This is a genomic window from Moorena sp. SIO3I8, from assembly GCF_010692325.1.
In the GTDB taxonomy this organism is placed as follows: Bacteria; Cyanobacteriota; Cyanobacteriia; order Cyanobacteriales; family Coleofasciculaceae; genus Moorena.
Genome location: NZ_JAAHHW010000013.1, coordinates 1 through 56,841, shown reverse-complemented (window position 1 = coordinate 56,841; position 56,841 = coordinate 1). Strand labels below are relative to the sequence as shown.

The 56,841-nt window shown below is 43.4% G+C and carries 64 protein-coding genes (1 of these 64 only partly in view); 20 read left to right on the top strand and 44 right to left on the bottom strand.

The window, feature by feature from the left end; translation table 11 throughout:
* Both F6K51_RS07480 and F6K51_RS07475 read right to left on the bottom strand, forming a co-directional pair.
* Nucleotides 1-140, bottom strand: the 5' portion of a protein-coding gene (locus tag F6K51_RS07480) for a hypothetical protein (protein WP_293019275.1). Its footprint begins 97 nt before the window's first position; 140 of the gene's 237 nt are visible here — the first part of the coding sequence; its start codon is at nt 138-140; its stop codon lies off the left edge, out of view.
* A gap of 517 nt (nt 141-657) precedes the next feature.
* The gene (locus F6K51_RS07475; RefSeq protein ID WP_075903326.1) at nt 658-861 is read right to left on the bottom strand and encodes an NblA/ycf18 family protein; all 204 of its coding nucleotides are present in this window, start codon (nt 859-861) and stop codon (nt 658-660) included.
* Nucleotides 862-1,413: 552 nt separating this feature from the next.
* Between F6K51_RS07475 and F6K51_RS07470 the strand changes: the two genes are divergently transcribed.
* Nucleotides 1,414-1,599, top strand: a complete 186-nt coding sequence (locus F6K51_RS07470; RefSeq protein ID WP_293019273.1) for a DUF433 domain-containing protein — start codon at nt 1,414-1,416, stop codon at nt 1,597-1,599.
* A gap of 278 nt (nt 1,600-1,877) precedes the next feature.
* Here F6K51_RS07470 and F6K51_RS07465 read toward each other — a convergent pair whose 3' ends face one another.
* Together F6K51_RS07465 and F6K51_RS07460 are read right to left on the bottom strand one after the other, a co-directional pair.
* Nucleotides 1,878-2,636 carry a methyltransferase domain-containing protein gene (locus F6K51_RS07465; protein WP_293019272.1) on the bottom strand — a complete coding sequence of 253 codons (759 nt, stop codon included), beginning with the start codon at nt 2,634-2,636 and terminating at the stop codon, nt 1,878-1,880.
* Between the two features lie 394 nt (nt 2,637-3,030).
* On the bottom strand, nt 3,031-4,806 hold the full coding sequence (locus tag F6K51_RS07460; protein ID WP_293019271.1) for an N-acetylmuramoyl-L-alanine amidase: 1,776 nt from the start codon (nt 4,804-4,806) through the stop codon (nt 3,031-3,033).
* A gap of 229 nt (nt 4,807-5,035) precedes the next feature.
* Between F6K51_RS07460 and F6K51_RS07455 the strand changes: the two genes are divergently transcribed.
* The 3 genes from F6K51_RS07455 (at nt 5,036) to F6K51_RS07450 (ending at nt 7,187) form a co-directional block, all read left to right on the top strand.
* Nucleotides 5,036-5,182 (top strand): hypothetical protein, encoded by a 147-nt coding sequence (locus F6K51_RS07455; protein WP_293019270.1) that lies wholly within the window; start codon nt 5,036-5,038, stop codon nt 5,180-5,182.
* Nucleotides 5,183-5,263: 81 nt separating this feature from the next.
* Nucleotides 5,264-5,398 (top strand): sodium-dependent bicarbonate transport family permease, encoded by a 135-nt coding sequence (locus F6K51_RS38340; RefSeq protein WP_364305972.1) that lies wholly within the window; start codon nt 5,264-5,266, stop codon nt 5,396-5,398.
* 46 nt (nt 5,399-5,444) lie between these two features.
* A complete protein-coding gene (locus F6K51_RS07450; protein ID WP_293019269.1) occupies nt 5,445-7,187 on the top strand; it encodes a SulP family inorganic anion transporter in 1,743 nt (580 codons plus the stop codon).
* Nucleotides 7,188-7,335: 148 nt separating this feature from the next.
* Here F6K51_RS07450 and F6K51_RS07445 read toward each other — a convergent pair whose 3' ends face one another.
* The gene (locus F6K51_RS07445; protein ID WP_293019268.1) at nt 7,336-7,881 is read right to left on the bottom strand and encodes a pyridoxamine 5'-phosphate oxidase family protein; all 546 of its coding nucleotides are present in this window, start codon (nt 7,879-7,881) and stop codon (nt 7,336-7,338) included.
* 24 nt (nt 7,882-7,905) lie between these two features.
* Nucleotides 7,906-8,052: a hypothetical protein gene (locus tag F6K51_RS07440; RefSeq protein ID WP_293019267.1), complete on the bottom strand. Its 147-nt coding sequence runs from the start codon at nt 8,050-8,052 to the stop codon at nt 7,906-7,908.
* Nucleotides 8,053-8,403: 351 nt separating this feature from the next.
* Between F6K51_RS07440 and F6K51_RS07435 the strand changes: the two genes are divergently transcribed.
* Nucleotides 8,404-9,627 (top strand): chromate transporter, encoded by a 1,224-nt coding sequence (locus tag F6K51_RS07435; protein WP_293019266.1) that lies wholly within the window; start codon nt 8,404-8,406, stop codon nt 9,625-9,627.
* Here the strand turns inward: F6K51_RS07435 and F6K51_RS07430 are convergent.
* The 8 genes from F6K51_RS07430 to F6K51_RS07395 form a co-directional block, all read right to left on the bottom strand.
* On the bottom strand, nt 9,601-9,798 hold the full coding sequence (locus F6K51_RS07430; protein WP_293019265.1) for a hypothetical protein: 198 nt from the start codon (nt 9,796-9,798) through the stop codon (nt 9,601-9,603). The two genes, F6K51_RS07435 and F6K51_RS07430, sit on opposite strands and share 27 nt — an antisense overlap.
* A gap of 89 nt (nt 9,799-9,887) precedes the next feature.
* A complete protein-coding gene (locus F6K51_RS07425) occupies nt 9,888-10,496 on the bottom strand; it encodes a hypothetical protein (RefSeq protein WP_293019263.1) in 609 nt (202 codons plus the stop codon).
* Between the two features lie 54 nt (nt 10,497-10,550).
* Nucleotides 10,551-11,015 carry a DUF4365 domain-containing protein gene (locus tag F6K51_RS07420; RefSeq protein WP_293019261.1) on the bottom strand — a complete coding sequence of 155 codons (465 nt, stop codon included), beginning with the start codon at nt 11,013-11,015 and terminating at the stop codon, nt 10,551-10,553.
* Entirely contained in the window at nt 11,015-11,512 is a 498-nt protein-coding gene (locus F6K51_RS07415) for a DUF4365 domain-containing protein (protein WP_293019259.1), read from the bottom strand. The genes F6K51_RS07420 and F6K51_RS07415 overlap by 1 nt, the downstream gene beginning before the upstream one ends.
* A 243-nt stretch (nt 11,513-11,755) precedes the next feature.
* Nucleotides 11,756-11,887, bottom strand: coding sequence for a hypothetical protein (locus F6K51_RS07410; protein ID WP_293019258.1), 132 nt, complete (start codon nt 11,885-11,887; stop codon nt 11,756-11,758).
* Entirely contained in the window at nt 11,880-12,023 is a 144-nt protein-coding gene (locus tag F6K51_RS07405) for a hypothetical protein (protein ID WP_293019256.1), read from the bottom strand. Before F6K51_RS07405 ends, F6K51_RS07410 begins: the two co-directional genes overlap by 8 nt.
* Before the next feature lie 226 nt (nt 12,024-12,249).
* On the bottom strand, nt 12,250-12,423 hold the full coding sequence (locus F6K51_RS07400) for a hypothetical protein (protein ID WP_293019254.1): 174 nt from the start codon (nt 12,421-12,423) through the stop codon (nt 12,250-12,252).
* Between the two features lie 37 nt (nt 12,424-12,460).
* Nucleotides 12,461-12,877: a helix-turn-helix domain-containing protein gene (locus F6K51_RS07395; RefSeq protein WP_293019253.1), complete on the bottom strand. Its 417-nt coding sequence runs from the start codon at nt 12,875-12,877 to the stop codon at nt 12,461-12,463.
* Between the two features lie 467 nt (nt 12,878-13,344).
* Between F6K51_RS07395 and F6K51_RS07390 the strand changes: the two genes are divergently transcribed.
* Nucleotides 13,345-13,764: a DUF29 domain-containing protein gene (locus tag F6K51_RS07390; protein ID WP_293019251.1), complete on the top strand. Its 420-nt coding sequence runs from the start codon at nt 13,345-13,347 to the stop codon at nt 13,762-13,764.
* A 142-nt stretch (nt 13,765-13,906) separates the two neighbouring features.
* Complete coding sequence (locus F6K51_RS07385; protein WP_293019249.1) at nt 13,907-14,104, top strand: hypothetical protein; 198 nt, start codon at nt 13,907-13,909, stop codon at nt 14,102-14,104.
* Here F6K51_RS07385 and F6K51_RS07380 read toward each other — a convergent pair.
* The 4 genes from F6K51_RS07380 to F6K51_RS07365 form a co-directional block, all read right to left on the bottom strand.
* Nucleotides 14,047-14,670 carry a glutathione S-transferase family protein gene (locus F6K51_RS07380; RefSeq protein ID WP_293019248.1) on the bottom strand — a complete coding sequence of 208 codons (624 nt, stop codon included), beginning with the start codon at nt 14,668-14,670 and terminating at the stop codon, nt 14,047-14,049. The two genes, F6K51_RS07385 and F6K51_RS07380, sit on opposite strands and share 58 nt — an antisense overlap.
* A gap of 572 nt (nt 14,671-15,242) precedes the next feature.
* Complete coding sequence (locus F6K51_RS07375) at nt 15,243-15,692, bottom strand: Rieske (2Fe-2S) protein (RefSeq protein WP_293019247.1); 450 nt, start codon at nt 15,690-15,692, stop codon at nt 15,243-15,245.
* Between the two features lie 173 nt (nt 15,693-15,865).
* A complete protein-coding gene (gene ccsA, locus F6K51_RS07370; protein WP_293019245.1) occupies nt 15,866-17,590 on the bottom strand; it encodes a cytochrome c biogenesis protein CcsA in 1,725 nt (574 codons plus the stop codon).
* A 61-nt stretch (nt 17,591-17,651) separates the two neighbouring features.
* Nucleotides 17,652-19,427: a cytochrome c biogenesis protein ResB gene (locus tag F6K51_RS07365; protein ID WP_293019243.1), complete on the bottom strand. Its 1,776-nt coding sequence runs from the start codon at nt 19,425-19,427 to the stop codon at nt 17,652-17,654.
* 471 nt (nt 19,428-19,898) lie between these two features.
* On the opposite strand from F6K51_RS07365, the gene F6K51_RS07360 reads away from it, so the two are divergent.
* On the top strand, nt 19,899-20,363 hold the full coding sequence (locus F6K51_RS07360) for a pentapeptide repeat-containing protein (RefSeq protein ID WP_293019241.1): 465 nt from the start codon (nt 19,899-19,901) through the stop codon (nt 20,361-20,363).
* A gap of 254 nt (nt 20,364-20,617) precedes the next feature.
* Here F6K51_RS07360 and F6K51_RS07355 read toward each other — a convergent pair whose 3' ends face one another.
* Entirely contained in the window at nt 20,618-21,091 is a 474-nt protein-coding gene (locus F6K51_RS07355; protein WP_293019239.1) for a thioredoxin domain-containing protein, read from the bottom strand.
* 222 nt (nt 21,092-21,313) lie between these two features.
* Here F6K51_RS07355 and F6K51_RS07350 point away from each other — a divergent pair, with 222 nt between their 5' ends.
* Nucleotides 21,314-21,496: a hypothetical protein gene (locus F6K51_RS07350; RefSeq protein ID WP_293019238.1), complete on the top strand. Its 183-nt coding sequence runs from the start codon at nt 21,314-21,316 to the stop codon at nt 21,494-21,496.
* On the opposite strand, the gene F6K51_RS07345 is transcribed toward F6K51_RS07350, so the two are convergent.
* From F6K51_RS07345 to F6K51_RS07325, 5 genes are all read right to left on the bottom strand, one after another.
* Nucleotides 21,490-22,101, bottom strand: coding sequence for a hypothetical protein (locus F6K51_RS07345; RefSeq protein ID WP_293019236.1), 612 nt, complete (start codon nt 22,099-22,101; stop codon nt 21,490-21,492). The two genes, F6K51_RS07350 and F6K51_RS07345, sit on opposite strands and share 7 nt — an antisense overlap.
* 238 nt (nt 22,102-22,339) lie before the next feature.
* Nucleotides 22,340-22,984: a DUF3365 domain-containing protein gene (locus F6K51_RS07340; protein ID WP_293019234.1), complete on the bottom strand. Its 645-nt coding sequence runs from the start codon at nt 22,982-22,984 to the stop codon at nt 22,340-22,342.
* A gap of 209 nt (nt 22,985-23,193) precedes the next feature.
* A complete protein-coding gene (locus F6K51_RS07335; protein ID WP_075900243.1) occupies nt 23,194-24,033 on the bottom strand; it encodes a cytochrome c3 family protein in 840 nt (279 codons plus the stop codon).
* Entirely contained in the window at nt 24,030-24,674 is a 645-nt protein-coding gene (locus F6K51_RS07330) for a cytochrome c3 family protein (protein ID WP_293019230.1), read from the bottom strand. The genes F6K51_RS07335 and F6K51_RS07330 overlap by 4 nt, the downstream gene beginning before the upstream one ends.
* Nucleotides 24,675-24,703: 29 nt before the next feature.
* The gene (locus F6K51_RS07325) at nt 24,704-25,267 is read right to left on the bottom strand and encodes a globin family protein (protein WP_075900247.1); all 564 of its coding nucleotides are present in this window, start codon (nt 25,265-25,267) and stop codon (nt 24,704-24,706) included.
* Between the two features lie 530 nt (nt 25,268-25,797).
* On the opposite strand from F6K51_RS07325, the gene F6K51_RS07320 reads away from it, so the two are divergent.
* Both F6K51_RS07320 and F6K51_RS07315 read left to right on the top strand, forming a co-directional pair.
* Nucleotides 25,798-26,997 carry a HEAT repeat domain-containing protein gene (locus tag F6K51_RS07320; RefSeq protein WP_293019228.1) on the top strand — a complete coding sequence of 400 codons (1,200 nt, stop codon included), beginning with the start codon at nt 25,798-25,800 and terminating at the stop codon, nt 26,995-26,997.
* Nucleotides 26,998-27,385: 388 nt separating this feature from the next.
* The gene (locus F6K51_RS07315) at nt 27,386-27,985 is read left to right on the top strand and encodes a PAS domain-containing protein (protein WP_293019226.1); all 600 of its coding nucleotides are present in this window, start codon (nt 27,386-27,388) and stop codon (nt 27,983-27,985) included.
* 173 nt (nt 27,986-28,158) lie between these two features.
* On the opposite strand, the gene F6K51_RS07310 is transcribed toward F6K51_RS07315, so the two are convergent.
* The 9 genes from F6K51_RS07310 to F6K51_RS07275 all read right to left on the bottom strand — a co-directional run bounded on the left by F6K51_RS07310 (nt 28,159) and on the right by F6K51_RS07275 (nt 36,236).
* On the bottom strand, nt 28,159-28,314 hold the full coding sequence (locus F6K51_RS07310; protein WP_293019224.1) for a hypothetical protein: 156 nt from the start codon (nt 28,312-28,314) through the stop codon (nt 28,159-28,161).
* Nucleotides 28,304-28,510 (bottom strand): type II toxin-antitoxin system HicB family antitoxin, encoded by a 207-nt coding sequence (locus F6K51_RS07305; RefSeq protein ID WP_293019222.1) that lies wholly within the window; start codon nt 28,508-28,510, stop codon nt 28,304-28,306. The genes F6K51_RS07310 and F6K51_RS07305 overlap by 11 nt, the downstream gene beginning before the upstream one ends.
* Nucleotides 28,511-28,823: 313 nt before the next feature.
* Nucleotides 28,824-29,075 (bottom strand): AbrB/MazE/SpoVT family DNA-binding domain-containing protein, encoded by a 252-nt coding sequence (locus tag F6K51_RS07300; RefSeq protein WP_293019220.1) that lies wholly within the window; start codon nt 29,073-29,075, stop codon nt 28,824-28,826.
* A gap of 424 nt (nt 29,076-29,499) precedes the next feature.
* A complete protein-coding gene (locus tag F6K51_RS07295; protein WP_293019219.1) occupies nt 29,500-32,958 on the bottom strand; it encodes a CHAT domain-containing protein in 3,459 nt (1,152 codons plus the stop codon).
* The gene (locus tag F6K51_RS07290) at nt 32,955-34,247 is read right to left on the bottom strand and encodes an AAA-like domain-containing protein (protein WP_293019218.1); all 1,293 of its coding nucleotides are present in this window, start codon (nt 34,245-34,247) and stop codon (nt 32,955-32,957) included. The genes F6K51_RS07295 and F6K51_RS07290 overlap by 4 nt, the downstream gene beginning before the upstream one ends.
* Before the next feature lie 88 nt (nt 34,248-34,335).
* Complete coding sequence (locus tag F6K51_RS07285) at nt 34,336-34,671, bottom strand: XisI protein (RefSeq protein WP_293019216.1); 336 nt, start codon at nt 34,669-34,671, stop codon at nt 34,336-34,338.
* Nucleotides 34,659-35,075 (bottom strand): element excision factor XisH family protein, encoded by a 417-nt coding sequence (locus tag F6K51_RS07280; protein WP_293019214.1) that lies wholly within the window; start codon nt 35,073-35,075, stop codon nt 34,659-34,661. The genes F6K51_RS07285 and F6K51_RS07280 overlap by 13 nt, the downstream gene beginning before the upstream one ends.
* Nucleotides 35,076-35,390: 315 nt before the next feature.
* The gene (locus tag F6K51_RS38335) at nt 35,391-35,570 is read right to left on the bottom strand and encodes a hypothetical protein (RefSeq protein ID WP_365939920.1); all 180 of its coding nucleotides are present in this window, start codon (nt 35,568-35,570) and stop codon (nt 35,391-35,393) included.
* A 15-nt stretch (nt 35,571-35,585) separates the two neighbouring features.
* Nucleotides 35,586-36,236: an Rpn family recombination-promoting nuclease/putative transposase gene (locus F6K51_RS07275; RefSeq protein ID WP_365939919.1), complete on the bottom strand. Its 651-nt coding sequence runs from the start codon at nt 36,234-36,236 to the stop codon at nt 35,586-35,588.
* A gap of 184 nt (nt 36,237-36,420) precedes the next feature.
* On the opposite strand from F6K51_RS07275, the gene F6K51_RS07270 reads away from it, so the two are divergent.
* The 3 genes from F6K51_RS07270 (at nt 36,421) to F6K51_RS07260 (ending at nt 40,063) form a co-directional block, all read left to right on the top strand.
* On the top strand, nt 36,421-36,624 hold the full coding sequence (locus F6K51_RS07270; protein WP_293019213.1) for a hypothetical protein: 204 nt from the start codon (nt 36,421-36,423) through the stop codon (nt 36,622-36,624).
* Nucleotides 36,625-37,146: 522 nt separating this feature from the next.
* The gene (locus F6K51_RS07265) at nt 37,147-39,048 is read left to right on the top strand and encodes an iron uptake porin (RefSeq protein WP_293019212.1); all 1,902 of its coding nucleotides are present in this window, start codon (nt 37,147-37,149) and stop codon (nt 39,046-39,048) included.
* A 625-nt stretch (nt 39,049-39,673) separates the two neighbouring features.
* Entirely contained in the window at nt 39,674-40,063 is a 390-nt protein-coding gene (locus tag F6K51_RS07260) for a CVNH domain-containing protein (protein WP_293019211.1), read from the top strand.
* Nucleotides 40,064-40,355: 292 nt separating this feature from the next.
* On the opposite strand, the gene psbA is transcribed toward F6K51_RS07260, so the two are convergent.
* The gene (gene psbA / locus F6K51_RS07255; protein ID WP_271968296.1) at nt 40,356-41,435 is read right to left on the bottom strand and encodes a photosystem II q(b) protein; all 1,080 of its coding nucleotides are present in this window, start codon (nt 41,433-41,435) and stop codon (nt 40,356-40,358) included.
* 236 nt (nt 41,436-41,671) lie between these two features.
* Between psbA and F6K51_RS07250 the strand changes: the two genes are divergently transcribed.
* On the top strand, nt 41,672-41,899 hold the full coding sequence (locus tag F6K51_RS07250) for a hypothetical protein (protein WP_293019207.1): 228 nt from the start codon (nt 41,672-41,674) through the stop codon (nt 41,897-41,899).
* Here F6K51_RS07250 and F6K51_RS07245 read toward each other — a convergent pair.
* On the bottom strand, nt 41,874-42,053 hold the full coding sequence (locus F6K51_RS07245) for a hypothetical protein (RefSeq protein ID WP_293019206.1): 180 nt from the start codon (nt 42,051-42,053) through the stop codon (nt 41,874-41,876). The genes F6K51_RS07250 and F6K51_RS07245 overlap by 26 nt on opposite strands.
* Before the next feature lie 137 nt (nt 42,054-42,190).
* Here F6K51_RS07245 and F6K51_RS07240 point away from each other — a divergent pair, with 137 nt between their 5' ends.
* From F6K51_RS07240 to F6K51_RS07230, 3 genes are all read left to right on the top strand, one after another.
* Nucleotides 42,191-42,394, top strand: coding sequence for a hypothetical protein (locus F6K51_RS07240; RefSeq protein ID WP_293019205.1), 204 nt, complete (start codon nt 42,191-42,193; stop codon nt 42,392-42,394).
* A 257-nt stretch (nt 42,395-42,651) separates the two neighbouring features.
* Nucleotides 42,652-43,647, top strand: coding sequence for a LysR family transcriptional regulator (locus F6K51_RS07235; RefSeq protein WP_293019204.1), 996 nt, complete (start codon nt 42,652-42,654; stop codon nt 43,645-43,647).
* A 30-nt stretch (nt 43,648-43,677) separates the two neighbouring features.
* Entirely contained in the window at nt 43,678-44,775 is a 1,098-nt protein-coding gene (locus F6K51_RS07230; protein ID WP_293019203.1) for an anthranilate phosphoribosyltransferase family protein, read from the top strand.
* A 293-nt stretch (nt 44,776-45,068) separates the two neighbouring features.
* Here the strand turns inward: F6K51_RS07230 and F6K51_RS07225 are convergent, their stop codons facing one another.
* Nucleotides 45,069-45,611: a hypothetical protein gene (locus F6K51_RS07225; RefSeq protein WP_075900280.1), complete on the bottom strand. Its 543-nt coding sequence runs from the start codon at nt 45,609-45,611 to the stop codon at nt 45,069-45,071.
* Nucleotides 45,612-45,915: 304 nt separating this feature from the next.
* On the opposite strand from F6K51_RS07225, the gene F6K51_RS07220 reads away from it, so the two are divergent.
* On the top strand, nt 45,916-46,617 hold the full coding sequence (locus tag F6K51_RS07220; RefSeq protein ID WP_293019202.1) for a hypothetical protein: 702 nt from the start codon (nt 45,916-45,918) through the stop codon (nt 46,615-46,617).
* A gap of 444 nt (nt 46,618-47,061) precedes the next feature.
* Here F6K51_RS07220 and F6K51_RS07215 read toward each other — a convergent pair whose 3' ends face one another.
* Nucleotides 47,062-47,991 carry a hypothetical protein gene (locus F6K51_RS07215; RefSeq protein ID WP_293019201.1) on the bottom strand — a complete coding sequence of 310 codons (930 nt, stop codon included), beginning with the start codon at nt 47,989-47,991 and terminating at the stop codon, nt 47,062-47,064.
* A 479-nt stretch (nt 47,992-48,470) separates the two neighbouring features.
* On the opposite strand from F6K51_RS07215, the gene F6K51_RS07210 reads away from it, so the two are divergent.
* Complete coding sequence (locus F6K51_RS07210) at nt 48,471-48,632, top strand: hypothetical protein (protein ID WP_293019200.1); 162 nt, start codon at nt 48,471-48,473, stop codon at nt 48,630-48,632.
* A gap of 25 nt (nt 48,633-48,657) precedes the next feature.
* Here F6K51_RS07210 and F6K51_RS07205 read toward each other — a convergent pair whose 3' ends face one another.
* The 7 genes from F6K51_RS07205 to F6K51_RS07175 all read right to left on the bottom strand — a co-directional run bounded on the left by F6K51_RS07205 (nt 48,658) and on the right by F6K51_RS07175 (nt 56,742).
* Nucleotides 48,658-49,914 (bottom strand): transposase, encoded by a 1,257-nt coding sequence (locus tag F6K51_RS07205; protein ID WP_364304069.1) that lies wholly within the window; start codon nt 49,912-49,914, stop codon nt 48,658-48,660.
* Nucleotides 49,841-50,344, bottom strand: coding sequence for an IS607 family transposase (locus F6K51_RS07200; RefSeq protein ID WP_293019199.1), 504 nt, complete (start codon nt 50,342-50,344; stop codon nt 49,841-49,843). Before F6K51_RS07200 ends, F6K51_RS07205 begins: the two co-directional genes overlap by 74 nt.
* Nucleotides 50,345-50,838: 494 nt before the next feature.
* A complete protein-coding gene (locus tag F6K51_RS07195) occupies nt 50,839-51,882 on the bottom strand; it encodes a D-alanine--D-alanine ligase (protein ID WP_293019198.1) in 1,044 nt (347 codons plus the stop codon).
* Nucleotides 51,883-51,930: 48 nt separating this feature from the next.
* Entirely contained in the window at nt 51,931-53,340 is a 1,410-nt protein-coding gene (locus tag F6K51_RS07190; RefSeq protein ID WP_293019197.1) for a sodium/proline symporter, read from the bottom strand.
* Nucleotides 53,341-53,491: 151 nt separating this feature from the next.
* Complete coding sequence (locus F6K51_RS07185) at nt 53,492-54,469, bottom strand: DMT family transporter (protein WP_293019196.1); 978 nt, start codon at nt 54,467-54,469, stop codon at nt 53,492-53,494.
* 843 nt (nt 54,470-55,312) lie between these two features.
* Nucleotides 55,313-55,459 carry a hypothetical protein gene (locus F6K51_RS07180; protein WP_293019195.1) on the bottom strand — a complete coding sequence of 49 codons (147 nt, stop codon included), beginning with the start codon at nt 55,457-55,459 and terminating at the stop codon, nt 55,313-55,315.
* A 47-nt stretch (nt 55,460-55,506) separates the two neighbouring features.
* Nucleotides 55,507-56,742, bottom strand: a complete 1,236-nt coding sequence (locus tag F6K51_RS07175) for an ATP-grasp enzyme (RefSeq protein WP_293019194.1) — start codon at nt 56,740-56,742, stop codon at nt 55,507-55,509.
* Nucleotides 56,743-56,841 lie beyond the last annotated feature (99 nt).

Genomic DNA, 56,841 nt, shown 5'->3' with positions numbered 1-56,841 from the left:
CCAGGTACTGGATAATCTGGGACAGCATATTGGGGAAAAGCTGTGTACGGACGCCAAGCCTCATAAGGGGAAGTCCGCAAGTGCAACATTTTTGGTTCATTGCTACCAAAGCTCGATAACCAGCACATTTGTTTTACCATGGGATACTCCTTGATTGTGAATTAAAGCTAGAGAGCCTTGGTTAACTGACCATTTGAACAGTAAGTAGGTGAGAAATAACCCTGAATTGCTGATTTACTGAATTCATAGATAATTTAGCAATTCAGTCATGTTAAATGTATCTCTAGCTACCTACTTGATGCACTTAATAATGTTATTATGTCTCAGTCGCCTTGACTCTAACTGCTGTGTTTATTGTTTCTTCAGTAATTTAGCTGTGGATTCCGGATAATTGGGTTAAGCTAATCAGAATTTAATTGGCAAATTTACCGTATGAGGCAAAAGTAAGCATTTAGCGGTCAGCGGTCAGCGGTCAGCGGTCAGCGGTCAGCCGTCAGCTATCATGCTTAACATAAACCCAGGGTAGCTGCGCCGATTCGCAATAAATTAAACGAATGTTTACCTATGCAAGCTGATAGCTGATAGCTGATAGCTGATAGCACCTCAAGTAGCGTGCGCATAGCGCATAAGCTTACTTTCATCCCTTGCTCCCTGAGCTTACTCACTCCAAGGTGGAGGATTTCCGATTAAACTGTGCTTAACGAAATTCCTGAAATGAATTTCACGAATTGACATCTGTCTATAGAGCTCGCACAGAAGATTCTTTGCTTGTTCAAGGTCGAGATTTTGAATTTGCGTCTCAAAAACTTTAAGATTGAACTCCTGTTCTAGGGAAAATTCTATTGGTTGATGTTTTTCCATGATGATCTGACTCCTATAAATTTCCAGAAATTAGGGATTGGTTAGACCCCTCAACTCACGTTAATTACGAGTGGGTAACTTGACGCCTTAATTACTTATCACCTTGAGTTGGGATTTTTCTGCAAGGATTACTGTAAATAGGCTTTATACTAGTTATGATGGCAAAGTTTACGAGACTTTACAGTACCCTTGCGGGTACTTTGTATCCCACCCACACCTATCCTTAAGTATCACATCGGTAAAGCAACCAGAAAACGCGATTGACCGTAGGTCACGCTTTAGGCTTTGCCTACGCTGCGCGAACGCGAACGCGCTTCAGGGGATATCGAGAGAAGCCTGAGCACTGTCTTGATGCAAAGCGCGAGTGGGGGAAACCCCCTTTGGCCGACTGCATCCCTAAACCTCCAAGTAACGTAAGTAAAAATACTTAGCGGTAATCGATACTTTCAGAATAATTGGCAGACAAGAGCAGAATGCCTCAGTATTGATCTCAGTTTTTTGTTTCAGTTGTTTCAGTTATATGATCTCAATACATATATTCAAGGTAAATTGATGCCAGTTATAGAAGCTAAGACTTATATAGAATATCGGGACAATGGTTACTGGATTGCAGGCACACGAATTTCTCTAGACTCCGTTGTATATACTTTCCGCAACGGATTATCACCAGAAAGTATTGTTCAATCCTTCCCACTGTCAACCTTGAACAGGTTTACGGAGCGATCGCGTTCTACTTAGCTAATCGTGAGCAGATTGATACTTACCTCGCTTTGGAAGAGGAAGAGTTTGATGCCATGCCTCAACCATTACAAATCTCTGATCCGTCTTTGTATAACAAACTTATCTCACGATTATCCAAAAAACAGAGGCTGGGAGCATGAGCGTCTGGGTCTTTTAGTTTTTCCGTAAGCATATGCGCTACGCGCACGCTGCGCGAACAGCAGTCAGCGGTCAGCCGTGAGCCAAGGCCAATGGCCTTGGCCATTGGCTGATAGCAGCTGAATGATTACTGATAGTTAGGTTTTGTTAAAAAAACTATCAGTAAACTGTCGCAACCCGAAATACCATTTAACGACCGGGTCCTTTAAGTAAGGTTGTAGAAGTCTCATCTTCGTAGATTCTTCGTAGTATGCACTCGATGCAGCAGATTCAGAGGCAAGCAAACGGTCAATTACTTCTAGTATTTCTGGGGCTTGAGAATGCTCTGCCTGGAGATAATCGATAATATTGTAACGATACCAAGGAGCTACATTAGGTATTTGTCTAAGTTTCTCGCGAATACGATCCGCGACGACAAAATTATGCTTAGTGAATAAACGGTGCCAGTAATCTCTGGAATGAAGATTGATATGTCCATGGCCGCTCTGACTAGGAACTGCTGCTGAAAATACCACGATTGGCGCAACACTAGTCATCCAGCTGATTAGTATTGGAGATGTTTCAGGTTCTAGGTGTTCAGCAACTTCCAGAGAAATAGCAAGATCGAAATTCTGGTTGGAGAAACGATTAGCAATGGCTACTTCGTCATTTAGATCAAGTTTGTGAAATTCAATAGATGATTCTGAGAAATCAGGTTCCGAATAACCATCTACAGCTGTTACCTCTACACCCAATCTGGCCAGCTCTCTAGTAAGATGCCCAGGACCACACCCAAATTCTGCCACACGTTTTGGTTGATAAGTTTTAACGATTGTTGACGCTATAGCTTGATAATTGGTATCGAATATTTCACTAGTAAAATATTCTGAATTGTAATCAAATGCAGCCTGAGTCATAGAATTTATTTCAAAGTTATACGTGAGGTGAAACCGAGACATATCTTACATCAAACAAGTGATACTAGATAGCTCTGAAAATGGTTTTGAATTTACAGGCACTCAGTTGAGAAATTAAACAAGTTAGGGTAGCCCATATATCTATCAAGCAAATTGGCGAAGTTTATTTTACCATCAAAGCCAAAAGTCTTGAGTCCAGTAATAAAAGTTTACATTGTTATCCTATCGTTGTTGTCAACGGATGCAGTCGGCCAAAGGAGGTTTCCCTGATGAGCAACTACCAGTGCGGTCTTGGGGGTTTCCACGCCAGTCGCTCATCTGACTCCCCATCTCCCCATCTCCCCATCTCCCCTCTGTTTCCCTATTCCCTGTTACCTATTCAACAAAGCTTGCATTACTCCACAGTAGCTATCCATTCAGTAATCCCATCTGCGATCGCATTAGCCAATTGCCTTTGTTCTCGGGGATTGCTAATCCATTCAAACTCTACCGGATTAATCATAAATCCCAATTCCAATAGCACCGAAGGAGCTTTGTGAGGACGGGTTAGGGCGAGATTATTCCAAAATACTCCGTAGGATGGACGCCGGAGCTTTTGGACTAAATAATTATGCAAAAACACTGATAAATCGTGGGCTTGGGTATGATACCAAAACATTCCGATCCCAGCAGTATTAATAGCATCACCATAATCTGGTAGCGCATTGTAATGGATAGAAAGGGCAATCGTTGGTTCTAGTTCGTGAATCATATCCATCCGGTCTCGTAATGACACATCCTTGTCAGTTTCCCGTGTCATATATACCGTTGCTCCCCGTTGTACCAATTCCTTTTGCAACAGTTTCGAGACTACTAAATTAACATCCTTTTCTGGATACCCATTCGGTCCACTCGCTCCTGTTTCGGCTCCCCCATGTCCGGGATCGAGCAGTATCTTAATTCCTGCTAACCGCTGAGTCGATAGACCCAGTATTCCTCTACTGCTCAAGTTTGGTGGATGTCTCAAAGACAGAATGAGAGTAGTGCCTTCATACCTCAAGTCATACCCCCACTGCTGCTCAGATTTGAGTCTAAAATTATACTGCACCCGGTCTGGAGTCACTTGGTACCAGTCTAGGCGCTTAATCACTGGGTCATCATTTAGGAAAATTGTATCCGTTTGAGCGGTTAGATTATGTAGCGTTAGGGTAAAGGTTTTATCGGACTGCTGCACACTCACTGGTACTGGTATCTCTAGGGGAAAGAGAATTTCTGTTGCTCCAGGTACCTGTCGGGAGGTGATACTGCGAATAATAGACTTCGGCGGAGTTGCACCAGAAATTACCTTGGTTTCCTTCTGGCGAATCCAAGCACCATAATCAAGACGTAACCAGTCTCCTTGTTTACCAGTAACTGCTGCTCTAGTTCCCTTTGGTAAAGGCGTTAAGCGAGAATAGTTAGTACTCGGTCCAGTGCGGGCAACCCCAGCCTCTTCTATTACCTCTATTACCTCTAAGCGGTTAGGAGATAAAATTTCCACTGTACCTGTACCCCGCTGACTGACTCTCTCGCCATTGAGATTTAGTTGAAACACAGGGTTGCCAAAATTACCAGCTTGTGAAATTTCGGCACATCCCTGGTAGTTATTAATAGCTGCACGAGGTGTAGGTTGGTTTTGACCAGTCAATACGGCAAAATTAGACGGAAGTTGGACATCTTGGGATTGAGGGAGTAAGGAAATCCGTTGATTGCCCAGGGTCACAGAAACCCTAGCACGAGGGGATGCGATCGCACCAAAACAAATCTGTTCTCCAGGTAATCTAGCAATATCTGCTGCTGGGGTCAGGGAATCTTTGGCAAATCCCAAACCTTGTGGTAACTGTGGTTCAGTAGACAGCCGGGTTACGGTAACTTGAATTTCCTGGTTTAGATAGCGCAAGGTAAACCGATTTTCTCCCAGCTGCAAAGGGAAACTAGGAGCAAAATTCCCACTTTGGCTACGGGGGATAGGTTTACCATTGACCAACACCTCTGAAGTAGGGGCTGCAGTACCAATCAAGAAAATTTTCTCTGCAGTAGTTTTATGCTCACGGGGGGGATAGGCCAGGAAAAGGGGTTGCTCAGCCGAAACAGGTAAAACAGGTAATGTAATCACAGAAGCTAGTATTGCCCAACTCAGGATTTTTTGCATGCTTTCTCGTCAACAGCAGGATAGGTTACCAGTCAATAGCCCAATCTTACCAGCACTATCGCAATCTGATTTAGCCTGAGCTCGATATCAGCAACTATTGTCCCATTGAGTCGTGTCTAGCTAATCGTAGGGTGGGCAGTGCGTACCAAAGCACTTTGCAAGCTTCATTATCTGTCTGATGCACTGCCCACCCTACATGAACTGTCTAATCTCTAGTCTCTAATCTCTAGTGAGAGTAATTGATTTTCCCGGAATTTTTAACCAGAATTTGCGAAATAATCCACCAATCCTTCTGTGTACTCCCACTAACCTTGCTCAATTATTCTTTGGGGAGATGATAGTCAATGGTGCTAGGCATCCCTGGATTGAATGGTAAACTTTACCCATTAACCAAGAATTTCAACAGTTTCACCTCCAACAGTGTAAAATTCTAGTGTAAAATTCTAAGGCATCTTATATAGCAATTCTTACTGCGATACACTTAAGTGTTGCCCAGGTAAATTCCGGTTTCTATATTTGGATGGCTCTAACCCTAACATTTTCCTATAGCATTATTGTAGGAATTCCAAGTTATATGGAAAGAATCAATTAGATGTGGGCCTAGAGCAATTATTATTCTTTCACTAAATTACCCACTCATGCAATTTGTGAATGGTTTACATTTCCGTAATTTGCGCGGTGATGTCTTTGGTGGTCTGACTGCTGCAATTGTTGCACTACCATTAGCCCTAGCCTTTGGAGTATCCTCCGGTGCTGGGGCAATTCATGGTCTTTACGGCGCTATTTTTGTTGGTCTGTTTGCCGCTCTGTTTGGCGGTACTCCCTCTCAGATTTCTGGTCCCACTGGCCCGATGACCGTAGTGATGACAACGGTGTTTACGGCGCTAGTTGCTAAAAACCCAGAGAATGGTCTAGCGATGGCATTTACTGTTGTCATGCTAGGGGGGATATTTCAAATCTTATTTGGGGTGTTGCGGCTGGGTAAATATATTACCCTGATGCCCTACACAGTTATATCTGGCTTTATGTCAGGGATTGGTGTGATCATTCTGTTGTTACAGATTGGTCCATTTTTCGGGCATCCTAGTTCTGGGAATGTGGTGGAATCTGTCAGCAATTTTCCTACCTTTGTCGCTAATCCCCATTTTGCCGCTACCGGTCTAGCAATCCTGACTCTGGTGATTATGTTTGGATCACCTAGGAAGCTGAGTCGATTAATTCCATCCCCCTTGCTAGCACTGATAGTCTGTACGTTGATATCGGTTGTCTTTTTCCCAGACCTGCCAGACAGCGAGCTCAGACGGATTGGAGACATCCCCACAGGCTTACCCAAGCTATATTTGCCAGTCTTTAAGTTCAGCCAAATCAAAGACATGCTTGGCTATGGTCTAATGTTAGCCACCTTGGGAGCTATCGACTCTCTGTTAACGTCCATGGTTGCTGATAATATTACCCGTACCCAGCACGACTCTGACCGGGAATTAATTGGTCAGGGTATCGGTAATACGATTGCTGGCTTGTTTGGTGGGCTCCCTGGTGCTGGTGCTACCATGCGGACGGTAATCAATGTTAAGGCTGGTGGTCAAACCCCCCTTTCAGGCATGATTCATGCCCTAGTGCTGCTGGTGATTGTTGTGGGGGCGGGAAGCCTCACTGAAAGTATTCCCCATGCTGTCCTGGCGGGCATCTTGATTAAAGTAGGAATCGATATTATTGACTGGAGCTTCCTCAAACGAGCCCATCAAGTCTCCCTCAAGGCAGCAGCATTAATGTATTTAGTGTTATTCATGACTGTATTTGTTGACCTAATTACAGCCGTTGCCGTTGGGGTGTTCATTGCCAACCTGTTGACTGTCAAAAACCTCAGTGAGCTACAAATTAATCAAATCAAGGAAATTACTGCTCCTGATGATGGTGAAAAGAGTTTGAGCTATGAAGAAAAACAACTTCTGAAACAGGCTCGTGGTCGAATTTTCCTATTCCGTCTCGGCGGACCAATGAGCTTTGGTGCAGCCAAGGGTATCTCTCAGCGGATGGGGATGGTAGAAAAGTATGATGTCCTGATTTTAGATCTCAGCGATGTTCCCTTGTTGGGAGTGACCGCTTCTTTAGCGATAGAGACTATGGTTAAGGAGGCTCGTGACAAACGTCGTGATGTGTTTATCGTAGGTGCGACTGGTAGGGTTAATCAAAGGCTGGAAAAGTTGAAAATCCTGCAACTATTACCAGAAAGAAACCGAGTTAGCGATCGCATCGAGGCATTAGAGCAAGCAACTGCCTTGATTACGGGAGAGCAATCACATATCAATAGTGCTTTAGCCCAGGAAAATCCCATAGAGGTCAATAGCGCTGCCGCTAGTCTAGACCAAACTAAAAAATAAGTTGGTTTGGTTGTTTGTCAGAATGGTGAAGGCAGAATTAATAATGTAGAATGTAGAATGTAGAATGTAAAATTAATAATGTAGAATGCAGAATGTAGAATGTAGAATTCTTAATTCTTAATTCTTAATTCTTAATTCACCATTCTGGTTAATCTTCTAAAAGATTAGTCGGTAACCCATCTATACTCTCAATATTTTTGGCTTGCCAATAGTCGTGAATTCCCTGTTTTCCCTTCTTATTCGCCCACTTGAGCAGAGTTTCCCTCTCTCCTTTTAAGTCATACAAAGGTACACCATAACCACAGGAGGTTTGGGCAGATTCTACATTTAATACAATAATCTGTCTTTCCCCTGGTAGGCTATTGAATAGGGAGTAGACTGTTTCCCATTCCTTATCCCTAGGTCGAATTACCTGACCATGACCATAAAGGCGGAGAATTAATGGCTTTTCAGTGAAGCTACAAAACATAATTGTCATTCTGCCATTTTCCAGCAAATGAGCAGATGTCTCGTTACCGCTACCGGTTAAATCTAGATAAGCCACTGTTTTACTATCAATACACCGAAAGGTGTTAATACCTTTGGGGGATAGGTTAATACGACCTTGATGGGGGGCTGTGGCTGTAAAAAATATTTTTTGCTCCTCAATAAACTCTCTTAAATCTTGATTGATTTCTGAGTAAAACTTAGCCATAGATTACACCAGATTACTCTAGGACTATTGTACCATAAAAATAACCAAAATAATAGCAAAGGAAGTAGGGAGTAGGGAGTAGGGAGTAGGGAGTCGGGAGTCGGGAGTAGGGAATAGGGAGTAGGGAGTAGGGAGTAGGGAGTAGGGAGTAGGGAGTAGGGAATAGGGCATCAAAAATTATTAAAATTCCTACACGAATTGCTCAATAACCAATACAATAACCTCAAAAAACACGTTCGCGTAGCGTGGCCTACGGCCAATCGCGTAGCGGCTCTGAAAGAGCATCGCAGTTATCTGATAGCTGATAGCTGTAAGATAACTGCTGAACTATCTATAATAAGTTATCTGCAAATAACTATAAATTAAATTTTATTACCCCGATTCCCGATTCCCGATTCCCGACTCCCGACTACCGACTCCCGACTCCCGATTCCCGATTCCCGACTCCCGACTCCCTATTCCCTATTCCCTGTTCCCTCTTCCCTTTGGTATATTAACCTTGACACCGTTGGAGTCAAACCAGTGTCTAACGAAATAGAAGATATTCAGCCTGACCAGCACAACAGTTCTGAAGCTCAACTCTCCCCACAAGAACAGGGGCAACGACTCAAAGAATTAGCGCTAGTCTTTTTTAAATTGGGGACAATTGCCTTTGGTGGCCCAGCTGCTCACATTGCCATGATGGATGATGAAGTAGTGAAGCGACGACAGTGGATGAGTCATGAGAATCTGCTGGATCTACTGGGCGTTACCAATCTTCTTCCAGGCCCTAACTCTACAGAATTAGCGATTCACATCGGTTATGAGCGAGCAGGATGGCGAGGACTGTTTGTTGCTGGTTCTTGTTTTATCTTGCCAGCAATGGTGATTGTCTGGATAATGGCAGCAATTTATGCCCGTTACCAGAGTGTGCCCCAGGTAGAGTGGCTCCTCTATGGTATCAAACCAGTTATCATCGCTATTGTTTTACAAGCGTTATGGAAGTTGGGGAAAAAAGCAGCAAAAGATATTCCCACTACAGTAGCAGGAGTTGCAGCTACTATCGCTTTCTTCTTAGGTACCCATGAAATTCTCTTACTGCTGTTGGTGGGAGCTGCGGTAATGCTAGTCAAAACCCTGTGGCGTAGAGGAAATAACATCACAGGTGCTTTACTTGTGCCTTTCTCTAGTCTTTTAGCCCAGACCGGTGTACCATCCGCCGCTTCTATATCTTCTGCTAGTGTCTTCCTATTCTTCCTAAAAATTGGCTCCGTTCTATATGGTAGTGGTTATGTGCTGCTGGCGTTTCTACAGCAAGATTTAGTAGAGCGCCACCAATGGCTTACTTCCCAACAACTGCTTGATGCGATCGCAATCGGTCAAGTCACTCCCGGTCCTGTGTTTACCACTGCTACCTTCATTGGCTATCTCCTGAATGGTAATGTTGGCGCAATCGCTGCCACCGTTGGAATCTTCTTGCCTGCCTTTGTGTTAGTCGGAATCCTCAATCCTTGGGTGCCCAAGCTACGCCAATCCCCCTGGGCAAGTGGATTCCTCGACGGTGTTAATGCCGCTTCCTTAGGACTGATGACAGGAGTAACTTATATTTTAGCACGTACTGCTTTAGTGGATTGGTTAACCGTTATGGTGGCAATAACTAGTGCGGTGCTGGTATTTCGCTTTAAGGTAAATTCCCTATGGTTAGTGTTAATCGGCGGAATTATAGGATTAGTTTCACAATTATCCCGGTTTTCGATTGGGTTTTAGGGAATCAAGAATCGGGAATCGGGAATCGGGAATCGGGAATCGGGAATCGGGAATCGGGAATCGGGAATCGGGAATCGGGAATCGGGAATCGGGAGAATGAGGTAGACGAATTTTTTCTATTTTCCCTGTTCCCTTTGCTAAAGTAGTATATTTTACCCTAATGAGGTACACAGAATTTTTACCTTCTTCCCTGTTACCTTTTACGTGTTACCTGCTCCCTGCTCCCTGCTCCCTGCTCCCTGCTCCCTTTCCTAATAGTATTAGGCTTCTCCTTTAACCATGTTCACTAGAATCCCAATAATTTTATTAATATCACTAATATAATAGCTATCATTATCTATATAAGCAACATTTTTTTCAAGCTTAACAAATCTCCATTCATCTCCTGTTGTTACTGCACCATATACACAGGATAACTCATGACTTGCTTCTTGATTAAAAAGTTGAGCAGCATGCATTTCCGCAATACATTGACCTAAGCCAGAAATAATATTTTCATTCTTAGCTTCAACTATGGTAATTACCGGTAACTCTAAATATAACTGCTCTTCTGAACCGCTAATGATATAATCGCAAAATCCAGTTAAGCCTTTTTCCTTATCTACATTAAAATCAATCCCTGAGAATAGACTAATTTTTTGATCATAGGATTTTTCTTTAACTTCCAGTAAAATATTAATAATGATGAGTTCTGATCTAGCTTTTTCCGTATTAATGGCTAACGCTAAAGGAACATTTCTTTTTAAGGTCTGTGCGAGATAATCACTGATTTTAATTTCTTCACTATTGGAAAATAGTGACTGATCCTCCACAGTCTGGATATTGAAGTCAAGCTTGACTTTCTTGAGAGTAAAGTCACTGTATGCCACGTAAGTCTCCTGATTTTGAGCCTAAGAATAAGGCGCTCGGGTGCATGGGTGTTGTTATGCGGCGGATTGGTGCTTTCGATTATACCAAGCATTTACGTCTGCGATTATCTGGCTAACCTGCTCCTGATCCAGGGAACGCCATTGATTGTTTTCAAGAGTATAAAGGCTCTGGTTGGATTCACTTGGATACTTCAACCATCGGTAATAGCCCCTGTCATCGTCCATAGTGAAAAACAATACACATACCGGGAAGGGCAAATCTTGAAAGTACTTCTTTTCTTGGTCAGACAAAACTAATGAAGCTTCTTGCTGTATGTCGTTGAAAGCTTTGTCTCGACCTTTGATGTGAACACCAAAAACCCTTCCTGTCGGTAATTTATCCTGTAGTATTGTTACCAACATATCTAGCCCATAATCAGCTTTCATCCTTTCCACAACTAGATCGTGGCTACGTGTCAAGTATACTATTGCCAGATGTTCAGCACGCTCACCAATGAAATAATCTAAATCTCGCTTCATTACTGCCTCCACTTCGGATCACAAAAGGCTGACCGGAATGCTGGGTAGGTGGGAGAAGTCCAGTAGGCTACCACCTCATCCCATAGTAGCGCTAATGCATCTGGATTGAGAGGATAGTCAGTACATAGACTTGAAAGTCCTGTTTGACATTCCCCATTAGCTGACACAATGTAACCTCGCTCTCTTGATTCATCGATACCAACAATATAGGTTGGAGCAGGGTAAGCAGCAAGACGCTTGATATCAGTGGCTGTAACTTGAACTTTTAGCCGATGCTCTTTTACAGTGTAACCCTCATATGTTGACTTAACTTGCACAAAGAAAAAAGGTATCAAAGACTCATCATGAAAGAGTTCTACATAAAAGTCTATAGTCCGCTTCTTTTCCCCAAGAAATCGTGGATGATCGAATAGGTAACCGCGCGTTGGATGCTTACGTGTTATGATAACTATAAAAATAGATTCGCCTCGTTGTCCAATAACTTCTCTTTTGTCCACTAATCGTTGGCATCAGAATACTTCCCTAAAAGTATAACTCCAGAGCGTTTCTAAATTAAATGTAAACCTAGGAGATATTTTTTTACTTCCAATAACACTTCGTACATAATAAACAAGGGATCTAGCAAGTCGCTATGAATTTGCTATACAACCTATTGCGATGAAAAACACTCACCATGCCAAGAAGACAGAATTGTTGATTAGCCGAAATTTCGATTGGTTTTCAGCTTAGTTATTCAGCTATCAGCCATTGGCGGTAGCTTCTTTCAATACAATTTGATACTCAGCTCTGAGTTCAGCACGATTGGTCTTAATGTAGGCCAGAGCAGCATTAATTTGTTCCTCGGTAAAGTTGAATCGTCGAGCATTACCCATTGGAGTTAGGTTGCTCCGATTCCAACAGTTGAGCGAGTTGATTAGCGGCTTGATGAGAGTTAAGGGGCGACCAAACTGGATAGGTAGCTCCTGGTTCTAAGGTAGGTTCCTCTTTCCTAGCTAGCTCTGCTACCAAGAACTTGGATAACTTTTAGTTTGTCTGCACGGTTTAAATCTCTCAAAGTAGGAAATAACTCCACTACTGTCATAGGAAATAGAGAAATGCTTAACTTGTTCAATTCTCTCACACTCCTTTAAATTGGAGCATACTTTTCTACAATTGATAGCGAGTAATTTGTTATGGTAGGGTTTAACGACTGACTTACAACAAACCTAATTTTTGAAGTCGAGAGCGAATTGCACTAAGTTGTCTTTGGAACTTGGTTGGGATTGACCTTGGCCAAAAGGCCACGCTTCCGCGCTTGTGCGATCGCATTAGTTGGTTGCTGCTGAGCAAAACGATTCGGCTTTGCCTTGTGATAGTCAAACTGGTACTCAGGTAGCATCTCATCATCAAAGTCTGGTGTTTTGTTCATAAATCCGATGCTGAAAGTCGTCCTTCAAGTAGCCAAATCAGCTGACCTTAAAATCAGAAATCGTCTCAATCCACACCCTAGCCCCACAATGTAAAGGATCATCTGGACGATACATCACCCGACAGGGGCCATTAACTTCTACCGTATGACCATAAATATTTTTAGAACCCCGTTTGACCGTTATCACAGGGTTGCGCTCCCCGCTCTTGAGATTTTGGCGAATTACCTTCTGATTAACGTGAATCACAGCCTTAGTGTACTCCGTGCGCTTTGACCAATTCCGCTTCGGTCCGCGAGTACCAGGGGTGACCACCGGCATACCGTCAAACAGAGGAATCACCCAAGTTCTACCCACCTTATAAGCCCCCTTCACTCTGCCCTTGCTCAGCAGGAAACGGACACGAGTGGCAGAAACACCTAGTAATTCAGCAGCTTGGGCGGTAGAAATCATCATGGCGGTAAAACCATTGCTTTAACGATACTGTTATTTTAACACAAGTTCTCAGAAGATGCAAGGGGTTAGAAAAACTATTGCATTCACACTATCTATTAGAGTGTGGTAAGGGTGTAAAACACTTAAAGCGTGGAAAGTGTGGTAGATATGGGGCGGTGGCGTGGCAGATGGGAAGATTGTTATTAAGGGTTATCATCCAGACATCAGATCAGTTCAGTGGTTAAAAAAAACTATTGCACTGACGCACTAATGGGTTATAGCAATCCCAAATTATCTGTACCTCATAGCTATGAGAAACGCTATAATAGTAAGTATTCAGCTGTCAGCTGTCAGCTTTGTGGCACAGGCCACAAGCGCTGTGACTTTACTCATAGCTATGAGAATTGCTATATAGTAATTTAGTTTAATGTACGGATACTTAAAAACCTCCGTGATTCTTACAAAAACTATAAAATAATGAACAAATAATGAGTAATAGTGACTTGTATAATCAGGATTTTGTTCTGTGGACTGATCTAACTTGTCAGCAACTTAAAACAAGAAACTTTGATGAGTTGGACATAGAGAATTTAATTGAGGAAATAGCCACCTTGGGGCGAACAGATAAACGAGAGATTCAGAGCCGACTTAAGGTTTTAATGGAACACTTGCTTAAAAGGCAGTACGTGAATTCAGAGCCTGATTATCGAGGTTGGGAAAAAACGATCAATGAGCAGAGAGAACAGATTAATCTTTTGTTGTCTGAATCTCCCAGTCTCAAGCCTTATCTTGAATCGGTCTTTTCCGATTGCTACAGATATCCACTCTTTGTGGTTAGCAAGGATTATCCATCTACTTGCTTCCCCCAGGATTGTCCTTTTACCTCTGATATTCTAGATCAAGATTAATCTTGTGGCATAACTACCACCAATTACTACTTTTGTCTATCGATATAGCGTTCCTCGCACTTATGAGGTACAGTATTCTTTCACCCCTTTGGGTAATTAAAAATTAAAAATTAAAACTTCAAAATAAAGAAAAGAAGAAACTTTGAATTGGAGCGTTCGCGTTTGGCCTACGGCCACGCTACGCGATCGCACCAAATACAACTACTCCCTACTCCCTATTCCCTGTTCCCTGTTCCCTATCTCCCGACTCCCGACTCCCGACTCCCGATTCCCGATTCCCAATTACCGATTACCAATAGTTTCTTTAAAAGCTGGACGTTCAGACAAACGCATCAGATAATCAGCAACAGCTGGATACTCTTTAAAATCAAAATTTACCAGTATTTTGGCATAAGCCAAATAAGACCCTACTGCAATATCCGCCACACTAAAGTTATCCCCTAACAAAAATGTTTTATCCGTTAATAGCTCATTTAGTGGCTTCAATAAACTGGGCGCTTCTTTCTCCCGTCTATCTTCCAAAAACAATCCTGGTCCTAAGGTAGCATTAGCAAACAACACCCACTGCACAATCTCTGATTGTTCTTCCAGAGAACTAGGGGTTTCTCCATACTTATTAGCTAAGTAAACCAAAATCGCTCCCGACTCCCAAAGTTTAAAGTCCCCATCCACAATTGCTGGCACTTTACCCATCGGATTAATCGACAGGTATTCCGGCTGTTTATGCTCTCCAGCTTTCATATCCAGCAAGATATACTCATAGGGCACTCCCAACTCCTCAAGATACCACTGCACAATCGCAGCTCGGCTCCGAAGACCACTATAAAGTTTTAGTTGTGGAGACGATTGACTGACTTGAAAATTTTCTTGACTACTGAATTCTGACTCTTGAGTAGGATAAGACATTGTTCTAGATCTAGATTCGTTTACCTTAGGAGTATTACAGCTGTTTTCAGATGAATCGACTTCACTACCTTTAGCTGCAAGCCCCCTAAATCCCCCAATTATGATACCGCTGGCGAAATTAATATTTGTTTAGACATAGGTCAACCGGTCGGCCCAAGAGCAGCAAAACGAGAACATCGGGTAGCTGCAAATGGAACTCCCTGCCACCAATTAACCAAACGCACAATANGACGAGGGTCTTCGAGCTCTGCAAAGGCTTCTATAATTGCGATTTGAGACACAAGAGTAGATGGATTAGACTAAATTTGCGCTCAATTATACCATATCTTGTTTATATTTAGAATGAAATAGCCCTGGACTTCAGCTGCACCTAAATTTCCCTTAAAAAGGGGGACTTCAGCTGCACCTAAATTTCCCTTAAAAAGGGGGACTTCAGCTGCACCTAAATTTCCCTTAAAAAGGGGGACTTCAGCTGCACCTAAATTTCCCTTAAAAAGGGGGACTTCAGCTGCACCTAAATTTCCCTTAAAAAGGGGGACTTCAGCTGCAATATCAAACCTGCTCCTAAATGACTAGCTTACTTTTACCAAAACTAAATTATCTTCTTCCTTTGTTTCATAGCTTGTCAAGGGTTTGTCTGCAGGTCCTTTCGTTACTTTGCCATCTAAATCAAATTTAGAACCGTGGCAAGGACAGTTAAATATTTTATCCTCTTGCTTCCAATCCACGCTACAGCCTTGGTGAGTACACCTAGGGTTTACGGCAACAAGACTATTGTTGCTCAGATTACGCACGACTAGAATATCTGCTATCTTGTCGCTAATTTTGCCTTTTTCTTCTAACTCCTGCACTGTGCCAACGGCTTGGAATCCATCCTCTCGCACCGACTTATCAATCTTAGGGCTTTCCTTTTCTGTTGCTTGTGGCGGACTTGGCTCAGGACTACAGGCAGCTAATGCTACTGGTAGATAAGTAGCTAATGCACCAACACCAAACCAGCCCATAAATTTACGACGATCCATAGTATACCTCTACCTGGAAAACGATTTATTTTAATAATAAACCATAATTAACAATTAATTATATTATCTCTCAATCTAGGAATTTTTAATCGAAAACATGACCAGCTAAATTAGGTTGATAATTTCTTCCTCATTAGTTGGTATTATGCATTTTTAGTTGGTTTTAATTAATTTTAATTATCTTTAGCCATAACTGGTTGATTTTGACTCCATTGTTTCACTATATTTTTACTAGATTTAGAGAGCAACCAACGGTTATATCTGGTAGCTGCAGCTGCTACAAATAATAAGTCTAAACCAACTAGGGTCCCGACAATCAATTCTGAGCCACCAGTACTAAATCCATAACTGTGTAAACCAGTACCGAGAACAAAGTTAACGCCATACCAAGCCATCAACACAGCATTAAAACAAACTACACTAATGACTGCCATCCCAAAGTCTGCTAACCATCCTACCAGACGACCATGTAAGGGGACTATGTAACACATTAGGGCAATCAACGCCCAGGTTTCTTTGGGGTCCCAACCCCAGAAGCGACCCCAGGAGAAGTGAGCCCAGATGCCACCGAGAATAATGCCAGTAGTGAGCAGTAAAACACCAATTTGTAGGACTCGATAGTTGAATTTTGATAGATAGGAAATTCGTTGAAAGGATTGGGGAGCAACTAGATAATGTCCGAGAATAATATGTCCTAATCCCATTGCTAATGCAAAACTAGCATAGCTGAGGGTAATGGTGGGAACGTGGATACTTAGCCAGAAGTTGTCTCGTAGTACTGGTACAAGGGGGGCAATACTTGGATCTAGCACGGCTGGAAGACTGTCTGCTAGAAGAAGACAAAGGATTGATAAAGGAGCAGCGGCTAACAGATAGTATTTTGCCCGGTAGATTAGCTCAAATACTAGGGCGATGGCGGCTATCCCAAATCCAACCCACACTACGGATTCATACATATTGGTGACTGGGGGACGTCCGGCAATTTCCATGCGGGTGATAAAGCCGTAGCCTTGGATGAAAAGACCTGTGAGGAAAATTCCTACTGCACCTGAGTAGAGGTCGAATTGTTTGAAGGATAATCCTAATAACAGGACTAGTAATGCGATCGCATAAATTTTCCAGGCTTTACTAAAGGGGCGAAAACTAGAGAAGTTAACTTCCCGTTGCAGCAAGGAATCCTTGGGGTAAATTTCAGGGCTAAGAGCGGCTAACTGCTGATGTAGTGTTTCCGCGACTTGCCCAACTTCAACATTAGTCAGTAGGGGATCTAAACGATAGGCTTGTTTGAGTGTTTGGTAACTTTGCTGTAGAGGGGTAATTTGTTCGTTGGTGTAATACTGTTGCGATTGAGGTATGCTTACCCAAGTCCCTTTACTATTGCTGGGATGGGGAACTAGGGGTAGGGTATCAGTACCTACCGTGCGTAACATTAATGCCAGTCTGTCTTCTATTGTCAGGGCTTCTCGTTCGTCTCTAGTTAGCTCAATGTTGTCCGCTTCTTTTTGATTGGCTTCCAGAACGATGGCACCTAGGTTGGAACTGACTAATTCTGCGAAGGAGAAGTATTTTCGTTCTAGGTCAAGACCAATTTTTTCTTTAAGGGGGCGGTAGGTCAGTAGAATGAAGGGTTCTTGGTTCCAGTCTCGGTTATTAAACCATAGGGATAGGTAGGTTTGGAGATAGTTGAGGGTTTGATTGTTTTCTAGGCGGTAGTTAGTGGAACCGTGGATTTTGGCTACGGTTTCTCGGGCTACGGTGTCTAAGGGTTTTTTGCGCCCATCAAGTTGGACGGCTAGGGTTTGTAAGGGGTCTAGGGGTGATGGTTGGAGTTGGGTTGGAGGTATGATCAGGATTACGATTCCGAGACAAAGTCCGATCAGGAGTTGGAGTGGTTTCATCAGAGGACAGGAGTAAACGCTAAACAGAAGTAAACGCTAATCTGAACTAGAACAAAGTATGCTAGGGAGAATGATAGTACAAGGGAACTCCGGACTCCTCTGGCTGGCGGCGCAGTTTTTTAGCTATCCCTCGACCATAGAACATGATGGTGATGCCACTGATTACTAGACCAGAGCCTGTCCAAGTTAAAGCAGTTACCCAGGCTGGTTCTCGCTTGATTTGTAGGGTTGATTGTTTTAAGTCACCGGGATTCCAAGAAGCTTGGGCTATTTTCCAGCCTTGATACCAGGTTGGATGGTTCATCCAAACGTTGCGGTGGGAGATGACATGGTGATCCCGGTCTTCGATCCGGATTTTGCTAGTCCACATAGCAACGGAATCACTGCCTTCATTGCGTTCAACGATGAAGTCTTCTAATGCGATCGCAAACGGCAGTTGCAATAGTTTGGGACTAAAGGCAGCAAAGATTTCTCCTGTTGGTTCGTTAATCGTAGTCGGTTCGCCCCAGGGTAACCAGGTTTGGGTTCCGGTTTCGGTGCTGACTAATAAAGCTGGTACTCCCTTAACGCTTGGGTCAAATACAGGTATGACCTGACGATTGATTTTGCCATGGGGAATATACTCGTCTAGGGTAATTTGGAAGTCTGCCCAACCGGGACTTACAGCTTTTCCAACCTCTAAAGTCCCAGATTTAAATCCTTTCGAGGAATGGGCAGCGTAGAATAGCTGACCTGATTGAGTCACGATCACCCGGAAATAATCCTGTGATTCCTGGGGTTGAATGTTATAGCTAATCTCAATTCCTTCTAGGGGTTTTCCTGATACCACTGAACGAATTGGGGGAAAGTTTTCCTTTCCAAACACAAACCAGCGTTCAAGCCCTTCTGGTGTGGATACCTCCAACTGTACTGCGGGATTTCTCAGTTGTTGGGAGGCCGTGGTCGGTTGGTTTTTGGCGTCTAGTCGGAAATCCGGCCAAAAATCGACGACTTTGACTGAGGAGTCTGGGGCTTGGGATGACAGAGCTTGTTTTATATCGATAATCTCTGTATTTATATTGTCCCTTTCTTTTGAAGTTACCTTGATGCTACCCCAAGGACTCAAGTTTTGTTCTTGAGGGGGGGATAGCAGAGATTTTCCTTTTCCTGTCGCTACCGTATCAACCTGAATGATTTCTAATTCAGCTGGCCCAATCCCTACTTTGCTATAGGCTACTGGGGCTACAGCTATATACCGCTCTAGGGTTTGCCCCATGCGATCGCTTTTCAAGCGTAATCGCACTGCTGGATTATCTACTGCTAGATTATCTGCCGTTGCCCCTTCGGTAAAACTAACTGTTTTGATGGTGTTGTCGCTGTAGCCTACCAAAGACAGTTTACCAATTTGCTTGGGGATGACTGAACCATCTGGCTTGATCAATACATCAGTTTGCTGCAACTGTGATGATGGTGTCATCACTTCCACAAATTCCCCTTCAACCCGAATCTGATTGTTGGAACCCGTATCGGTGCGCAAAGGTAACATGCCCTCTACACCTAAGTGGATTACAGCCGCTGAACCAGCGATAATTACGATGATACCAAGATGGGTCAGAGCAAAGCCGATTTTACGGGCACCTCGCCAGGGATAGCGATACAGAGCTGAGACCGCTAAGTTGAGGGCTAGTAGGAACATTAAGGCCCCAAACCACGGACTTTTGTAAATCTCTTGTTGCACGGTAGTTGACCCTACCTGAGATTCGTAAAACGTCGCCCCAATTAAGATAGCGACAATCATACTAAGTAAAGGGACAGCTAGTTTAATCGAGCCAATAAATTTTAAGGTATGCTCAAGCATATAGCAATCCTAGGTTATTTTTGAACATACTGGTCAATCTTGGAAGCACATAACATGGTTCAGTAACTAGAAGGTAATTATGAATAGTTTTTACCAATAATTTATAACTTATCTCTATATAATAATATACCCTGGTATCAAACAATTTTATCAACAGAAGCTCTTTCCTAAATTATGTTTTTTTTCGCTTTTTTCAAACTAAGCGATCGCTTTTACCAAAACGCCTTAACGTCATCTACAATTACCATTAATTTAAATTAATACTGTATTCATTTATACATTTAGCAATTTTTTAATCTTAAAGGTGTAGTCAATTAGCCTACTAAATTAAACATTACTCAACTATTCCGTAAACGCGATCGCTAACATCAGACTTCGATACTGGCCATATTACGGTCTGTCTACAATCTCCCATCTGTAAGGAATTGTCACTAACACCAGACCGAATCCAGATCACGTTTGAGGTTATCTATGCTGTTGTACACTAGTCCATCTAGCCAACTGACCACAACCAATCCTGAGGAACTCCTGAAGCGATATTCTAGGGGAGAACGGGATTTTCGGGGCATAAATCTGAGTGAGGAAATGTTGAGTTGGGTAGATCTTGAGGGGATAAATCTTAGTGGTGCTCAGCTTTATGTATCTATTTTAGAAGGGGTTAACCTTACCGAAGCGAACCTTACTAGAGCTAACCTCAGTTGGATAGACTTAACTGCAGCTACTTTAATCAAGGCAAATTTGACTGAAACTAACTTACACAAAGCCGATTTGCGTGGAGCAGATTTGAGTGGTGCTAATCTTCAAGGAGCAGATTTGAGTGGTGCTAACCTTCAGGGTGCGGATTTGAGTGGTGCTAACCTTCAGGGAGCGGACTTAACTAGTGCAGTCATGTCTCGTAGTTTTGATATCGGTATCTTAAAGTTGGCAGCTTTCTAGACAGATATTATTTAAGGTTGTGTTGTTGTTCGCGTAGCGTGGCCGAACGCGCCCCGCGTGGCCTAAAGGCCAAAAGGCCAAGGTTGAAGGTTGAAGGTTGAAGGGTTGAAAGTTGAAGGGTTGAAGGTTGAAAGTTGGTTTGTTTAAAGTTTAATAACCTGTAACTTTATAACCTGTAACTTTATAACCTGTAACTTTATAACCGGCAACTTGTAACTCCTTGTAACAGCTTGTAATCTATGGTCATCCTGTTTTCAGGATAATAGCTCTTGCAACACTTTAGTGATAATTGTTTCAGGGATTTTCCCAACTAGGATTTCTGTCTCTTGCTGATTACTGTCTAGAAATGTGAATTGAGGCACACCAGTCACTCGGTATTTTTCAATGGGTTTAGCCCACTGGGGGTCATCTACATTTAGCATCACCCAATTGACACTTTCTCCATACTGTTGGTGTACTTTATTTAGTATGGGAGCCATGGATTGACAAGTGTTACACCAGTCAGCGTAAAATTCTATTAAAGTGGGCTTATTATTGCTCAAAGCAACTTCATAAGGTAGGGATTGCTTTGCCATTGTCTTGATTAGAGCTAACCCAGCCACGGTCGAAGTGCTAAGGATAGATAGATCAGAACGAGTTAGGAAAAATGTTCCAGCTGCGAATACAACAGTGATTATTCCTACAACAATGCTGAGTTTTGCCCTGAGTTTTCCTTTCTCACTATTCATTATAGTATTTCTCAATTGGGTGATGTCTAAATTTCTGGGTTGTAGGGAGCAGGGAGCAGGGAGCAGGGAGCAGGGAGCAGGGAATAAAATTTAGATATACCTGACTAGACTAGGAAACGCTATATTTATTGATATAGTATTTACCAATATATTATCATGAAATAAAATACTGAATTATCATAATACCAAAAAATAATCGTATCTCTTTACTACTGTTGCCTATTGCCTGTTGCCTATTGCCTGTTGCCTATTGCCTGTTGCCTATTGCCTGCTCCCTATTCCCTATTCCCTATTCCCTATTCCCTATTCCCTATTCCCTATTCCCTATTCCCTATTCCCTATTCCCTATTCCCTATTCCCTATTCCCTATTCCCTATTCCCTGTTCCCTGTTCCCTATTCATTGATAGTAATAGGCCAGAAATATGTGAAATCCTAGCATCACAAAGAATACACTGACTAGAAAGATATGGGTGGATAGCCAGATAGAGCGTAGATTACGAATTAGGGGGCCTTTAGATATACCCGGTAACATCGTGCCAATGCCATCCTTTGCTGGCACCCAACCAAAATATTTTCTAGGAGATTCTAGCACCCCGGTTTCCGCCACAACACCGACTAGAGCCGATAGGGTTACACCAAAAAATACCCACAAAAATATAGAATTAAAATTCTTACCCGTCGCCCCAATGGTATGAATTAATGTTGTTCCTAAAAGGGCGACTCCCAAAAAGATATGTAAACTCCGCCACAGCTGCATAGAACCAGGAATAGTCAACTTAATCATCCAGCCACGACTACGCTTTCTAGCCGTTAGTACCATCTCAAACAAGACAAAGGCTAGGGATAGATAACCGGTAATTTGCTTATAAAGTTCCCCTTGTAAAAGCTGATACCATTTAAAATAATTGTCCCGCAGCATCGGTAGATAAAGGGGACTGAGGGCAAAGGGAGTCAGAATTACCACACAGATGAAGGTGAGGATGATTAAGGTAGAAAATTTGGGCTTCATAACATAGTGGCTTTTCGGTTAAACCTATTTTGTAAGCATTCAGCACTCAGCACTCAGCACTCAGCACTCAGCACTCAGCACTCAGCAGTCAGTCTTTGGGTGATAGCTGTTCGCGTAGCGTGGCCAAAGGCCAAGCGTGCGCGTAGCGCATAAGCTGATAGCTGATAGCTGATAGCTATTAGCTGATCGCTGATCGCTGATAGCTGATCGCTGATCGCTTAAACATTTCCCCTAAAAATTAGGTGCCTTTTAGAGGCAGATTAATGATTATGCCACCCATGACTTCGCCCATCTCAAAGACTTTGTCAGGATAGCGCTCTTTGTGTACAGGATGGGTGTTGTGGCAAGTGATACAGGCTTCAGCTACAGCTTTATCAGGGTAGACGGCAGAATAATAGGTTGTACCAGCAATTTCTTGATAGTCTTTGTAAGGCTCACCGGTTTCAACCACTTCTGCCATCGCTTTCTTTTCAAATTCAGATTTTGGCGCTTGGTTATCGTTGATGTTCCAAGGGGAAATTAAGCCATAGGTAAACTCTCCGTCATCAGCAGCAATCTCTGCTCCTAGACGGAACATCTGAGCTGGTAGCGGAATACCACCAGTTTGTTGCCAACCTTCAGTGGCTTCAGCATCAACTACTCCCTTTGGCTTGTCTTTGCCTTCTAATTTCTTCAAGCGGTTAATGACGTGCTTGGTGTAAGCGGTGCGGTCTGCTAACAGCACGGTATGGATATAATCCACAACTAATTCTGGAGCAACACCTCCAGCTTGCTGACTGGAACCGTCGCCACAAGCGACAACAGTGACGCAAATCGCTAAACCTAAGGCAATTAATCCCACAGCTTTGGTTTTCATGCGATGTAGCAATGTCTTGATTGCCATGATTTCGTATCTCCTCTCGTTGTATTTAATTGGTATGACGTGGCTATGACGTAGCTATGACTAGGGCTAGGAATGATTAGCGTTAGCTAGTAGCGTTAATTAGTAGCTTTTACTACTAGTAGCGTTAATTAGTAGCGTTAATTAGTAGCTTTAGTTAGTAGCTTTAACTACTAGTAGCGTTAATTAGTAGCGTTAATTAGTAGCTTTTACTACTCTTCAGCCTGACTCGACCGTTTCTTCTCAAATGCACGAACTAGATCAAAGGTTTCTAGCTTCAGGGTAGGAGGTTGAGAAAAGTTTTCCTCCACTAGCTCATCGTCGAAGATGCTGTTATAGCTATACTCGACGCTGTGACAGTTCATACAAACTTCCTTAACCATGCGATCGCGTGGTTTAAGAGTAAACGTATTGTTGTGATTAACGACAATTGTGTTTTCTGTATTTTCCAGCTGCTGACGAGGTAGATGACAGGTAGCACAGGTCACCGATTCACCATTGGGTCTGGGTAAGGTGCCTTGGTCAGCAAATAGTTGGGCATGCTTTGAGTTTTGATAGTTGAGGGAGTGGCTGTCATTATGACAGGTCAAGCAGGAATCTACAGAGGCTTGCCAGGTATCTACAGAATGGACATTGTGACAGCTGTTGCAGTTCATTTGCTTGTCCATCGCTGACTCTTTCATCGGCAAATGAGCCATTGCTGGTGTCAAGGGAGATAGTCCTTCTGAGATCCGAATGCCATGCTTACCATACAGAAACGTTTCAACCGCTACCTCATGGCAACTTTGACAACTTTCCTGGGTTGGTTTAACCACTAATTCTTTAGTGTCAGAGTCTTGGTGACAGCTAGAGCAGTTAACGTCTGCTAAGGCATGAGCACTGCCTTGCCACAACTGATTAATCTCAACTAATTCCGCTTGGGAAAGCGATGCAGCGGCGTCTTTGGGCACACCCCCATTGGCTACATCAATAACGTTGTTTGCGTTACCTCGGATAGCGCTGACCAATACCAACCCAATTAGGACGAGTACAATGGCAATCAGTTTTTTCATGACTCGCTCCCCAGGAATTCTTCACCTAAATCGGGAGTAGGCGCTTCTTCTAATTCCCCAGTAACTGTCCGCTCCAACAGTACAGGTTCTGGCAACATCGGCAACTGATCGATATTCTGACGCAGGAATCCTGTAGAGATGGAGCGGTGGTCGTGGAAGTTATGACAGCCTGCGGTCCAGCAACCATCCCGAGTAAATCCTGTATGACTGGCTAAGTCACCGGTGATGATGCCTTCATGGCAAGCCATACATAGGTCTGGCTTGAGGTGAACTCCTCGCCCAAACATATGGACGTGTTCGTTATGACAAGCAGTACAGGTCAGTACATCTATCTTGGTTAAGAGTTCAGCCCAACGGGGGTCACGGAACTTTTTAGCTCCGTGAGCATCTGCTGCCATTTCGGCTTCGTGGCAGCGCATACAGGTTTCGTTGGTGACCGGTTTAAACCCCTCATGACAGGAGTTACAGGACACCTCAAACAAAACATGCCCCTCCGAGGTAGTGCCAGGAAGGAACACACTGCGATGATCTAACGCGAAGGCAGCGGTTAACCACGTTAGTAGGATCACCATCACACCGATGATGACTACCTTGGATTGGAGAATAGTGGGCTTAAAAAACTTACCCAGATTGCTTGCCATTTATTTTTAACTATTTACAACCCCATGGCTTACAAGAGCATGGCCAGGATCAGGGTAACAATTGCACCAGCTCCAAACACTCCACCGAATAATGGCCAGTTAATGTTGGTTTCCGGCACCTCATACTGTTGGGGGCTGGCTGTTGTCGCCTCTGGTTTTGGGGAATCTAACTCCACCTCTTCAGAGGAATAATCCGCACCATCCAACATGATGGTGGTAATCGCTCCGTAGGCATCTACCCAGGCTTGCTTGACCTCTGGTGTCCAATCCGCACCCAAGTATTGCTCAAAGGTTTTTAGGAGGCTATTGCCCACTAATGGATAATGTTCTGGAAGCGCTCCATACTTAACATGTCTCGCTCCTAGTCCTTTGAGGGCTGCACCGAGGGTATCTGGTTTGCGTAGATTTTCTACTACCAGTACCAAGGAAGCCAGCAGTTTTTTCTGTTGCGCCACCATATCTGTGGTATCGAACAGAGGCTGGGCGGCTGGATAATCGGTGAATAGATTTTCGTAGAAGCTGGCTACAAATTCTGTAGCGCGAGGCTTAACCTGATCAAAGCTTTGTTCTAATAGTTCAACTTGTAAAGACATTGTTCTATATTACTCCGTGTGATTTACATGTTATTTACATGGGATTTAACTGTTAGTTTGGCACCCAGCACCCGATAATTACTTAAGCCCACTTCTGGGTTGGGGTTATTGAGGTTGAGAGCTTGACATCCGCTAAAGGTAGATGCCCAGTGGAGATAACCTCCCACCAGGCAGGATGTAAAGATGTCTAACTGTGTAAGGTTCCCACTGACTAACTGACTAAGTCGATGTGATTAGATCAATAGTCCATATCGATATCTAACGATAGGTTTCACAATTGGGAAACATCGTAGCTTTGGTTACAAATAATTTATAAAAATGAATAGTATGCATTAAACTATTGCATGTAATACATTTTCGATTTGATAATTAGGCTTTGGTTGGAGAACGCTTAAATTAGAGTCCGATATTCGGGTCGGAAAATCAGCTGTTCGTCGGATCAGTCTCCTCTGTGATCGAGATAGTAGTCAAATGCACTTAATTTGGTTGGTGCAGTTAATTTTTTATTGCCGTGAGGCAACGATTAAACAATGCTGAACATTTTAAAACAAGCCAGTCTTGCTGGACAGCAGGAAAATTTTTCATTACTAACTCACCATCTTCAGCAGTTGTCCTTAGGGAAAAATGGTCAGACACAGCAGCGGTTAAATGATGAAGAATTTAACCTAGCCTTGAGTCTGGGATTACAAGTGCTCAAGAGTGGGGATTTTCAAGAAAAATGGGATTTAGTAAAGGTGCTACCAAAACTGGGGAAAGCTGTTATTGCTCCTGTAATCAGCATCTTAGAAGATGAAGCACTAGATTTGGAAGTCCGTTGGTTTGCTGGTCGGATCTTAGGTCAGTTTGATGACCCGGCAGTGGTGATGGTGCTAGTCAAATTGCTGAAGGATGGTGAGGATGAAGAGTTAGCCTATATGGCTTCTGAAGCACTGGCAAACATTGGGACTTCAGCAGTGGCGGCTTTAAGCCGTTTTCCAGAATCCCCAGAGGCCAGATTATTGGCAGTGCAAGCCCTGGCTCATATTCATCGTCCGGAAGTTATTGAGCCATTGCTGAGTGTGGTTAATGACCCCAGCTGGGAAATACGGGCTACTGCTATTGAAACCCTCAGTAATTTTCGCTCACCTTCAATTACTCCAGTGCTCCTGAACGCCTTAAGCGATAACGTGGCAGCGGTGAGGAAAGAAGCGGTGATTGGTCTAGGGTTACTACGCACTCTGTTGCCAGATTTAGATCTAGTCAAGCGGATTAAACCATTGCTTTATGACCTGAATTTGGAGGTTTGCCACCAAGCTGCGATCGCACTCGGGCGTTTAGCTACCTTGGACGCCCATCAAGCGTTAGTTAAGGCACTCCAGTCACCACCTACACCAATCACTTTACAAATCGAGATTGTCCGTGCTTTCAGTTGGGAGTTTACTACCAATTCCCTACAACAGTTGCAAGCAGTGCTGAGGTCGGCACCTACACCAGTCTGTCGGGAAATCATTAGCGTCCTGGGGATGGTAGAGTCAGACTATTTGAAACCCAAAGCGGCTGAGATTTTGATCGACTTTTGTCAATCAGGGCAAGTGGCTACTGAAGATCAGCAAATCAAACAAACTCTAGCTATGTCCCTAGGACAATTAGCTCAATTTGAATCAATACCATTACTCAAAGACTTGGTCGCAGACTCAGATCACTCCGTGAGCTTGCATGCGATCGCAGCCCTCAAAAAATTCCCATTGTAAATTATCAGTAAATTCCAATTAGTCTAGGAGCGTCAAGCCTTCAGGGCTTACCGTTGCTAACGCTTGCATTTTTTTGTGCTATACTCTATACTTGTGGTTTAATTCAGAAGTGGGCTACCCCTTAACTCAAATCCCTAAGGCGGATTTTGATTGAGGAAAGCCGATCTGAGCCATCCATAGAGAAAACAGAAAAATCAATAAAAAGCAAAGATATTGCGGAGCAAGCGTGGTTTAGCAGCCAATTATGGGCGTTTGCTTCACGATTTTGCCACAAAAATTTGCTAGCATCAAGTACACTCGCGAACCCTAGGGGACGATTTGGCAGAAGGCCGTTGAGTAGTCCAGCCTCAATTGTTCCTAGACTTGCTCTGTGGATGGAGAAATACGAGTGAATATAAACGAAGATCCCGTATTCAAAGCACTTCTGAGTTCACTGAACACAAATCCAGGCTTTGACTTTACTAAGCACCAGATTCCAGCTCAAAAGTGTCTCAAACTTGAATCACTAGATACTAAGCAATCCTCTCTACAGCCGGAGCTGCTCTATGCTGCTCTAGAGGAACTCTCTACGGGTCTTGAGGAACTCAGCGAGAAGTATGAGGCTTTGCAAGCGGCTTACGCTGTGTTACAAGCACAGCAAAAACACTACCATAATTTGTTTGAATTGGCTCCTGAGGGTTACCTGGTAACCAATGCTCAAGGAATTATCCAAGAAGCAAACTATGCAGCGGCTAGTCTACTCAACGTACAGCAGTATTATCTGGTCGGTAAACCGCTGATGAGCTTTATCAGTGAAGCTGAGTCTAATCGCTTCGAGCACCAACTCCACGAGCTCCAGGAATTGCAACAGCTCAAGGACTGGCAAGTGGTGTTGTGTCCACTGCATTGTAAACCTGTAGCGGTTGATATGTCAGTATCTGTCTGTTGTGACCCTCAAGGCAATGTTGTTAGTATCCACTGGCTGATACTCCATGTCACTGGGTTCTAGAACTGCTAAAAAAACTTGAAGTCAAAGACATCAGGGCTCTACAATGCAGTTTGATCATTACCGTTTCTCTGGAATTGAGCAAACCCCTGACTAAGATCATCAATTAACTACCACAGATGGCTGATTCTAGCTATTCCGATCTTTTTCGATAATCAATTAACGTCTCTCAGCCTCTATTCACCGATTAGTGTGGCGGGAATCGGGAATCGGGAATCGGGAATCGGGAATCGGGAATCGGGAATCGGGAATCGGGAATCGGGAATCGGGAATCGGTAAAAAATACTGTTTACCTGATAGGTATGAAAAATGCTGTAACTATCAGACCACAATTTGTTGTATACCGACAAATTCTGTTTCAAAGGTTAACTTTTCATCTTCTAGCAGCATTTCAATTACTTCTCGCAAATTTTCCTTTAATTCGTCTAAGGTTTCTCCCTGAGAATGTGCGCCTTTAAATCCTGGAATATAACCAACGTAGAGATTGGTATCCAAATCTCGCTCAACAATTGCAGTAAATGTTTTCATGAAATTATATTTTTTAATTTAATAAGATGTTAACAGTTAGATTTTGATTAAGAGGATATCTAAAAAGTTTTTTGATATTGAATTTTGCCCCCCTAGCCCCCCAATTCTGGGGGGAACAAGAATCATTTTGCTGGTAAAAGTCCCCCGCCCCCCTAGCCCCCCAATTCTGGGGGGAACAAGAATCAATTTGCTGGTAAAAGTCCCCCGCCCCCCTAACCCCCCAATTCTGGGGGGAATTAGCGGATGCTTCGCTTTTTTACAGATGGGGATTTAAGGGGCTTGGATGTAGCAAATGAGACTTCTCAGACAACTTCTAAGCTAATATTGGAATATTGGCTCCCTCAGAGATGGCGCTTTCCATGTCGTCGAGGGTAGCTGGTTCTTTACCTGGTCGATGCAGGATCCCTGACAAGGTTTCCACTGGAACATTGAGAGGAAATATTTTCACTTGACCGTCTTCGTCAATAACGAACTCGACCTTACTACCGCTGACAAGGTTAAGATGCTCCCGAATTTCTTCGGGGAGAGTGATTTGCCCGGTATCGGTGACTGTTGTGCTGAACATGGCTAGGATGCTTGTGATTAAGCTTTTAGTGATAGTTTAACAAACCAATAAACTATTTTCATAAGGCATCTAAGTCCATTATCCTATATTTTATAGGCGTTGCTGAATTAAGGAATGAATGCGCGATCATCTAGTTTTATTAAAGCCCCCTAAATCCCCCAATTCTGGGGGACTTTGAGAGTTTTCCCCCCCAGAATTGGGGGGCTAGGGGGGCGAAACCATACTGAGAATCAGCAACGCAAAAAAAACGATAGATAAAACGATAAATATGGCATTGATAAATATCAAAATGGTTTGACCAGAAAGGGAGATTTTTTGATAGCATTTATTGCAGCAGTGGAAAGCTGATCAATTCCTAGAGATTCTATGTTTTTGGATAGCTCTAATCAAGAATTACCCATACCAACATCGTTGTCATAGCTCCTTAGCGCCAGTCACCGATTAGAACAAAGGGTGCCCAGTAATTGGGATGACTGAATGGATCATTTTTTAACAGAGTTAACTGAGCACGGCGCAGGGCTTCAGCTTTGGTAAGGTTCCGTTGAGTGAATTCTTGGTAAAACTGAACCATAAGCTCAGCAGTGGATTCGTCGTTAACAGCCACCAGAGTGCCCAGGATACTGCTTACTTTAGATCTTAGGGCTAATCCCGCTAATCCAAAAGGTGTTTGATTATTCCCTACAGCACCTCCACAACTACTGAGCACGAGTAATTCAATCGGGTCGAATTTTTCCTGTTCTCTTGAACCCAGTAACTCCTCAAAGTCCTTGGCTGTAATTTTTTTGTCCCAAGCCAATATAAATGTATCTTCTGAAGAAAACTGTCCATGGGTTCCCAAGTGAACTATAGGGAAGTAAGAGGAGTTAAGTTCCTTTTCCAGGGCTTTACCAGTGAAGTCCTGATTAAGTAGGACTGAACTTGGTATGATTGAGCTAATTTGTTCTAGCTCCACCTCAACAAAGGGTAATGGTGGATAGCCTTGGCGGGATTCAGAAAGTCCAGCAATCAAAGCTTTTAAAGGTCTTTGTTTCTGGGGCTGAGGCTCTAGTATCTGTAAAGCAGGGGTGACAGCAATGGCATATTTTTCTACTAAATACTGCTCACCATCGTAGAGAACTGCCATGGAAATATTTCTTAGCCCAATATTTGGCACAAATACGAGAGTCTTGATGCTGCTTTTAGCTAATTCAGTTTCTGCTGGTTTAATAAGCCATTTGTAAACTTGATTTCGATAAGATCTCAGACGTCGCCATGGACTCAATAATAGTCGTTGCATATTCTTAAGCGTTTCCTCAACTTCTTCTGCAGATAAAGGTGTTGAGTAGCGGTGCAATGGTTGACCGGGCAAGTGAAGAATTACTTCTAACCGGTCGTCCAAAATAATAGGATAGATTACTGCTGCTTGGGAATCAATCTGATCAATTTGGATTAGATTAGGATTCAAGGGAACTATCTCACGGAAGTTATTGATTTGAGTCAAATGGAGAGATTCAATAACCTGACGAACTTTTATCAGAGTTTGCTGGTTAGAGCCAGTTTCTTCAGAATCTAAAAGTGACCCAATAAACTCCTGATAAACACTCTCTACAATTTCTCCAAAATAAACCCGTATAGCTGGATTTATCCTAGTTAAATCACTACCTACTAATTGGATAGTATCAAAAGCTTTGGCGTAAGCAGACGATGCTCCTTGAGTATCTCCTTGAGCTGCGAGTAAACGAGCTTGGGTATTTAAAGATTGGGCAAGAAGAGCTGAGTGTTCTAGAGAGTTTATCTTATCTGAATTTGCTAATAGTTTCAAACTTTCTGAAACTGCCTTCTTGGCCTGATCAAACTCCTCAAGTTGCTGATAAGCAATGGAAATATTGCTCAGCAGCATGGCTTGTTTGAGTTCATAATCTTGAATCTGAAAGGACAGAGCGGCTTGTTCCCAGGCTCTTTCTGCCTTAGAGCGCTTATTGGCTTTGTAAAGTTCTCCACCTAGTTCAGATAGCTGCGAGACATATTTAACTTCTTCCTTTGCCTGGTCACGTTCTATTTTGGCAGAATCAACCTGGCGATTCGCTTCTAGCACTCGAATTGCTGCTATTTTTACAGAAATCCCAGCTCCCAATAACGCTAAAATTAAGACACCCAACCCGAAAAGCATCTGTCGTTTTGCTTTCCGATTCGCCTCAGTTAGTACCAGATTTATCTTCTGGGCAGCTTCCCTATCTTTCCTCTCTCTCTCTAATTCCGCATCTCGTTCTTTTTGAGCGATTTGCTCCTCTATCTGCTTTTTCTCACTTGCTGCCAGAAACTGTTGATCCTGATAACTTAAATTCTTACCCTTTGCCCAAGCTTGAGCATTCTTTAGAGTTTGACCGCGCAACAATAGTGACTGATCCTGACAATCCGACGCCACCCAAGCCCTAAAGGCTTCCGAATAGGGACGTAACTGGGCTAATTCTTGGTTAATCCAGTGCTGATTAAAGACTTCACGGTAGATGAAGTTATAGACTTTAAGCACTGGAGAGGTTCCAAGTCTGTGCTTCACAACCAACCCAGATAACTGTAACTTCCCCTCTTCAAAACTGTTATTAGCAACAATTTCCCCCTGCTGCCACACCTGCTGATACAATTCCAACAAATAGGCAGCCCGTTGCTCATTACAAAGAATGCGATCGCGTATGGTCTTCAAGTGCTCTGGTTCATCGGTAGCTTCCCAGTTCTCTATAAAATGCGATCGCACTAATTTCTCAATCCATACCTTCTCCCTCTCCCCCCTTGTTAAGGACTTCTCAATCGATTCCTTCTCCTTCTCCCCCCTTGTTAAGGGGGGTTGGGGGGGATCCAAACTTGTCAAGGGCTTCTCAATCCATGCTTTCTCCTTCTCCCCCCTTGTTAAGGGGGGTTGGGGGGGATCCAAACTTGTCAAGGACTTCTCAATCCATGCTTTCTCCTTCTCCCCCCTTGTTAAGGGGGGTTGGGGGGGATCCAAACTTGTCAAGGGCTTCTCAATCCACTCCTTCTCCATCTCCCCCCTTGTCAAGGGGGGTTGGGGGGGATCCAAACTTGTCAAGGGGGGTTGGGGGGGATCGAAACTTGTTAAGGGGGGTTGGGGGGGATCCCAACACCCAGAACTCACCACCAACTGACAAAGCTTTTGAGTAAGAAACGGTTGTCCTCCTGTCCACTTGACTATCTCCTCGATCACAGCCTGGGGATTACTGACGTTTCCCTCCAATCCCTTGACTAACGGCTCAACTTCATGGAGTTGAAAGCCATGTAACTCAACAGCTCGGCCAATATTAAACGGGGTGCGGTCTTTATCTGCAATTAAATCCCCTGGTGTCGCCACCCCCAACAGCACAAAACTGATCCGATTATAGGCAGAATTTTCTGCCCGTTTGTTATAACAGGCTCGAATTAGGGCAAAGAAATCATCTTTAAACGCTAGTTGCAGAACGCTATCAATTTCATCAATAAAAATAACAATCCTTTCCGCAATTTGGATCAGTAATACCTCTTCGATAAACTCCCGAAAAAGCTGTACTGGGGGAATATCTTTGTGCTCATTGAGCCAGCTGCGAAATGATAATTTCTCTTGTAGACCGAATCGGTTAATCAGGGTTTTGGTTAAGCCGCCATACCATTTCTCTGGGGTAACCTGTTGGGTTCCTAATTCCGTAATATCAATTGATGCACAAGCCACTCCCTGGTTTTGCAGCCGTTTCATGGTTCGCACTCTCAGGGAAGACTTCCCCATTTGGCGGGAATTCAAGACATAGCAAAACTCTCCAGCCAGCAACTGCTGATAAAGTTCCCCATCAGCGGTACGCACCACATAAGTAGTAGCATCCGGTGGTAGGCATCCCCCAACCTGATAGGCTCCTGTACTCATAGCAGTTCTCCAAGGCGGTCTCTAAAATACAGTCGATATAAATTACAACTGAGCCTGACCTGATTGCCCTGCTTTTTGACTAGCCCCATGCTGTACAACTTATAGGCTGCGATCAAGTCCAGATGCACAGGAGCGTTAGCATCAATGACCTGTAACAGTGCTTTGGCCAAGTCTGGGTGTGGTTGCAGCATCCGCCACAGATGTCGCAGGTGGTTAGCGTAGATGCCAGCATCTGTAGGAGCGGCTTGCAACAGTTGCGCTAGGGAGTCATTACCGTTGATTTGGCAGTGAGATAAGGCTTGCTGTACTAGATCAGGATGACCTCCCACCATCTCCATCAGTTGCTCCACAAGGGATTCACTCCAATCCTGTCCATGTTGTCGGGCTAATTCCTGGACTTGTTGGGGGGTAAATTCTGGTAATTCAATGGGCACTCCCACATTAAACGGGGATTCATTAATATTGAGGGGAATATAAACGTCTGTGGAATGGACAACCACCAACCGCAACCGTTTCCAGACCTGTTCCACTTTCCCCCGTTCGTGCCACGCCCTCAGCAATCCCAAAAATTCTGAAGCCACCTCAGGGTAGGGAAAAACTCGGTCTACTTCATCCAGACATAAAACCACGGGAGCGCCAGCTTCAGGCAGAAGATAGTTCTCAAAGTATTCCGTACAATCCACCTTAGCGGTGGAAAAGTCTTCATCCCAATAGTCTCTTAACCGATTCGGTATCTTCAAGGTTTGGCCAACACTGATACAAAACCACTTGAACAATCGATCGACATCGGTCAAGTCATTGCTATGGGCTAAGTGGAAATTTACATACGCCTTTCGGTAGCCCTTCTCCGCAAACTGATCCAACATTCTCACCATGAGCAATGTCTTCCCCATCAGCCTCGGGGCTTTAATCCTGACCAACGCACCGGGACCTAAAAGGGCTTGATAACAAGACTGTTCAATGGGAGGACGTTGGACATAAATCAATGAAGAGTCTTCTTCAGGGCAGTGTGTGATCACTACCTCTGAGTTTACTGTCCCATGGGCTGACGTATCATTGCCAGTATTTTCGTCAAAGAATGCTATGGCGTTCCAGTCTTGCCCCAGTTTTTCACTAATTTCTTTGAAATTCAGGTTATCTACAGGTCTGCCATTGAGATAATTATTGACGGTTGATAGAGATATCAATAACTCGTCAGCTAGGTCTTTCTGGCGAGGGAAACCGTTGCGTTGAACGGCTAGTTTGACCTGGTCAATATACTCTGGGCGAACTCTCAGTGAGCGTGGCATGGTCTAGGTTAGATGAGCTACTCAAACTATAACGCTCTTGCCTAGGGACTTAGCCCAACTCAGGTACAACTCAGGCATAACTCACCTTTCATCCTACTGCAAATTCTGTCAACTTACGTGCGTTGGGGTCATGATAACCGATGACAATTTCTGACTTAGGTACTCCTAATTCTACGAGCTCATTGGCTACACCCACCTCAGTACCATCATGTTGAATCCAGATTTTTCCTCCTTTAATATCAATATGGATCAACGAACCACAAACTCGGCGGTCACCTTCCCAGCCAACTGTTACTAGTAAGTAATGATCATCGTTGTGGTCAAAAACTGTAAATTGTTCAATCTCACCATAGGAAGGTACAAACTGTTTATGTCGATCTAAAACCTGCTGAATCCATTCCCGATACTGGTTCAATCGTTCCACTGTACAACTACCTCCTCGTCTGGGTCAAAAACTAGTAATTTTACCTTGTATTCTTTTACGCTTAACTGTGCTAACTCTTCCAGAAAAAAGTTGCGATATACTTTACTCGGTACGGCTATAAAAAGTACTCTACCTGGCTCTTTTACCTTTAAAACAACGCGATAATTCAGAAATTGTCCAAGTGCCGTGTGAAATTCTGAGGTAGTAGAAGGTGCTAAAAAACTCTTGACCTCTACAGCAATTCGCATCTGATCTTTTTGAGCAGCAATTAAACGTTCTGCTCCTAAGTCTACCTCAAGACGACCAGATGATAGTTCTAGAATTAGAGGGTCATGAGTAATAGTCCAACCGTCCTTGTTGAGAGCTGTTTTGACTACTTCATGGTAAAAGTCCTTAGCGGCCATAAAAGTGCATGATTATAAGAGGTTATAGATGACACGGAGGATACCACTATATTAAGTCAAAATCAAAACTATAGCAGAAGTCAGAAGTCAGAAGTCAGAAGTCAGAAGTCAAACTCTTGCGCTTACTTAGGTTTGAGACTTTTGTCATGTACTAACTGCCCTGGCGACTGCTATATCAAGTCAAAAGTAACAACCTTCAATGGGCTAATATGACTAGTTTATTTGGTTAAATTAATAAACTAGTTGACTTTTGCCTATTGCCTATTGCCTATTGCCTTTTGCCTTTTGCCTTTTGCCTTTTGCCTTGTCAAGCGCTTAACCTTCTCGAAGCTTCTGAATTTCCTCCACAGCTATGCCAGTAGTCTGGCTAATCGTTTCATCATCCAACAGAGGCAAAAGTTTACGTGCTATTTCTTGCTTGGCTTCTTTTTTTGCTTGTTTATTAGCTTGTTTATCAGCCAAAATAACTAACCCTTGTTGGTCATGAATAAACATCTCTATTTTTCCTAGTTACTCCAACTCTTTCCTAGTTAAATTAGCCTGAGAAGCGATACCAAATGCCTGTTTAAACTCTGGTATTTCTGCCATTTTCGGTGGCACGGTATCTAAGAAAGGCGCATTTTTAAAAAAATACATCCACAACTCATCAAGTTGGTCTAACTCCTCCAACTGCTTCTCAAACTTCGGTAGTTCCACAAACACTAATTCTAAGGGATTTTCTATATAGCTGATGTTGGTGCTTTTTTCTTGTAACTGGAAATGGGAGGTTACCATATTATGCTCAGCAAACATAATAAAATCGGTAATCGTCAGAGCAATCACTGGTTTGAGATAACGGTAGCCTTCCCCTTTACCTAACTGTAGGGAGTAAGCTTTCGTAGCGTTATATAAAACTCGACGAGCAAAGGATTCTACCTGCAAAACTTGCATTTCAATAATCACCAAAGAACCATCCCTCAGTTTGGCTTTCACATCGAGGAAAGAGTCTTTGAGGATTGGTAGAGGAGAAGATTGATAAGGGTCAATAATTTCCAGGTCTTGAATGAGAGGTTGATTGTGGTAGACAAGAGCATTGAGAAAGCTAATCAGAATCGGTTTACTTTCCTGGGAGGCAAAGATCTTTTTAAAGGCAAAGTCGGTTTTGGGGCTGATAAATGTCATTACTTAGCTCTCCACTTAATCGCTCGCTCAAAAAAAGTGGTACACTCTAAGTATACTAGCCAAACTATATTCAATTTTTATATTGACCAAAAATCAGAGGGCGTAAGCCCTCTTTGCTTGTGAGTTAGCCCAACTCAAGTACAACTCACGCATAACTCACTTCCGCCTGTTTCTCTATTCCCTGTTGCTAGCTTGCCTATTCCCGGTTCCCTTGGCTAATGCGATCGCATTGGCAATGGCCACGCCAGTTACTCCCCAAACCCAGACCCCACACCTGAGTCTGTTTCCCGATTCCCGATTCCCGATTCCCGATTCCCGATTCCCGATTCCCGATTCCCGATTCCCGATTCCCGATTCCCGATTCCCGATTCCCGATTCCCCAATTTGATAATTGTTTATTGTTACTTATAATAGTATTAATTAAAATAAATATTTATAATATATCAAAAATTTGGATTACAGCGGTTAAACCCGATTTAATATCGGATTTTATTGTCATAATTGCATTTATACTATGCTCTAATCCCATAAAGCCAAAATTTTTTGTATTAAAAAATACAAACAAAACCTCCATCCAAGGTAATTCTTAAATCGGTAAAGTTAATCGTCTCTTAAACTATCCCTTGATCAAAAACTGATCAAAAAGGGCTCAAATGATACTAAGTCAGGACAAATGACCATGACCGTATCGGAAGATGAGCAGAAGAACTACCAGAATTCTGAAGCTGGTATTTCCTGATCTGTTATCTCTGTGTGCCATATTGTCATCAATTTGTCATAAATTAGTGACATACCTAAAAAGAGACCGTAGTCGTGTTGACTTGATCCAGAGGTGCGACCCGTGGCGAATTTAATAATTAGATCCGGAAAGCGCACCTATCAAAACCCTGATTGTGTGTGAGGAAACCCTGTGAACAGATCAAAAAATTTGTGGCTCTCTGTGCTAAAATCGCCCACCTTGTTTGTTGGGGCAACCCTATTGATTTCATCCTCAGCAGTAGCAGCAACTGAGGAAGCTTTGCCAGAAGAGACAATCTCTCAAGAATCGGCTGTCAACCCTACCACTACAGTAGAAACACTGACAGTAGAAGCACTCCCTGAGGTCACCTCCCTAACTCAGTCTGTTCTTCCCTCTGATCTACCATTAGTGGCTGATGCCTCTACTGGGCATACGGTTGATATCAGTAATTCCAATAGTGATTCTGCTATAGAATCAGTTACCTCATACGGTGATGGGGAAACTGCAGAAGATGACTTGATGGGACCGGTGACTGGTGTTTCTCAACTAAATGGAGAGATTGTAGAAGATGACTCCATGGAACAAGTCACTAATGTGTCTCAACTCAGAGATGTTTCCCCTGGAGATTGGGCTTATGAAGCATTACGCTCTTTGGTAGAACGCTACGGCTGTATTGCTGGTTATCCTAATGCTACCTTCCGAGGTAACCGAGCCTTGACTCGCTACGAATTTGCTGCTGGTTTGAATTCCTGTTTGAACCAGATTGAGCGTTTACTGGGGGGCGTTACTGGAGATTTTATCACCCGTGAGGACTTAGAAGGTCTGCAACGGTTAATACAGGAGTTTGAAACAGAACTGGCTACCCTAGGGGCACGAGTAGATAACCTAGAAGGACGAGTAGCGTTCTTAGAAGACCATCAGTTTTCCACCACCACTAAACTCAAGGGTGAGGTGATCTTTGCTCTAGCTGATGCCTTTGGAGGGGATGCTGATGATGTTCAGACCGTTTTTCACAACCGGACTCGTCTCAACTTCTTAACCAGTTTTACCGGTAAGGACATGCTCCAAACCCGTCTCCAGGCTGGGGATGCCCCAACTTTGATCACAGGGGCTGGTGGTGAACTGGCCGGAACTCAAGAAGGTCGCTTTACCTACGATGGACCGAGCGGTAATGACGTTATTATTGATATCTTGCGCTATAAGTTCCCCCTAGGGGATAAAGTAACGGTTCAACTGTTGGCTAACCGAGCACTGCATCACTATTACGTCGATACCGTTAACCCTTTCTTTGAAGGTCGTGCTGGTGGTTCCAATGCTATTACCCGTTTTGCTGAACGTAATCCCATCTATCGGATTGGGCCATTCGGTGCTGGGGCTGCTCTTGCCATCAAGCCCATCAAGGATGTTCGGATTGATTTAGGTTACATCTCCAACACCGCTAGCAATCCTCAAGAAGGCCAGGGTCTATTCAATGGCAACTTTTCTGCGATCGCTCAGTTGGTTTATGGTAGTGATTTCAAAGTTGGATTCACCTACATTCGGGGTTACGAAAATAATGCTGATGGACGACCCCGTTTAATCCTAGGGGGTACTGGCACGGCCCTGGCTAATCTCAATCCAGCAGCCTTGGGGAATGCTACCAGTTTAGACAGGGTTAACTTTGATACAGCAAGAGTGGAAAGTAACTCTTTCGGTGTTGAAACCTCTTTGAGACTTACCCCCAACATCGTACTCAATGGCTGGGCAGGCTACACCGATGCTGAGTTGATTGGCTTGGGTGATGCTGAAATTTGGAACTTTGCTGCTGGTATCGCTTTTCCCGATTTGGGCAAAAAAGGTAATCTGGCGGGAATTTTTGGTGGTGCGGCACCAACCCTCAGAGGACTGGATTTAGATGATGGCAACAGTAACTTTGACAATGATTTTGCCTACCAGGTTTCAGCGTTCTATAAGTATAAACTCAACAACAACATCTCCGTTACTCCTGGTGTAGTTTGGCTTTTGAATCCTAACCAAAGTTCTGACAATGATGACGTGGTGATCGGTACCCTCAGAACCACTTTCACCTTTTAAACTTTAGGCTCGACGTCCGGCGCTCGACCCACCTATGGTTGGTGAGCGTCGGTATCAAAGCTTTTAGGGAAATTTGGCTGGAAATTTTACTAGGAAAATTTTATTACCGAGCAAGCCTCCTCACCACTGTCATCCGTTTGCTTACAAGAAGTGGGACCCCAAAACCTCCATAGCCTCACTATCGGTAGCGATCCCTTGAAGGCGCTAGCCCTTCAGGCTAATCGCGAAGCGGGACCCCAAACCATCCATGCCATCGCCACTGACCAATTCATGTTTTGAGAAATTTGTCAATTTGTAAAATATAATACAAATTCGTTCCTTTCACCCCTTTGGGATTCCCTGTTGAACCCTAGCCTACACAAAGGGGGAGGCCAAAGCGTGCATCTCATCGCCACTGACCAATTCATGTTTTGAGCAGTTTGTCAATTAGTAAATTTTGATACAAATTTGCAGGATTATAAGCACTTTTCGATCTAGATAGTGAAGTATTGACCACCCAGAAATTTTTAACTAGATTTGATTTGTAAGCCTAAATCAGGGTTACCTGACACCATGCGGCAGATTTATTAACACGCTGCAATGGTTTTTAGATGCTAGTTAGTTTCCATTTTTGGAGTTAATGATCATGAAAGGTCTTTTGAAGACAATTGCTTGTTTTCTGTTTACCGTGGCAATCTCCTTTGGTGTATTGGCCAATAATGCTTTTGCAGGTGACTTTAGCCGCAGTTGCTCTGTTCCCCATGTTAGTGATTCTGAGTTATGCGCTTATTGTTACACGGCCCATCATGATTTAAACTACACTTGTATTGACCTGAACCCTTACATTGAAAATCTTGATGGTAATCTTGTCTGGCAACCTTACAACTTCATTGAGACTTGCCAGGATACTTACATCTCCGGTGAAAGTATCATGAATGCTAAGTGCCAGAAACGTAATGGAGACTTGAATGAGACCAGCATTGATCTAGATGAGCACATTGCCAACGATGATGGCAATCTCGTATACGAGCCATAGATAGAATTTATTGAATTCTGTCTGGTGAGCATCCCTACCAAATAGTGGCTAGCTGTGCTCAATCAAAACTCAACAATTAGTTGAATTAGTAATGGGTGAAACTGCCAATTTTGGTCGGTTTCACCCATTACTAATTAAGCTGAGAGCTGAGAGCTGAGAGCTGATAGCTGATAGCTCAGAGATGAGAGCTAATAGCTGAGAGCTGATAGCTGAATGCTTACTATCAAACAAAAAAGCGCTCCCCATATGGAGAGCGCTTTTTATTAACTTAGCGTATTAAACCAAGTTGAAATTAACCGTTGATGACTGGAGCAGTCAAAGCTACAGGAGTAGCTTCAGCCGCAGCTAGGTCTAGAGGGAAGTTGTGAGCGTTACGCTCGTGCATTACCTCGAAACCTAGGTTAGCGCGGTTAAGTACATCAGCCCAGGTGTTGATCACGTGACCTTGTGAGTCAATGATGCTCTGGTTGAAGTTGAAGCCATTCAGGTTAAATGCCATGGTGCTGATGCCCAGTGCAGTAAACCAGATGCCGATTACAGGCCATGCACCCAAGAAGAAGTGCAAGGAACGGCTGTTGTTGAAGGAAGCGTATTGGAAGATTAAACGACCGAAGTAGCCGTGAGCTGCAACGATGTTGTAAGTTTCTTCCTCTTGACCGAACTTGTAACCATAGTTCTGAGACTCAGTTTCAGTAGTCTCACGTACTAAGGAGGAGGTTACCAAAGAACCGTGCATTGCACTGAACAAGGAACCACCGAATACACCAGCTACACCTAGCATGTGGAACGGGTGCATTAGGATGTTGTGCTCAGCTTGGAACACAAACATGAAGTTGAAGGTTCCGCTGATACCGAGAGGCATACCATCGGAGAAAGAACCTTGTCCGATTGGGTAGATCAAGAATACGGCGCTAGCAGCTGCAACCGGTGCGCTGTAAGCTACGCAGATCCAAGGACGCATACCTAAGCGGTAGCTCAGTTCCCACTCACGACCCATGTAGGCGAATACACCAATCAGGAAGTGGAACACTACCAACTGGTAAGGACCACCGTTGTAGAGCCACTCATCTAAGGAAGCAGCTTCCCAGATTGGGTAGAAGTGTAAGCCAATGGCGTTAGAAGAAGGAACAACAGCACCAGAGATGATGTTGTTGCCATACATCAGGGAGCCAGCAACGGGCTCGCGGATACCATCGATGTCCACAGGAGGAGCAGCGATGAATGCAATGATGAAGCAGGTGGTAGCAGCTAGCAGGGTTGGGATCATTAATACACCAAACCAACCTACATAGAGGCGGTTGTTGGTGGAGGTGACCCAATTGCAGAACTGAGACCACACAGAGGTGTTGCTCTGCTGTAATACAGTAGTCATGTTCTTATGATTACGGGTATGAATATGAACTTTTCGAGGTTCGTCCGGCTTGTGTGCGCCTTCATGTATTTATATTAAGCAATATATTTATTTTTGTAAAGGGTTTTTCGAGTAATTTCACCTCAGGTTATTAAATAATGTAAATAAGTAAAAGTTATATTAACTAAGTATTGACTTTATATTGTTATTGTGGTAAAGGAGTGGTTGAGAAAATTTTGGCGTTGCTGAATCTTTGAATGAATATTCGTAGAGTGGGCATCCTGCCCGCCCCAAAATATATTGAAACTGGCAAGATGCCAGTTCTACCAAGATGCCAGTTCTACCAAGATGCCAGTTCTACACAAGATGCCAGTTCTACCAAGATGCCAGTTCTACACAAGATGCCAGTTCTACACAAGATGCCAGTTCTACACAAGATGCCAGTTCCACGCCTGATGCCTATTCCACAGGTGCGACATCTTTGAATGAATATTCGTAGAGTGGGCATCCTGCCCGCCCCAAAATATATTGAAACTGGCAAGATGCCAGTTCTACACAAGATGCCAGTTCTACCAAGATGCCAGTTCTACACAAGATGCCAGTTCTACACAAGATGCCAGTTCCACAGGTGCGACCCAAGGCCGGGTTCCCCGGCCTAGGAGGCGCGCACCTAATCACTCTTAAAATCATTCCATTATTAAGCAACGCCAAAATTTTGGTGTAGGTCAGTAGACTAGGAAACGCGATGTTCCTTTGGAACCGCTTCGCGATTGACCTTGGCCAAAAGGCCACGCGCTTCGCAGCAAAGCGGGACGAAGTCCATCGCGTTTGGTCACGCGGGGCGCGTTCGCAATTCTCATACTGATCAGGTACACAGGATTTTTTCCCACTCCACCTATGCCCATTTCCCTATCTCCCGATTCCCGACTCCCGACTCCCGACTCCCTAAAACCCAGAACGAAAGTAACTCACCCAATTGAGAACTGCTATATATTGATCTATTTATTTATACTTTCTTAACATCCTGGATTGTTGACGGATCCAAAGCGCCCTGTTCTCCTTTCACCGTAACTGTCCCATTTGAAATTGGTGTACTTAGGTTTATTAGATTACATTAGTTGAGTTATGGATCTAGTTAAATCGGAAAGCGTCAATGTATCAAATTCTACCGAAGTTCCTCAAAAAATCTACTATGTTCAATTAATTATGATGAAACCTCATACACCTTAAACAAATCATGCGGATTGAGCAGTTGCAGGCATTTCTGGCAGTCACCCAGACAGGTAATTTTGGACAAGCGGCACAAAAATGCGGCGTAACACAATCGACTATCAGTAGACAAATTCAGTCTCTGGAAAGCTATCTGGGTATGCCACTGTTTCATCGCACTGCTCACGCCAAGTTGACTCTTGCAGGGGAACAGCTGTTACCCCGTGCTCGTAAAATCTGTCAAGAGTGGCAAACTGCTACCCAAGAATTAGCAGATTTGATCGCAGGGAAGCAGCCAGAATTGTGTGTAGCGGCAATCCAATCAGTCTGCGCTCACTACTTGCCACCGATCTTAAGGCAATTTTGTCAGGCCTATCCTCAAGTGCAGTTACGAGTGACGGCCCTCGGAAGCGATCGCTCTTTGAAGGTACTGCGAGATGGTCTAGTGGATGTAGCAATTGTGATGAACAATCGCTTTTTGACCACTAGTTCAGAGATGGTAGTTGAGATACTCTACGAAGAGCCCATCGAAGTCCTGATGGCATCAGACCATCCCTTAGTCAACTATCAACCAGTGCCCTGGTCAGAACTGATTAAATACCCACAAGCAGTCTTTAAAAGTGGCTACGGGATGCAACGTTTAGTACAACAGCAGTTTTCCCGCCTAGGGGCTAATTTGCGGGCAGTTATGGAGTTAAATACCCTAGAAGCATTCCAAGGAGTAGTGCGCCAAGGAGAATTGATTGCCCTATTGCCCAAATCAGCCCTGATCAATGTACAGGAAGACTCTACTCTGGCTGTGCGTACCCTAGAAAAACTACCAGAATCCGTGGCTAGCTCCAACAAACTAGTTGGTAACCTCTCGGCCTTGGATTCCAAGTGGACTCGTCAAGTGGTCTTAGTCACGACTCGCGATCGCTTAGACATTCCACCAATTCAGCATTTTTGTCAACTGGTGCGTCAGCTGGACATGCCAACAGTTCAGGCTTGGAACCTCCAGCTGCCAGCCCTTGCTCAAGCTTGATCACTGTTTCCAGCTTTGGACTAATCACCAATGAGTAATGTCTTCAGGGAATTATTAAAGAAAGTGGGCAGTGGTGTACACACTGGGAAAGCCTTAACTCGTGAGGAAGCCACCACTGCAACCCGCCTCATGTTGACACAAGAGGCTACACCAGCGCAAATTGGAGCATTTATGATTGCCCACCGCATCAAACGACCGACCAGTGAAGAACTGGCAGGAATGTTGGATGCTTATGACCAACTTGGACCAAGGTTACACCCCTGGGACATCAACCATGGGCAAGATGCCTCTCGGTCACTTTCTTCTTCTCCATCCCTGGGGATTACAGTGTTAGGAACACCCTATGATGGACGAAGCCGTACTGCACCAGTCACACCCCTGACCGCCTTAGTCTTAGCTACTGCTGGGGTACCTGTGGTCATGCATGGGGGAGATTGTATGCCCACTAAGTATGGAGTCCCCTTGATTGAGATTTGGCAGGGATTGGGAATGGATTTCTCCCAACTTTCTATGCCCCAGGTGCAACAAGTATTGGAGACAACTGGCTTAGGATTTATCTATTTACCCCAGCATTTTCCCCAAGCTGATCAGTTAGTTTCCTACCGCGACCAAATCGGTAAACGTCCACCGATAGCAACCATGGAACTCCTGTGGTCTGCCTATAGAGGAGAGACTCATCATGTTGCCGGGTATGTTCATCCACCTACAGAAATCCTATTTAGACAGACATCTCAGCTGCGTCTGGTCAAGAATTTTACCTTTGTCAAAGGCTTAGAGGGTAGCTGTGACTTACCACGCGATCGCACTGCCATCATAGCCATTAGTCAAGCATCAGCCAGTCAAGGGTTTGAGCGTTTGCTACTCCATCCGAGTGAATACGGTTTGGCTGGCAAGGAGTTACCGTTTGAGTCAACCACTACACTGCTGGCACACTACCAGGAAATCCTAAAGGGTAAATCCAACCCATTGATGCCAGCCGCTATCTGGAATGGTGGGTTTTATCTGTGGCGTTGTGGTGTTTGCCCAGATTTTAGAGCAGGTCTGGCCAAGGCTGAAGATTTATTCACCAGTGGTAATGTGGCTCAAAAATTTAACGAAATTGTTGATTACTTGCACAAGGTTAAATAAATAGAAGGTAAGTATTCAGCTATCAGCTATCAGCTATCAGCATATGCGCGAAGCGCACGCTACGCGAACAGCTAATCAGTCACAGGCTAGAAGCCTGTGCCACGGTACTTGATGTGCTTATGAGCATAGGGCAAGCTACACTGAACAGCTTTTGAATAAAATCGGTAAGCATTGGAATAATGCTGCAGTGTTGTCACAGGGCTTGTGGCCTGTGCCATAAAGCTGACTGCTGACTGCTGAGAGCTGTTCGCGCAGCGTGCGCTTCGCGCATATGCTTACAATACTCAACCAAATTACTGAACCAAGGTTCTCGCCGGAGGTGGCGCAAAGGTCGGAGACAATTGGGAGGGATATTGATCAACAGAAATACAAGTGTTTAGAGCCTTGTCAGGGCTAGCGACATTGGCACTATTCAAGCCAATAACACATTCAGAAAATTGCTCTGGCAGGAGGCTACGACGACAGTGATCCAGCACTGAGTTAGCATTTATGTTTTCAATCTGATTGTCAATATCAACCACACACCTAGCTAATTCCAAAGGTCGTCGGACTCGTGTACAAGCACCTAGGGCTTTTTGACCTGCTAATGAGGTCAGTACCTCAATTTTTAGTACACACAACGATAAATCCTCAGGTTGTAGTGCCTCTGAACAAGCTTGTGATGCGATTTCTGAAGTTATATTGGCCGCTTTAAGATCTTTGGCACACAAACTAAATCCATTCCCAGCAGTGGCAGAACCATTAGGAATCCCTAGGGTTACTAGGCCAGCGATTGCCAACTGAGTAGTACAAAATTTCAATAAAGATGTATGTCTAAACCTACTTTGCTGCTTCATAACTAGTCTTAGTCGATAAAATTTTATAAGCTATAAATTATAAGCTATCAATTATAAACAATCAAGGTATTGATTATGTTAGACGTTGATTAGGGTTCCATGGTAAATCAATGAATAACTACCAATTAACCTAGCTCGTTTTTAACAACTTGCTATGATAGTCGATATTTTGAACCCCTAATCTGACAATTACTCATTCTTTGTAAGCTATCCCTTAGGGATATCTAATCTGTTTATACCTATGCTTATGCGATTCTACCAATTTTTAAGTCAAACAGTTCGCTCACTTTACTCTAATAAGCAGGTGACTATGATCCTAATGCTAATGGCATTGTGTGTCAGCTGCTCCCCAAAAGAATCCCCTGACCTTGAGTTAGAACTCAGTGTAAAACCGGCCAGTCGTCCTGGTGCGTATACTGTATCCGGTACTAGTAATCTACCTAACCAAAGTCAAATTGCTGTGGCTGCTATTCGCTATTTGCGTCCGACACAACAGCCTTTATTTGGTTCTAACCCCCTAGGCACCTATTCTATTTTGGATCGCCAAGTTGTTGAGGTAGACGAGCAGGGTCAATGGGAAGCTAGGCTTAACCTATGGGAGGTGGCACCAGATGGTCGCCTTCAGGAAGCTTGGCAAATCAATCAATCACAAGGACGATTCTCGGTTAGCCCCAATAATAGTGTCTCTTTCTTAGCTACCTATGAGCCCTATGGTCACCTAGGAAGGGCTGAAGAGCAACAGCCGCAGATTCCAGAGATGGAAGGTGACCTCGTCCGATTTAATAATGATGGTCAACCTTACGTAAAGGCAAGTTACACCCTACCGATAGCGCTACCTAGTGGCAGGAAATCAGTACCTAGCATTAGGGCAGCAGAACGCAATGGTGGCTGGGGAAACCGCTCAGAACTTAGACCCCAAAGATCGGTTAGTGGTAGTATTAGCCCACAAACCAATTTAACTAATCAAAGCGATACTCGACTCTCGCCGTCAGAGTTTTTCCGATAAGACAAAACCTTTATCTTGGTTCATAGTTCATGGTCATGGTTCATGGTTGGTTACTATCAAGCCTGAACCATGAATAATATTAATAATAATACTAATTATAATACTCAGCAACACTGTGCAAGGTCTTAACCGACATACCCTAACAGTTTTATTTAATGAGCGCTATGATCGCGTTTTGTTGGCGCTTTTTGTGAACAGGATCAATGTGATATCAATTGTAACAATCCAGTAATTAGCTAATCCCAAATTAATCTATGGATAAATTGAGGTTATAATTGTGAATTTGGAAGGCAAAAATGGTCAACTAAATTCAGCAATTTTGACTAATTGCCAACAGTAAACTATCTATACATAACTCTCTGGAGTAAATTCCAGTAGATGCTTTTTAGCTTATGGTTCGATAACAATGCACCCTAATCGTCTAACAACTTGTCTTAAACCTTCCTAACCCTTTACAGACCAGGACTTAACAAGTTGTTTGGATGCTCGATTGGCTACAGGTACCTCAATCCGTCGACTTTTCTGTGTGCCATCAAGGGCAGATTGTAAAGAAGCCATCTGAGTCATAATTGTTTGAAGTTGAGTGTTGAGTTGATCCAGCTGCTCGGGTTTTGGTGAACTCACCTGGATAGGTTGGGTGACTACAGGTTTTGTGCGCACAAAACCTAGAAACGTTTGTGCTGAGGCAAACTTCTGGGTTACATCCTCTACAGACCTTGTAGGGGTTGTTATGGAGGGCTCTTCAACAAAATTCGAGCTAGTCACTATAGTTTCAAAGACTGGCTGGAATTCAATGCTGTTATCCTGAGTTTCCGGAAGGTTTTCTATAACTTTGTCGGTAACTTTGTCGGTAACTTTTTCCGGAAGGTTTTCTATAACTTTGTCGGTAACGTTTTCCGTAACGTTTTCCGGAAGGTTTTCTATAACTTTGTCGGTAACTTTGTCGGTAACTTTTTCCGGAAGGTTTTCTGTAACTGTTTTCGGGGTTTCTCCCTTATCTATAAAATCACTGAGTCCAGAAGCTTCCAAACTCGACAGAGAAAGCTTAAGGTCTTCTAATTCTTTTTCTTTTGCCTGGATATCCCCAGATAGAGTCGAAACTTTGTCCTGAGTTTGAGAAAATTTATGGGCGGAGTGTTGCCACCCTGAAATTGCCAAACTGGCTACACCGACTCCCAAACTTAAGGCTCCAACCAAGCCTAGGTAAGGGGGAGCAAGATCCTTAATTTCACCATCCATCCACTGTTCTCCCTGAATGCGAATGGATACTGGTTGTGAGCCAAAAATTGCTACTGGTAAGGACAGTACTGACAATACCGCTGCTGCAAGAAGAACGGGTTTAAAAAGGAATTTATTCAGAGGAGAGCCTGACATGTTGTATAGTTAACTGTTAAAACTACTCGTGTTACTATTTACCTCAAGGGCTGTTAGAGAAATTCCGCATGGTACGGTTTTTTCACTCTGGTTAGCATCTTGGCGTTTAAGCAGTGACTAGGAGAAACTACATGCTTTGAGTACCTGCTGCACTTTTTGCTTCTTCTAAAGTTAACCATGTCTATCAGCAATTTTCTGTAAATTACTTATGAATCGTCCCACCAGATTGTAAATTTTATGTGAAGTCTTTATAAACGTTAGCTTAGATAGGCCATTTTTCCAGCCAAAATGGCGGCAATCAGCAGCCAAAACCTGATTTATCCCAACTGCTCCAGATGAAACTGCTCTAATTGGCCAAAAAGCCTGCTTAAGCTGGCTGTTCTAGGTAGCTCCTAGTGGGAAAGTCTATAGCTAGGATCGGGCACCTGTAGGGGAAAATCACTGGCGTTGCTTAATAATGGAATGATTTTAAGAGTTTTGTGGCACGGGCATCTTGGTGGCACGGGCATCTTGGTGGCACGGGCATCTTGGTGGCACGGGCATCTTGCCCGTTACAATTACCAAGCGGGCAGGATGCCCACCCTACTTATATTCATTCTAAGATTCAGCAACGCCAAATCAATAATACCGATACTTTTTAGCTACCAAAATCTACCAAAGTAGACTTTAGCCCGCCAATGCAAGCTGATTTTTCAGCCAGGGTGTATCTACCAAAGCTCTCAGGAATATCCCACGAGCGCCATTGATGTCACGATCCATTACTTGACCATCAATTTTCGACTTAATAGTCTTGCTGCCGCCAATGTTAACTATCTCGCCCGTCCAACTAACCGTTTTGCTGGTATAAGCTTCGCAGACATCAACAACAATCTTTCCGGTCTCAGATACTTTTTGTTTGAGAAACTCTTTGAACCGATAATGGGCAAAAGAAAGCATATTGCGAACCGTTTTAGATCTAAGTTTTCGGTTGCGCTTCTTGGACATCTGAGACGTCTCAAAGGTAGGGAGCAATATTACATCAAAGTTGTCAACCAGGAATCTAGCCGCCTTGTGATGTAGTTCATTTACTAGGCTCTGAATTCTGAGCACCATCCTTCTGGCGGCTTTTCTCATTCGGTATTTTTGTTTTCCCTTAGCCTTACTGATCTTTGAAATCAGATTATCTAAGTGTTGACATAGACGCTGAATCCCAGAAAAGTCACCATGTCCTATTTTGCCAACGGAAGTCTGGCTAAAAAATGTCAAAAAAGTTCTAACACCAGGGTCTAACGCTACAACCCTACCTTGGTTTTCGGTTTTAATGTGGGCTGTTTTGTAAGGGACTACTAGGTAATAGTTCCCGTTAGTGCTAGTCAATCTACAATCACAAATGTTGCCAGGAAGTGTCTCAGCAAAGGTCAATGCACCTAACTTTGTGTGGTAAATTCCTTTTACAGAAACAGCCGATTTAGGAATGTAGCAAGACTGAACAGGATTTTTCCTAGAACGGAATCTAACCCGATTAATTTGTCCCAATTTTTTGTATTTTTTCTTGGCCTCTCTGACAGCGGTACAGGCATCCTTTATCGCTATAGATTTGATTTGATAAGGTACTGCCAAGCACCATTCAGGAAGATCGTTCAGGATACCAGTCTTAATGGCTTTCCAATTTGCTTTAATTTCGCCATTTTCAAGGATTTTGACGGTTTTGTTGAACACATAACGGGAAACTCCAAACCACCTTCTAATAGTTAAGCGTTGGTCAGCGTTTAGGAACAGTCGGATCTTCTTTGATTTTTGTCCCGTACTTTCTGAGTCCGTGGACTCTACAAGAGAAGACGTGAATGATTGAGAGAAGATTGACCTTTGGTCACCCTTCGCGATCGGCGGTAAGCTCTGAGGAGGGGCAACTTTCAGGGTTGTCGAGAACCAAGAGTTTTCCACCGTTGATACTGACCAAGTACTCAAAGAGTTCAAACCCGAATCGGGTGAGTCTGTCTCTACAGGCAACAACAATTGTGAGCTGGTCTCCTTGCATAAGCCGTTCCAGTATGGCTCTAAGCCCTTTTCTTTTGTAGTTGAGACCTGAGCCGATATCTTTGATGATTTCGGCGCTGGGGAAGAGGGAGTGCATATAGGCAACTTGTCTAGCGAGGTCGTCTCTTTGCTTTGTACTACTGACTCGGCAGTAGCAGATAGTGGCTGGCTGTTTTGATTGCCGCTTCCCAAGACTGAGCAGGCTTTGCGTATCAAAGAGCCTGTTTCCGCTTGGTGTCCTTTCGGATTGGATGGTGCCATTATCTGCGTACTTTCTGAGAGTATTTTTGGAGAGTCCGGTAAGTTCGACCGCCTTAGGGAGTGGTACTAATGCCATGTCTCTATCTTACCACATCATTGAAGGATTTGGTAGCAGATGGAATATTTTTACTAACTGTTCCCTAACCTCAATCGGTGTGTCACAAGTAAATACCCTGATCAGGAATGGGCTGAGGCCAGTAATTTAGATAACAATTTAGATTTAGATAACTATGCTGATGGTGGTATGATGCCATGACCAAGACTACATGCGATCGCTAACTGGGGAGTGGCACTCTTGTTACGGAAAACTTAAACGTTACTTAATCATAATAGCAGTTCTCAATTGGCTGAGGTACCTCGTCCTGGGTTAATGGGAATAGGGACTAGGGACTAGGGACTAGGGACTAGGGAATACCTAGGCAGCACTGTCTTGGGGAGCTAGTTGCTAATCTGACTCCCCATCTTACCACACCTCCCACACCTCCCACACCTGCCACACTTCCCATATTATCCCCATTTCCCCACACCTGCCGCGCCCCCGCCTCAGACTATTCCCTGATCCGAAGTTCCCTATTCCCTACACGCAGCCTTATCAATTAACGTTTCATCAATCGCTGTCATCAACAACTCATTTACAGATATGCCCGATGCTTTCGCCATAGAAGCAATCACACTTTTAGGAGAAAAAGAACAATACAACCCTGCTTCTAGAAACCAAGGTTGCCCTTGTGGGTCGATACGGAAGTCAAAAAGACTGTAGTGGCGACAGCCCAACGCCTGATGACACCTCTTGGCTACTTCCTGAACTGGCTTGGTTACAGGGTCACTAGGGTCTAGCATCCAAGCCTTAACACCATCCTTAGCAGTCAAACTCAAGTTGCCATCTTCTGTTCGTTTTAGTTTATCCTCATAGTTGCGAATCGGGTGGTCATGGGAATTCACCAGATACTCTTCCAGGGGTAAACCCACTAACTCGCCGTCTTTGACAACGATTCCACATCTAACTTCCCGACCGAGTTCGATGTACTCTTCCACTAAGACCTCATCTGAATGTTCAAAGGCTGTTTTCAGGGCAGCGTCATAGTCAGCGACATTTTTGACGAAAGTCACCCCGCAAGAATTGTCAGAACTAGCAGGTTTGATCACTACTGGCGGCTTAATGGTGGGAATGTCTCCCTGGCGAAGTAGTTCTCCAAAAGGTACTTTAACTCCTGCCGCTGCCACAATCGCCTTAGCTCTGGCTTTATGGGCAGTTAGTGCCATCAAATCTGGGGTATTGCCCACATAGGGCATATTAAGCAAGTCCAATAGGGCACGGTATTCAGTCATGCCAGGGATACAAAACATTTGTGGCAGCACTAGGTCAATAGTTTTTGCTGTTATGAACTTTACAGCCTCAGAGAGGGACATGGGTTTGGCTGCGGCGATGTCTTCCTTACTGAGGGATGAGGGAAACCGCCACTGGCGATCGGGGGTGATGTAGGCAATATGAAATTCGTAGAGAGAAGGATTCGCCGTTGCGGCAATACAGTCTTGGGCGTATAGCCGTGACAAATCGCAGTAAAAGTCATTGTCTGCAGACCCAACTAAATGAAGAATGCGAAGTACTGACATAACTAATCTCCTCTTATAAAGAACTAAACTAAACAACTAAAAACGGAATCATTTAGGATGTTTCAAAAACTGAGCAATTCCATAGACTGCCATTCCTGCAGCCATACCTGGAAGCACTTCATAAATAGCACTGGACAAATCAAGTCCTAAATTCCAAATCAAAGCTGTAGCAATCCCAATTCCCATCATTGCGATCGCTGTGGTAAGATTGACTGGTCGCTGCCAAACTCTCAAGATTAATAAAGGACCCAAACCTGAAGCCAGAGCCGACCAAGAAAAAGTTACTAAAGCAAAGACATTGTTATTTCCAAGTAGGGCGATCGCCAAAACTACTGCTGTTACAGTTAGGGTTCCTACTTTTGCGAATTGGTAAGATTTAGCTGCAGCCGGAAAAATATCTTGGGTTAGGGCAGCTGAACAAGAGAGTATTTGAGAATCTGCTGTGGACATAGTGGCAGAAAACAGCCCAGCGAGCATCAATCCCACTAAAACCACTGGTAACAATTTCAACGATAGGTAAGGAAGTGCCAATTCTGGATCCCCGGAAGCCAACAAATCTGGCATCAGCACTCGCCCTGTTAAGCCAATACCCATAGCCGAGATCGAGGTTACTAACCCCAAAGCAGCTTTAATATTTCTGGCAAAAGCAATGTTGTCGGCTGAGTCAATCGCCATAGCGCGCACCATAATGTGGGGTTGTCCCACCACACCAAAACCAGCTACTATCCAACCAATAAAGAAAGGCGCAAATCCCCACGGTTGCTGAGAATAATTCCAGTTGATTAAAGCTGGATCAATGCCTGCCAAAGATTGCCACAGTTGCCCGGTTCCACCACAACTGGCAACCGCCACCACTAACAACAGTAACAAGGAACCGATCATGATTGTTGCTTGTAGAGCATCGGTCCAAATTGAGGCGCGAATTCCTCCAGAAAAGCAGTAGATAACGACAATTACTGCTCCTATAATGATGCCTAAATTATAGTTCCATCCGAACACAGCATTGAGTGCTTTGCTTCCTGCTACCAGTTGGGCTGCGGCGTAGGAACCTAGAAAGATAATAGTTATTATAGCAGAGATAATGGCAATCAAACGGGAGCCTTTCATATTTTGACTTAGAAAGGAAGAGACAGTATCTGAAGCAGTTTCCTCAGAGAGCTGTCTCAACCGTTTGAAAATAAAATACCAAGCAAGATAGTCCCCAATTGCCCAACCAATGGTCAGCCAGAGGGAGGAAATGCCTATTTTATAGGCAAAACCTACTTGACCGATGAATAATAAACCACTTTGACCAGTTGCCATTGCTGATAGTGCTGTCAGCCAAGGGTTGACATTGCGACTAGCCAGTAAATAATCGGTGGTGGTATTTTGTTTGCGGGTTGCCGAGTAAATGCCCACTGCTGTAAATAACAGCAGGAACATGATAAACGTGAGTGCAATCCCAACTTGTTTAGCCATTATGTTTGTTTAGGGGTTAATGAGCGATTGCTAGGAATGGTTAATCCTATTGACTAAATCTCTGCTCATTTGATTATATGGCACCACAAGTGTTTAATGTTAATACTTCGATGTTTCTAATATCAAATTTTGATAGATGCAGTAGTGAAATTTAACTATTAGTAGATTCAAGGGGAGATTTAATAGCCGATCTGCTAGAAATAGCCAAATACATTCCCACTAAGATTACCACAAAACTGACTAAAGTCAAAAAACTAAGAGGTTCTGAGAAAATTGTCCAACCTTCGAGGGAACTGAGAACAGGAACAATCAACCCCACTAGGCTAGCAAACCCTGAAGATAACTTTTTGAGGCAATAAGTCCAAAGTCCTACACCCAGCATTTGACCAACGAATGCTAGGGCAATTACTGAAAACCACCCAGTTACGGAACTCGGAAAAAGTTGCTCTTCGGTGATTGCAGCAACAGGAAATAGCAACAGAAAACTGGTTGTCGAAGACCAAGTCATAATCGTCACAGAGTTAAACTTAGTGCGAAGTTGCTCTGCGATTAATGGGTGTACCCCAAAAAATACTGCTGAGAGTAAAGCTGCTAAATCCCCTAGTAGCTGTTGACCAATACTCAATGATAACAGATCATTTACTTCTAGTAAAGTTACTCCCGCGATTGCAACAAACATACCCACGAGAAATCGACGGTCAAAGAGCTGACCAAAAGCTAGCCACCCTCCTAATATAGTAAATATGGGAGCCATATTATGCATGATGCTAGAGTTGGCAACACTCGTCTGAGTTAAAGACCAAGTCCAAGCTATCAAAGCCATCGCTAAAAGCAAACCATCTGCAATCAGTAGCCTTTTTTCTGAGCCCAGATTATTTTTATTTAGTTCTGGTTCAGTTTCCTGCTTTTGGTGACCCACATTTAACAAGTTATTCAGTAGTCCAAAGGCAACAGCCGCAATCCAAAAACGATTAAATGCCGTAGCATTTGGTCCCATTTCCATTTCAATCAAACGAATAAAAATTGGTGAAAAAGAAAGACATATTATGCTACCAATTAATGCAGCAAAAGAATCTATTGGAAATGAAGATAGGTACTGTATCCGTGATAATTTACCTTGAGCATTCATGTTTCTTTATTTATATATTTTTATTGAAAGCATATATGATATAGCAATTCTACGACTTGTGAGGTACAAATTTCTGGTTTTTAGGGAGCAGGGAGCAGGGAGCAGGTAAGAGTAACCCACCCCTAACCCCTCCCAGGAGGGGAAGTGAGGGAAGAGGTAAAAAATAATGTGTACCTCATAGCTACGATAAACGCTATAGTATAAACCCTAACACTTGTAGCTATTGAATGGATAGTTAAAATTTAAATTAATAGTTAATTTTGATGCTGTTGTTGTCGATAATTTTTTGAATAAATACTGTATATAAATAGCTGATAATCGGAGACTCATGTAAATGACTACTCAAACTTTATACTAATATTTTGAGGTTTGCTCCTTTCAGGCATAAATAATGACTGCATTACCCCAATTTTTTTTGAGCAACGAGGTGAATAAATAAAGGTAGTTTTTGTTCATTAGTTTTAACGGTTTTTTATTCATCTGATAAAAACCATACTTTCATCTCATATTAAGCAAAACTCAGAATAGTTTTAATCAAGTTCATAATAAATAATTTTATTTTATATATTTACTATTTAAACTCAGTTATTAGCAGATTCAATTGCAGGTTTAATAGCAGATATACTAGAGAGCGTCAAATACATTCCGAATAAAATGACTAGGAAATTTACCAAAGTCCACAATTGAATACGTTCTCAGAAAATCGCTCAACCTTCCACAGCGCTAAGAGCTGGAATAAGCAACGCAACTAGGCTATCAAGGGGTGAGCTTAGATATCTGTAATGATTAATATATGTAATGATTATTAATATCAATTTAGGCAGCGGAATAGCCAGTGTAATCCTAATTGATGTCGTAGACATAGAACGAGTAGCCATGGGCTAGAAAATTAGCGGCTTGTCGCCCTCCAATATTGCCGCAACCGATGATACCGATGGTGGGATGATTGAGGGTAGATTCCCTGTCCGAAGTGTTGTTAATTGGTAACATATATTGCTTAACTTTTTTGATAGGGCGAATCTTAAGCCGAACGCTATTTAATCCCCACCCAATTCTACCAATTTACCAATATTAAAATCAATCCTTACCCAGCCTTTTAGTTTCCGTAAATTCTCTAACAATAGTAAGGTAATTTGCCAATGGGGTACGGTTAAGAAGGGTAAGGGATCGTTGACTTGAAAAATGGCATCTGTACCCTTGACAATCTTTTTAATCCACCCTTGTAAAGCTGACCATGACCTGATCTCAGTCAGCCGCCAAATTTCATGATAGAGCCAGTAAGTTGGTTTACTGTCAGGGCGGGGCACAATCGGTGCTTGATTTTCCTGCTCACTATCTTTAAGATAAGCATCTGCTAATCCTGGATGATTGTAAAACATGGTGATAGCAGAATGGGTGCGAGGATTACATTCAATGGGATAGACGGTGCCGTCTTCGGTTTGAATGAAGTCAAAGGAAATTTGTCCTGTCAAATTTAATTCCTTGACAAATTTCTCCACCCATGAATATATCTCAGGTTTATCAAGATGCTGATAATTTACTTGGAAAGGAGACGATGGGGAACAGCAGTGAAGTCTAATTTTTCCGTTGCGTACTGTACTGTGGGTGCAATACTCCTGACCGGTAATAAACTCTTGCATTGTCCAAGGGTTTTCCTTTGTAATAGGAAGATTTTTGACATAATCTTCCATTCCTTCAAAGGGAAACTTGGTCATGTCTAAGCGAGAAACTGAATCATACTGAATGCTTTTGAGAATATACCGACTCCCATCTGCTTTGAAGTCAAAATCTAGAATTTGTTGTGGATCGGTAATTAGGAAGGATTTTGGTGCTGATAATCCTAAAGAACGAGCTTGCTCGCACAATGTAAATTTGTCGTCTAACATCTGGGTGATGTCAGGAGAAAAGTGGATGACTTCGCAGTAGGGGGAGAGTAACGTTCCAGCGACAGAATCATAATAGCTCGCTACTGGGCTAGATACGGGAATAAAGGCATCAATGTTTTCTTTTTGAACAATTTTTAGTAAGGCTTGGGAATAACCATTGGGATATTTTTCTGGTGCTGGCACGGTATAAAACCCTTTAACCGCATTAGAAAATCGGTGACCAGATAGCCAATATTTATCAGTTTCAACTAAAAAGACATTGTGCCCAGACTTATGAAAAGAGCGAGCCAGTTGCAGGGCTTTGGTCATTTTGCCCCCGGTAATCAAGATGTTTTTGGAACCTTCAACAGGTATTCGTCGAGTGCATCTCAGTTTTGTAAGACTCAAGTTGAAAATTGCCCGTTGAGGTAGGCACACCGATGCTTCAAGACTTGTGGGACGTTACTCTCATCCCACTGAGCCCCCGAAATCTTGATACGCCGACCC

Excerpts from the sequence above, each read along its gene's own strand:
- psbA (WP_271968296.1), bottom strand. The coding sequence starts at position 41,435 with ATGACTACTGTATTACAGCAGAGCAACACCTCTGTGTGGTCTCAGTTC.
- F6K51_RS38335 (WP_365939920.1), bottom strand. The coding sequence starts at position 35,570 with ATGTTTATTCATGACCAACAAGGGTTAGTTATTTTGGCTGATAAACAA.
- F6K51_RS07335 (WP_075900243.1), bottom strand. The coding sequence starts at position 24,033 with ATGAAAAAACTGATTGCCATTGTACTCGTCCTAATTGGGTTGGTATTG.
- F6K51_RS07380 (WP_293019248.1), bottom strand. The coding sequence starts at position 14,670 with ATGTCTTATCCTACTCAAGAGTCAGAATTCAGTAGTCAAGAAAATTTT.
- F6K51_RS07400 (WP_293019254.1), bottom strand. The coding sequence starts at position 12,423 with ATGAACAAAACACCAGACTTTGATGATGAGATGCTACCTGAGTACCAG.
- F6K51_RS07195 (WP_293019198.1), bottom strand. The coding sequence starts at position 51,882 with ATGTCAGTACTTCGCATTCTTCATTTAGTTGGGTCTGCAGACAATGAC.
- F6K51_RS07235 (WP_293019204.1), top strand. The coding sequence starts at position 42,652 with ATGCGGATTGAGCAGTTGCAGGCATTTCTGGCAGTCACCCAGACAGGT.
- F6K51_RS07275 (WP_365939919.1), bottom strand. The coding sequence starts at position 36,236 with ATGACATTTATCAGCCCCAAAACCGACTTTGCCTTTAAAAAGATCTTT.
- F6K51_RS07375 (WP_293019247.1), bottom strand. The coding sequence starts at position 15,692 with ATGGATCGTCGTAAATTTATGGGCTGGTTTGGTGTTGGTGCATTAGCT.
- F6K51_RS07340 (WP_293019234.1), bottom strand. The coding sequence starts at position 22,984 with ATGGCAATCAAGACATTGCTACATCGCATGAAAACCAAAGCTGTGGGA.
- F6K51_RS07225 (WP_075900280.1), bottom strand. The coding sequence starts at position 45,611 with ATGAAGCAGCAAAGTAGGTTTAGACATACATCTTTATTGAAATTTTGT.
- F6K51_RS07295 (WP_293019219.1), bottom strand. The coding sequence starts at position 32,958 with ATGAGTACAGGAGCCTATCAGGTTGGGGGATGCCTACCACCGGATGCT.
- F6K51_RS07420 (WP_293019261.1), bottom strand. The coding sequence starts at position 11,015 with ATGAAGCGAGATTTAGATTATTTCATTGGTGAGCGTGCTGAACATCTG.
- F6K51_RS07395 (WP_293019253.1), bottom strand. The coding sequence starts at position 12,877 with ATGATGATTTCTACCGCCCAAGCTGCTGAATTACTAGGTGTTTCTGCC.
- F6K51_RS07360 (WP_293019241.1), top strand. The coding sequence starts at position 19,899 with ATGCTGTTGTACACTAGTCCATCTAGCCAACTGACCACAACCAATCCT.
- F6K51_RS07190 (WP_293019197.1), bottom strand. The coding sequence starts at position 53,340 with ATGGCTAAACAAGTTGGGATTGCACTCACGTTTATCATGTTCCTGCTG.
- F6K51_RS07260 (WP_293019211.1), top strand. The coding sequence starts at position 39,674 with ATGAAAGGTCTTTTGAAGACAATTGCTTGTTTTCTGTTTACCGTGGCA.
- F6K51_RS07445 (WP_293019268.1), bottom strand. The coding sequence starts at position 7,881 with ATGGCTAAGTTTTACTCAGAAATCAATCAAGATTTAAGAGAGTTTATT.
- F6K51_RS07180 (WP_293019195.1), bottom strand. The coding sequence starts at position 55,459 with ATGTTACCAATTAACAACACTTCGGACAGGGAATCTACCCTCAATCAT.
- F6K51_RS07230 (WP_293019203.1), top strand. The coding sequence starts at position 43,678 with ATGAGTAATGTCTTCAGGGAATTATTAAAGAAAGTGGGCAGTGGTGTA.
- F6K51_RS07320 (WP_293019228.1), top strand. The coding sequence starts at position 25,798 with ATGCTGAACATTTTAAAACAAGCCAGTCTTGCTGGACAGCAGGAAAAT.
- F6K51_RS07440 (WP_293019267.1), bottom strand. The coding sequence starts at position 8,052 with ATGCCCTATTCCCTACTCCCTACTCCCTACTCCCTACTCCCTACTCCC.
- F6K51_RS07390 (WP_293019251.1), top strand. The coding sequence starts at position 13,345 with ATGAGTAATAGTGACTTGTATAATCAGGATTTTGTTCTGTGGACTGAT.
- F6K51_RS07290 (WP_293019218.1), bottom strand. The coding sequence starts at position 34,247 with ATGCCACGCTCACTGAGAGTTCGCCCAGAGTATATTGACCAGGTCAAA.
- F6K51_RS07280 (WP_293019214.1), bottom strand. The coding sequence starts at position 35,075 with ATGGCCGCTAAGGACTTTTACCATGAAGTAGTCAAAACAGCTCTCAAC.
- F6K51_RS07470 (WP_293019273.1), top strand. The coding sequence starts at position 1,414 with ATGCCAGTTATAGAAGCTAAGACTTATATAGAATATCGGGACAATGGT.
- F6K51_RS07185 (WP_293019196.1), bottom strand. The coding sequence starts at position 54,469 with ATGAATGCTCAAGGTAAATTATCACGGATACAGTACCTATCTTCATTT.
- F6K51_RS07325 (WP_075900247.1), bottom strand. The coding sequence starts at position 25,267 with ATGTCTTTACAAGTTGAACTATTAGAACAAAGCTTTGATCAGGTTAAG.
- F6K51_RS07365 (WP_293019243.1), bottom strand. The coding sequence starts at position 19,427 with ATGCTTGAGCATACCTTAAAATTTATTGGCTCGATTAAACTAGCTGTC.
- F6K51_RS07330 (WP_293019230.1), bottom strand. The coding sequence starts at position 24,674 with ATGGCAAGCAATCTGGGTAAGTTTTTTAAGCCCACTATTCTCCAATCC.
- F6K51_RS07250 (WP_293019207.1), top strand. The coding sequence starts at position 41,672 with ATGAATATTCGTAGAGTGGGCATCCTGCCCGCCCCAAAATATATTGAA.
- F6K51_RS07300 (WP_293019220.1), bottom strand. The coding sequence starts at position 29,075 with ATGTTCAGCACAACAGTCACCGATACCGGGCAAATCACTCTCCCCGAA.
- F6K51_RS07345 (WP_293019236.1), bottom strand. The coding sequence starts at position 22,101 with ATGAAGCCCAAATTTTCTACCTTAATCATCCTCACCTTCATCTGTGTG.
- F6K51_RS07215 (WP_293019201.1), bottom strand. The coding sequence starts at position 47,991 with ATGTCAGGCTCTCCTCTGAATAAATTCCTTTTTAAACCCGTTCTTCTT.
- F6K51_RS07305 (WP_293019222.1), bottom strand. The coding sequence starts at position 28,510 with ATGAAAACATTTACTGCAATTGTTGAGCGAGATTTGGATACCAATCTC.
- F6K51_RS07355 (WP_293019239.1), bottom strand. The coding sequence starts at position 21,091 with ATGAATAGTGAGAAAGGAAAACTCAGGGCAAAACTCAGCATTGTTGTA.
- F6K51_RS07450 (WP_293019269.1), top strand. The coding sequence starts at position 5,445 with ATGCAATTTGTGAATGGTTTACATTTCCGTAATTTGCGCGGTGATGTC.
- F6K51_RS07410 (WP_293019258.1), bottom strand. The coding sequence starts at position 11,887 with ATGGGTAATGCTCGACGATTCAACTTTACCGAGGAACAAATTAATGCT.
- F6K51_RS07460 (WP_293019271.1), bottom strand. The coding sequence starts at position 4,806 with ATGCAAAAAATCCTGAGTTGGGCAATACTAGCTTCTGTGATTACATTA.
- F6K51_RS07465 (WP_293019272.1), bottom strand. The coding sequence starts at position 2,636 with ATGACTCAGGCTGCATTTGATTACAATTCAGAATATTTTACTAGTGAA.
- ccsA (WP_293019245.1), bottom strand. The coding sequence starts at position 17,590 with ATGAAACCACTCCAACTCCTGATCGGACTTTGTCTCGGAATCGTAATC.
- F6K51_RS07475 (WP_075903326.1), bottom strand. The coding sequence starts at position 861 with ATGGAAAAACATCAACCAATAGAATTTTCCCTAGAACAGGAGTTCAAT.
- F6K51_RS07200 (WP_293019199.1), bottom strand. The coding sequence starts at position 50,344 with ATGGCATTAGTACCACTCCCTAAGGCGGTCGAACTTACCGGACTCTCC.